Source organism: Methylobacterium sp. Leaf125, assembly GCF_001423085.1.
GTDB lineage: Bacteria > Pseudomonadota > Alphaproteobacteria > Rhizobiales > Beijerinckiaceae > Methylobacterium.
Window position 1 is genome coordinate 57,672 of sequence record NZ_LMNU01000006.1, and the last position, 56,614, is coordinate 114,285.

The window sequence follows — 56,614 nt, forward strand, 5'->3', positions numbered from 1 at the left end:
TCCTGCCCCCGGACGTGCGGGTGGAGCGCATCTACGACCGCAGCGGGCTCATCCACACCACCACCCACACGGTGATGCACAACCTCGTCTTCGGCGTGACGCTGGTCTTCGTGGTGCAGTGGCTGTTCCTGGGGAGCCTGCGCAGCGCGATCATCGTGGCGGCGACGATCCCCTTCGCGCTGGGCTTCGCCATCCTGATCCTGGTCCTGCGCGGCGACTCGGCGAACCTCCTCTCCCTCGGCGCCATCGATTTCGGCCTCATCGTCGACGCCACCGTGATCATGGTCGAGAACGTGTTCCGGCACCTCGCCGAACCGGAACACGGCGCGGGACAGGCGCCACCGGGGGGCCTCGCCGGCCGCCTCGGCACGATCGCCATCGCGGGTGCGGAGGTGAACCGGGCGATCTTCTTCTCGGCCACGATCATCATCGTGGGCTTCCTGCCGCTCTTCACCCTGACGGGCGTCGAGGGACACATCTTCGGCCCGATGGCCAAGACCTACGCCTACGCGCTGCTCGGCGGCCTCATCGCCACCTTCACGGTCTCGCCCGCCCTCTCGGCCCTGATCCTGCCCAAGCACGTGGAGGAGCGCGACACCCTGGTGGTGCGGCTCCTGCGCTTCGGCCACGTGCTGATCCTGCGCTTCGGCCTGCGCAACAAGGTGCTGTCGCTCCTCGTGGTCGCCGCGGTGCTCGGGGTCTCGGGCATCGCCGCCCGCACCCTCGGCCTCGAATTCCTGCCCAAGCTGGAGGAGGGAAACCTCTACATTCGCGGCACCATGCCGGCCTCGATCTCCCTGGAGGCCGGCAACGCCTACGTGGAGCGCCTGCGCAAGATCATCGCCGAGGTGCCAGAGGTGGTCACGGTGCTCTCGCACCAGGGCCGCCCGGACGACGGGACCGATGCCACCGGCTTCTTCAACGTGGAGATCCTGGCGCCGCTCAAGCCCTTCGACACCTGGCGCAAGGGCCTCGACAAGGAGGGGCTGGTCCGCGACCTCTCGGCCAAGCTCGACGAGGCCTTCCCGGGCATCGAGTTCAACTTCTCCCAGTACATCGAGGACAACGTCCAGGAGGCCGCCTCCGGCGTGAAGGGCGAGAACTCGGTCAAGATCTACGGGAACGACCTCAACGACCTGACCAAAACCGCGGAAGCGATCAAGGCCACCCTGGCGAAGGTGCCGGGCATCGCCGACCTCGCGGTCTTCGCCTCCCTCGGCCAGCCCACGGTGCGGATCGACATCGACCGGCGCAAGGCCGCCCGCTACGGCCTGTCGCCGGGCGACGTGAACACCACCGTCCAGGCGGCGATCGGCGGCCAGACGGCGGGCGACCTCTACGAGTACGGCTCGGACCGGCACTTCCCCATGCGGGTGCGCCTCGCGCCACAGTACCGCCGCAGCCTGGAGACCATCCGCAACATCACCGTCGGGGCGGCCAACCCCGCCGGCGGCGTGATCCAGGTGCCGCTCTCGGAGATCGCCACCGTGGAACTGGTCTCCGGCGCGGCCTTCATCTACCGCGAGAACCAGGAGCGCTACATCCCGGTCAAGTTCTCGGTGCGCGGGCGCGACCTCGGCGGCGCGGTGCTCGAGGCACAGGGCCGCATCGCCGAGGAGGTGACCCTGCCGCCCGGGTTCCACCTCGAATGGGTGGGGCAATTCACCAACCTGCAGGATGCCGTGCAGCGCCTGACCATCGTGGTCCCGGTGACGATCGCGCTGATCGCCCTGCTGCTCTACGTCAATTTCAGCTCCGTCACCGACATGGTGCTGACGCTGAGCGTGATCCCGATGGCGATGATCGGCGGCATCTTCGCGCTGTTCCTGACGATCACGCCGTTCTCGATCTCGGCGGCGATCGGGTTCATCGCCCTGTTCGGCATCTCGACCATGGAGGGCGTGATCCTGCTCTCCTACTACAATCAGCTCATCGACGAGGGCTGGGCCCGGACCGAGGCGGTGTGGCACGCCGCCAACGTGCGGATGCGCCCGGTGATGATGACCTGCGTCGCCGCCTGCGTCGGCCTGTTGCCGGCCGCGATCTCCACCGGCATCGGCTCGCAGGTGCAGAAGCCCCTCGCCCTGGTGGTGGTGGGCGGCATCCTGCTCGCGCCGAACCTGATCCTCGTGGTGGTCCCGATCCTGATCGCCCTGTTCTCCCGGCGGGTCCCGGCCGCGATCCCGTCGCAAGCGGCCGCCCGGGCGGCGGCCCAGGCGGAGCACGCATGATGGACCGGTCACAGCTCCGCGCGCACGCCGCCGGCCGCGTTGACTTCGATCCCGGCCCGGCGCCTCTACGGCCCGGGACGGCGACAGGATTCCTTGGCACCATGGCGGCATCCTCCCCGATCGCGGCGCCAGCCGGCCGGAGCCAAGCGCGCGCCCTCCGCGCGAGCCTGCTCGCCCTGGCGGTCACCGGCCTCGGCGGCTGCGTCGTCGGCCCGGACTACGTGCCGCCGACCGATCCGCCGGCCATCCGCTACACCCGCGAGCCCCTGCGCAATCCGACCGCCACCGACACCATCCGCACCGCCCATGGCGGCTCGGCCGACCAGACCTTCGTCTCCGGGGCCGACGTGCCGGGTCAGTGGTGGACCCTGTTCCGCTCCCCGGCCCTCGACCGCCTGGTGGCGGAGGCGCTCGCCAACAACCCGAACCTCGACGCTGCGCAGGCCTCCCTGCGGATCGCGCAGGAGAACGTCGAGGCGCAGAGGGGCACGCTGTTCCCGGTGGTGAGCGCCAACGGCCTCGGCTCGCGCCAGAAGGCGCCCGGCGGTGCCCTGCAGGGGCCGCTCAACGACACCCGGCAGCTGTTCTACAGCCTCTACACGCCGCAGGTGACGGTCTCGTTCACGCCCGACGTGTTCGGCGGCAACCGGCGCCAGATCGAGTCCCTCGAGGCCCAGGCCGAGAACCAGCGCTTCCAGCTCGAGGCGACCTACCTGACGCTGACGACGAACGTCGTCCTGGCGGCGATCCAGGAGGCGTCGCTGCGCGCCCAGATCGACGCCACCCGCAAGGTGATCCAGGCCCAGACCGAGGTCCTCAACCTCTACAACAAGCAGCTCGCCCTCGGGCAGATCGCCGGGGCCGACGTGGTGGTGCAGCAGGCCGCCCTCTCGGTCTCGATGCAGCTGCTGCCGCCCCTGGAGAAGCAGCTCGCCCAGCAGCGCAACCTGCTGACCGCCCTGGTCGGGCGCCTGCCGAGCGAGGAGATCGCGCCCACCTTCACCCTGGCCTCCCTGCGCCTGCCCACCAACCTGCCGGTGAGCCTGCCCTCGCGCCTTGTGCAGCAGCGCCCGGACGTGAAGGCGGCGGAGGCCAGCGTCCAGCAGGCCAGCGCGGCGGTGGGGGTCGCGGTGGCCAATCGCCTGCCGCAGTTCAACATCACCGCCAATGGCGGTGCCAGCGCGGTGCGGATCGCGCAGCTCGCGACCTCGGCCGCCTCGTTCTACGGCATCGTCGGCACCGTGGCGCAGCCGATCTTCGACGCCGGGACCCTGTTCCGGCGCCAGCGCGCCGCGGAGGAGACGCTCAACGAGGCCCAGGCGCAGTACCGGGCCGTGGTGATCGGCGCCTTCCAGAACGTCGCCGACACCCTGCGGGCGCTCCAGTCCGACGCCAGGGCGGTGGCGGCGGCCTCGGCCGCCGAGCGGGCCACGAACGAGAGTCTCGGCCTCATCCGCAAGCAATACGCGGCCGGGGCCCTGAACAGCACGCAGGTGCTGATCGCGCAGCAATCGTACCTCTCGGCCCTGGTGACCTCGGCTGGCGCGCGCGCCAACCAGTATGCCGACACCGCCGCCCTGTTCCAGGCCCTCGGCGGCGGCTGGTGGAACCGCGCCGATGTGAAGCCGGCACCGCCGAGCAGCGATCCGGCGAAGTTCCTCTAGGGACGGGGTCGGCGTGCCCCGGCGTCCAGGCGCGGCTCGCGCAAACCGTTCGTTACCAGGGGGTTAAGCCGCGATTTGTTGGCCTGGGCCGACGAGATGCGCTATAGCTTTGGGCAGAACACCGCACGGTCCGGCTCAGCCGCCGGAGACGCGCGCGACAACGCCGTGAGCGGGCGGCGCCCATCCTTGCCGCCGACGCTCCGGCCCCCGGACAGGTAGAGACCGAAGACCTTGGCAGAGAACGACATTCCGGGCGCCGGCACGCCGCCGCCCGCCTCCGACATCAAGCCCGTCTCCATCACCGACGAGATGAAGCGTTCCTACCTCGATTACGCCATGAGCGTGATCGTGAGCCGGGCGCTTCCGGACGCGCGCGACGGCCTCAAGCCGGTGCACCGGCGCATCCTCTACTCGGCCTACGAGAGCGGGCACCTGCCCGAGCGCAAATACGTCAAGTCGGCCCGCATCGTCGGCGACGTGATCGGTCTCTACCACCCGCACGGCGACCAATCGATCTACGACGCCTTGGTCCGCATGGCGCAGGACTTCTCGATGCGGCTCATGCTCATCGACGGGCAGGGCAATTTCGGCTCCGTGGACGGCGATCCGCCGGCCGCCATGCGCTACACCGAATCGCGCCTCGCCAAGCCGGCCAACGCGCTGCTCGCCGACATCGACAAGAACACCGTCGACTTCCAGCCGAACTACGACGAGTCGCGCGAGGAGCCGACCGTCCTGCCGGCGCGCTTCCCCAACCTCCTCGTCAACGGCGCCGGCGGCATCGCCGTCGGCATGGCCACCAACATCCCGCCGCACAATCTCGGCGAGCTGATCGACGCCTGCGTCGCCCTCATCGACGATCCCGGCCTGTCGATCGAGCAGCTCACCGAGTACGTGCCCGGTCCCGACTTTCCCACCGGCGGCTCGATCCTCGGCCGCGCCGGCACCCGCCAGGCCTACGCCACGGGCCGCGGCTCGATCATCATGCGGGCGAAGTCCCACACCGAGGAGCTGCGCAAGGAGCGCGAGGCGCTGATCTTCACCGAGATCCCGTATCAGGTGAACAAGGCGACGCTCATGGAGAAGATCGCCGAGCTGGTGAAGGAGAAGCGCGTCGAGGGCATCTCCGACCTGCGCGACGAATCCGACCGCGACGGCATGCGCATCGTCGTCGAGATCAAGCGCGACGCCATGGCGGACGTGGTGCTGAACCAGCTCTACCGCTTCACGCCCCTGCAATCGTCCTTCGGCTGCAACATGGTGGCGCTGAACGGCGGCCGCCCGGAGCTGATGAACCTCAAGGACCTGCTCCAGGCCTTCGTGGACTTCCGCGAGGAGGTGGTGTCCCGGCGGACCAAGTTCCTCCTCAACAAGGCCCGCGAGCGCGCCCACGTCCTGTGCGGCCTCGCCATCGCGGTGGCCAACATCGACGAGGTGATCCGCCTGATCCGGACCTCGCCCGATCCCAACACCGCCCGCGAGGCGCTGATGGACCGCGACTGGCCGGCCCACGACATCGCGCCGCTCATCGCCCTGGTGGACGATCCGCGCCACCGGGTCGCCGAGGACGGCACCTACCGTCTCTCCGAGGTGCAGGCCCGCGCCATCCTGGACCTGCGGCTCCAGCGCCTCACGGCCCTGGGTCGCGACGAGATCGGCGACGAGCTGAAGAAGCTCGCCGACGAGATCGCGGACTACCTCGACATCCTGCGCTCGCGCCTGCGCATCATGGGCATCGTCAAGGACGAGTTCGCGGAGGTCCGCGAGGCCTACGCCACCCCGCGCCGCACCGTGATCCTCGACTGGGATTCGAACGTCGAGGACGAGGACCTGATCCAGCGCGAGGACATGGTCGTCACCGTGTCCCATGCGGGCTACGTCAAGCGCGTACCGCTCTCGACCTACCGGGCCCAGCGCCGCGGCGGCAAAGGCCGCTCCGGCATGTCGACCCGCGACGAGGATTTCGTCACCCGCCTGTTCGTGGCCAACACCCACACGCCGGTGCTGTTCTTCTCGAACCAGGGCCAGGTCTACAAGGAGAAGGTCTGGCGCCTGCCGATGGCGGCGCCGAACGCCCGCGGCAAGGCCCTGGTCAACATCCTGTCGATGGATGCCGGCACCGAGCGCATCACCACCATCATGCCGCTGCCCGAGGACGAAGCCTCCTGGGAGACCCTCGACGTGATGTTCGCCACGGCGAGCGGCAGCGTGCGCCGGAACAAGCTCTCGGACTTCGTCCAGGTGAACCGCGCCGGCAAGATCGCCATGAAGCTCGATGCGGGTGACCACATCGTCCACGTGGAGATCTGCCGCGCCGACCAGAACGTGCTGCTCACCACGCAGGCCGGCCAGTGCATCCGCTTCCCCGTCGAGGACGTCCGGGTCTTCAAGGGTCGTGATTCCACCGGCGTGCGCGGCATCAGCCTGGGCAAGGACGACCGCGTCATCTCGATGACGATCCTCAACGCCTTCGACGCCTCGCCCGAGGAGCGGGCGGGCTACCTCAAGATGCGCCGCGCCGTGATCGGCGACGGGGTCGAGGGCGAGGAGACGGCGAGCCCCGAGGCGGAGGAGGGCGTGGCCGAGGCCAGCGCCATCTCCCTGGACCGCTACAACGAGATGGGCGCCGCCGAGCAGTTCGTCCTCACGCTCTCCGAGCGCGGCTTCGGCAAGCGGACCTCGTCCTACGAGTACCGGACGTCCGGCCGCGGCGGCAAAGGCATCACGGCGATGCGGGTCAATGCCCGCAACGGCAGCCTCGTGGCCTCCTTCCCGGTCCAGCCGTCCGACCAGATCATGCTGGTCACCGATGGCGGGCAGCTCATCCGCGTTCCGGTGGACGACATCCGCATCGTCGGGCGTGCCTCGCAGGGCGTGACGGTGTTCAACACGGAGAAGACCGAGAAGGTCGTGTCCGTGGAGCACATCGAGGGCGAGGACGAGAGCGAAGCCGGCGACGAGGCCGTGCAGGGCTGATCGCACCCCCTCAAGCGGACGGCCCCGGGGCCGTCCGTATCGCCGGGCGTGGAGTTAGCCCGTTTTCGTGTCGGGACCGGAGGTTCCGTTTCGGGTGGAAATGCTCTACCCCGGGCCGCGATGATCCGCACCGCCCTCTACGCCGGCTCGTTCGACCCGGTCACGAACGGACACCTCGACGTCATCCGTCAGGCGTGCCGGCTCGTGCAGACCCTCGTCATCGCCATCGGCGTGCATCCCGGCAAGGCGCCGATGTTCTCGCCCGAGGAGCGGGCGGAGCTCCTGCGCGCCACCTGTACGCCCCTGGCCGAGGCCGAGGGTACGGCGCTGACGATCGTGACCTTCGACGACCTTGCGGTGACCGCGGCGCGGCGGGTGGGGGCCAGCGTCTTCATCCGAGGCCTGCGCGACGGCACCGACCTCGATTACGAGATGCAACTCGCCGGCATGAACGGCGCCATGGCGCCCGAGGTGCAGACCGTGTTCCTGCCCGCCTCCACCGGCGTCCGGCCGATTACCGCCACCCTCGTCCGCCAGATCGCCGCCATGGGCGGCGACGTCTCGCCCTTCGTGCCGCCCCTGGTGGCGACGCGCCTCGCGCAGCGCTTCCGGGCGGCCTGAGCCCTCCTTCGCCACGACCAACGAAAGCATGCTGACCCCATGGCCTTTGGACTGAATCGCCGCATCGCCCTCCTTGCCGTCGCCGGCCTCCTCGCGACGGCACCCGCAGCCTGGGCGGTGGACGACAACACGGTGTACCTCGACACCAAGGATGGCCGCGTCACCATCGAGCTGCGCCCGGAGATCGCCCCGAAGCACGTGGCCCAGCTCAAGACCCTGATCAAGCAGGGCTTCTACAACGGCCTCAAGTTCCACCGGGTGATGGACGGCTTCATGGCCCAGACCGGCGACCCGAAGGGCAACGGCACCGGCGGCTCGAGCCTGCCGAACATCCCGGCCGAGTTCTCGCAGGCACCGTTCCGCCGCGGCACGGTCGGCATGGCCCGGTCGTCCGACCCGAACTCCGCCAATTCGCAGTTCTTCATCTGCCTCGGGGACGCGCCCTTCCTCAACGGGCAGTACACCGTGGTCGGCCTCGTCTCCTCGGGCATGGAAGCCGTGGACGCGATCAAGAAGGCGGCCCCCGGCGCGGCGGGCGGGGCGGTTCAGAACCCCGACAAGATCGTCAAGATGCAGATGGCGCAGGGAGCCAAGTAGTTTGCGGGGCGGCGCCCACCTGGGAGCTCTCGCGGCGCTCGTCGCCGTGGGGCTCCCCGCGCGGGCGGCGCCCTTCACGGGCCCGCTGACCCTACCCGAAACCCTGCGCGGCACCGTGCAGGTCCCGCTGAGCGGCCTGGCCGACGGCGCGAGCCCGGCCGATACGCTGCGGGACCTCTATCCCACCCTCGCGGCGTGCTGGGAGGTTCCCCGGGGCCTGTCCCCCTCGGCCCGGGCCGAGATCACCACCCGCTTCGCGCTTCGGCGGGACGGCAGCATCATCGGGACACCGCGCGTCACCTTCTCGGCGCAGCCTTCAGACACCCGCGCCCACCGCATCCTGTTGGATGCGACCCTGGCGGCGATCCGGCACTGCACCCCGGCCCGGATCACCCCCGCCCTCGGCGCGGCCATCGCGGGGCGCCCCATCGCGCTCCGCTTCATCTACCAAGGACCCAAGGGAAAAGGAGTCTAGACCCATGGCAGAGACCGAGACCATCATCCTGGAGACCACCAAGGGCCGCGTCGTGATCGGGCTTCGCCCCGACCTCGCCCCCAACCATGTCGAGCGCCTGAAGACGCTCGCCGCCCAGGGCTTCTACGACGGCGTCCCGTTCCACCGCGTGATCGACGGCTTCATGGCCCAGACCGGCGACCCGACCGGCACCGGCTCGGGCGGCTCCGACCTGCCCGACCTCAATGCCGAGTTCAACGCGGAGCCGCACGTGCGCGGCACCTGCTCGATGGCGCGCACCAACTTCCCGCACTCGGCCAACTCGCAGTTCTTCATCTGCTTCGGCGATGCCCGCTTCCTCGACAAGCAGTACACCGTCTGGGGCAAGGTCGTGGAAGGCATGGACGTGGTCGACACCCTGAACAAGGGCGAGCCGCCGCGCTCCCCCGACAAGATCGTCAAGGCGACCGTCGGCGCCGCCTGATCCGGCCCGCACCATCCGGGTTCAGAGGGAAGTGTCCGCGCGAAGGTGCGGACACTTCTTTCGTTTGAGGGCCCGCCACGGCTTGGCAGGCCGCCCGCCAACTGGGACATGGCGGCCCATGACCGGCACCCTTCCGCTTCGCGACATCCTCCTTGCCCTCGCGGTGGTGGCGGTCTGGGGCACGAACTTCGTCGTGATCCGGATCGGGCTCGACCACCTGCCGCCGCTGTTGTTCGCCGCCCTGCGCTTCGTGCTGGCGGCACTGCCGGGCGTGTTCCTTCTGGCCCGCCCGGCGGTCCCCTGGCGGAACCTCGCCGCCTACGGCCTGCTGATCGGGGCCGGACAGTTCGGCCTGCTCTTCATCGCCCTGCGCGGCCACATCGCCCCCGGCCTCGCCTCCCTGGTGATCCAGGTCCAGGTCTTCTTCACCATCGGCCTGTCGATGCGGCTGACGGGAGAGCGCGTGCCCGGCCATCAATGGGCAGCCCTCGGTCTCGCCGCCGCCGGCCTCGCCGTCATCGCCGCCCATACCGACGCCGCGACGACACCCTTCGGCCTCGGGCTGGTGGTCTGCGCCGCCGCGAGCTGGGCCGGCGGAAACATGGCGGCCAAGCGCAGCGGGGCGCGGGCCATGCTGCCCTACGTCGTCTGGGCGAGCCTGTTCTCGGCGCCGCCGCTGCTCGCCGCCTCGTTCCTCCTCGAAGGCTGGGAGGCCATCCGCGACGGGCTCCTGCGGGCCGACCTGACGACCTGGGGCGCGGTGGTGTGGCAGTCCGTCGGCAACACGATGTTCGGCTATGCCATCTGGGGCCGGCTGCTCGCGCGCCACCCCGCCGCCCAGGTCACCCCGATGGCCCTGCTGGTGCCGGTCTTCGGCATGGGGGCTTCGGCCTTCTGGCTCGGCGAACCGCTGCCGGCCTGGAAGCTCGGCGCCGCCGGCCTGGTCCTCGGCGGCCTCGGCTTGGGGCTCCTCTACCCGCGCTGGCGTGCCCGCGCAGCGGTCGGGAGCGCCCCGACCTGAGGCGTCAGGGGTCGTCGGTCCCGGCGAGGCGGGCCTCGGCCGCCGCCAGGTCCTCCGGCGCGTTGATGTTGGCGAAGGGGTCGGAGGGCTCCACCGGCCAGGACACCGCCACCGCACCGTGGCGCCTCAGGAAGGCGCCGACCCGGCGCTCGCCGCGCGTGACCAGGGCCTCGCGCAGGTCCGCCCGCAGGGCCACCGGCCAGAGCGCCACCGTGAAGTGCTCGCGCCCACCCGACGCCGCCATGGCGATGGTGCCCTCTCGCCCGGCCGCTTCGGCGAGACGGGCGACGAGATCGTGGGGCAGGAACGGCGCGTCGCCGGAGACGCTGGCGACGTGGCGCGTGCCCCGATGATGGGCCGCCGCGTGCTCCAGCCCCGCGAGAATGCCGGCCAGCGGGCCCGGATTGTCCGGCACGCCATCGGGCACGATCATGCCCGGGAAATCCGGGAAGCGGCCCGGATCGCCGTTGGCGTTGAGGATGACGCCGGCCCCGCACTGGGGGGCGAAGCGGGCGAGCACACGGTCGAGCAGGGTGCGGCCGCCGAGCGTCCGCAGGGGCTTGTCGCCCCCGCCCATGCGGCGCGCCAGCCCGCCGGCGAGGATCACGCCCAGCACCGGCGCCATCGGGGCTACTCGATGACGATGCGGGGCGCCGTCCGCGGCGCGGGGCCGCCGGTCAGGTTGCCCCAGAGCTTGGCGGCGATGCCGCGATAGACCTGCGCGTGCGGCCCGTCCGGGTCCACCGCCACCACGGGGCGACCCGCATCGGAGGTCTCGCGGATCGTCATGTTCAGCGGCACCTCGCCGAGGAACGGCACGTCCAGCCGCTCGGCCTCGGCCCGCGCGCCGCCATGCCCGAAGATGTGCGAAGCCGTACCGCAATGCGGGCAGATGAAGGTCGCCATGTTCTCGATGACGCCGAGGATCGGAACCGCGACCTTGCGGAACATGGTCACGCCGCGGCGCGCGTCGATGAGGGCCAGGTCCTGCGGGGTCGAGACGATGACCGCCCCGGAGAGCGGCGTGGCCTGCGCCATGGTCAGCTGCGCGTCGCCGGTGCCCGGCGGCATGTCGACCACGAGCACGTCGAGCTCGCCCCAGGCGACCTCGCGCAGCATCTGGGTGATGGCCGACTGTACCATGGGGCCGCGCCAGATCATCGCCGTCTCGGGCTCGATCAGGAAGCCGATCGACATGACCTTGATGCCGAACCCTTCCATCGGGGCCAGCAGGCGCTCCTCGATGACGCGGGGCTTGCCCGACAGCCCGAACAGCTTGGGCACCGAGGGGCCGTAGATGTCGGCATCGAGCAGGCCGACCTTGAGGCCCTGGGCCGAGAGGGCGAGCGCGAGATTGCAGGCCGTGGTGGACTTGCCGACGCCGCCCTTGCCGGAGGCGACGGCCACGATGTGGCGCACGCCCGGAAGGGCCGGGCCGGTCCGCGGCGGCGGCGGTGCGGCGGGACGGCCAGGGGAGGGCGGCTGCGGAGCCGCGGCTTGCGGGACGTTCTGGGCCGGCTGGTTCGGGCCGCGCTCGGAGGTCAGGCTGGCGAACACGCCCGAGACGCCCGGGGTCGCCAGGATCGCGCCCTCGGCCCGGCGCCGGATCGGCTCGAAGCGCTCGGCCTCGCTGGGGTCGATCAGGATCGAGAACATCACCCGGTTGGTGGGGTCCACCACCACCTGGGACAGGCGCCCGGAGGCGGGCAGGGTGGTGCCCGCGGCATCGACGGTCACGGTCGAGAGCACCTTCAGCACGTCGTCACGGGTGATCGCCAAGGTTCGGGCTCCTTGCCGCGTCCGACCGGGGGGCCGAGGCGCAGCGACAAACGGGGGTTCGCGGACGCTGCGGCCTTGGCCGGCCCACCCGCGACGAACCCATGCGACAGCACAGGCGGTGCCCGAGCGCAAGCGCTTCCCTGGGCTGCCGAGGGCGAGACCCCTCGTCGCGGCCGGGTCTCGACCGTTCGGAGACGCGGCGCCGCGTCGGACTTCGGCACCGGAGTTTTCCGCGAGGGCGTTCAGGTTTTGCTAGGCATGAGTCGACGGGAGCGCCACTGTTTTGCGTCCGCTCGGCCCGCCGCGACGTTCGCTGCAACACAGAGAGATCGCCCGGCGGCGGCCTCGACCGTTGCAGGATCGCCCATCCGTGTACGCCTGGATCCGAAACAGGGTTTCCGCTCCCGCGCGGCCGTCGCGGCTGCGTCCGCGGGGCGACGTCGCCCAGGGCGACCTGACCATGAGCCCGTACCTGCTGCGGTTCTCCCGCCCCGTCTCGGCGCGCTACGAGATCGATACCGGCCGGGAACGGGCGCTCCATCTGCGCCGGACGATCCTGATCGGGCTGATCTTCCACAACGCCTACAACCTGACGACCGCGCTGCTGATGCCGGGCATGCTGCCCCTGGCGATCGCCCTGCGGCTGTTCCTGGTCACGCCCCTCGGGCTGCTGCTCGCCTGGTCCGTCACCCGGATGCCGGGGCCGCAGCGCGAGCGCATGGTCACCGCCACGATGCTGCTGGTGACGGCGGTGCCGATCCTGCTGTTCAGCCTGGAGCGGGAGGCGATGAGCGCCATCTGCTACATCGAGTACCCGCTGATGATGGTGTTCACCACCATGATGCTGGTGCTGCGCTTCCCCCATGCGCTCATCCTGACTGGCCTCAGCGCGGCGGCCTCGTTCGCCAGTATCGCCCTGCGCACGGATCTCGCCCCGGAGCTCGCCCTCTGCCTCGCGTTCCAGACCGTGGCGGGCGCCTTCTTCGTTCTCTACGGAAACCACCAGATCGAGGGCGTGCGCCGCCGGGCCTACCTCGTCTCCCTGCGCGAGATCCTGCGCTCGGCCGGCCTCGAGCAGGATCGCCGGGTCCTCACCGTGCTCTCGGAGACCGATCCCCTGACGGGCCTCGCCAACCGCCGCGCCCTCGATACCGCCCTGGCCAAGACCACCCGCGAGGCCCGGGGCACCGCCCTGCTGATGATCGACGTCGATCACTTCAAGCGCTTCAACGATGCCTACGGCCACCCGGCCGGCGATGCCTGCCTGCGCCGGATCGCGGAGGCGATCGCGGGAGAGACGCGCGGCGGGCGCGACTGCGTCGCCCGCTACGGCGGCGAGGAGTTCTCCGTGCTGATGCGTGGCTGCGACGCCCGCGCCGTCGCCCGGGTCGTCCGACGCCTGCGCGCCCGCATCGCCGGCCTCGAGATCCCGCACGTGGCCCGGGGCGACGGCCAGCCCTTCGTCACCGTGAGCATCGGCGTCGCCGTGACCCCGGCCGGCCGGACCACCACGCCGGCCGAGCTCGTGGCCGAGGCGGATGCCGCCCTCTACCAGGCCAAGGGCCTAGGCCGGAACTGCCACGTCGTGCGGGCCATCGGCGACGCGGCCATCATCCTGGACGATCGCCGCCTCGGCCAGTTCGGCGCGATGCGTCGGAAGCCCGCCCGATTCGCTCCCCCGGCAGCCCTCGCGCCGCCGGCCCCGGCGCGCCTCTCCGAAACCAATGCGGTCCTGGCTCGTTGAGCACACGGTCCGGCTGCCGATCACCGCGCCGGAAAGCCTTTCGACGAGTTGGAGACTGCAATCTCATGCACCAGGGCAACCACCGCGACCACGAGGGCGCCAAGAAGCTGTTCGCCCTCATCCAGGACGTCAAGGTCGCGATGATGACCACGGCCGACCAGGACGGGAAGCTCTACAGCCGCCCGATGTGGTGCCAGGAGGCGGACGAGAACGGCGACCTGTGGTTCTTCACCAAGCTGCACTCCCCCAAGACCGCCGAGATCAGCAAGGACAACCAGATCAACCTGGCCTACTCGGATCCGTCGAACCAGACCTACGTCTCGATCGCCGGCAAGGCCGAGATCGTGACCGACCAGGCGGTCATCGACGACAAGTGGAGCGAGAGCCTGAAGACCTGGTTCCCCAACGGCAAGGACGACCCCGAGGTCGCCCTCCTGCGCGTCCATCCCGAGAAGGGCGAGTACTGGGACAGCCCGAACGCCACGATGCTGCACATCTACGGTTACGTGAAGGCCGCCCTGACCGGCGAGTCGCCCAAGACCGAGACCAAGAAGGTCGACCTCGCCTGACGCTCAGGCGCGGGTCTGGGCGGGGGCGGCGTGCCGAGGGGCGCGCCGCCCTCTTCGTTTGGGCGGTCCTGCATGGGGACGGGCCAGGGAACCGCGTCGGGATCGCCTTACGGTGGTGCGGAGACCGCGCCGATGCCGGGTGCCAGCAAGATCCGGTGCCAGCCAAAAAACAAGCGTCCCGCGGGACGCTTGCGTTCTTTCATCGAAGGGTCGTGCCGCTCACCGGCGTCGACCTCAGTTCGCCCGGGCCACCTCGACCAGGTTGTCCGAGAAGGACGGCGCGTGGCCCATGTCGGTGAAGGCGTGCGACGAGATGCTGTTCACCGTGCCCTCGTTGAGCTGGCGCCAGTAGCCCAGCGTCGCCACCACGATGCCGGCCTTCACGTCGTCGGTGATGCGGGCCACGCCCTTGAAGGCGCCGCGGTCGTTGGCGACCTGGACCTTGTCGCCGTCCCGGATGCCGCGGGCGTCCGCGTCGACCTGGTTGATCATCACGAACTGCTCGCCCTGGCCCTTCTGCTTGTCCTCCATGTTCGCGTAGCAGGAGTTCAGGAAGTAGTGGCTCTTGGGCGAGACGATGTTGAGCGGGAAGCGCTCGGCGAGCTCCGGGTCGTTGGTGTGGGATTCGCGCGGACCCAGGTAGTCGGGCAGCGGGTCGAGCGCCTCGCCGGGCTGGAAGCCCTCGTACATCTGCCGGAACGGCGGTGCGACGAAGTTCGTGGCGCCCTCGACCATGAACATGCACTTGCCGGTCGGCGTCGGGAAGTTGCCTTCCTTGTGCGGAGCCCGATCGTCGGGCGTACCGACCTTGAGGCGGGCAAAGCCGTGCTCGCGCATGTACTGCAGGTCGATGCCCTCGCAGGCCGGCGCGTTCCAGTCGACGTAGTGCTCCAGGCACTCCGTGTCGGTCCACTTGAAGTTCTCTTCCTCGAAGCCGAGCCGGGCGGCGAGCTGGCGGAAGATCTCGTTGTTCGGGATCGCCTCGCCGGGCGCCTCCGCGCACTTGGTGTTGTAGGTCAGGTAGAGGTGGCCCCAGGACAGGATCATGTCCTCCATCTCCGCGCCCATCGTGGCGGGCAAGAGGATGTCGGCGTAGGAGGCGGTGTCCGAGATGAAGTGCTCGGCGGAGACCATGAACAGGTCCTCGCGCATCAGCCCCGCGACGATCTTGTCGGTCTCGGGCGCCTGCGTCACCGGGTTCGAGTTCCAGCACATCATCGACATGATCGGCGGGTCGAGCTGCAACTCGCCGGTGAGCGCGCGTCCGATCTGCAGGTTGCTGACCACACGGGTCCCCTCGGGGATCAGGTCGGGCCGGCACATCACGTCGAACTTGTAGGGGTGCTCCCAGACGCCGAACTGCGTGACGCCGCCACCGACATGGCGCCAGGCGCCCGTCAGGGCCGGAATGGACGAGACGGCCCGGATGGTCTGGCCGCCGCCGTAGTGCCGCTCCAGCGCCACGCCCATGCGGATGCCCACCGGCTGCTCGGTCGCCATTTCGCGGGCGAGCTTGCGAATGTCGTCGGCGGAAACGCCCGTGATCTCGGCGGCCCATTCGGGCGTGCGGGTGCTGGCCCGCTCCTTCAGCTCCTCGAAGCCGACCGTGTAGTTGTCGACGTAGTCCTGGTCGACGAGGCCCTGTTCGATGATGGAGTTGATCAGCGCCATGGCCAGCGCGCCGTCCGTGCCGGGCTTCGGCGCGATGTGCCAGTCGGCCGCCTTGGCGGTGCGCGAGGCGTAGGTGTCGATCACGACGACCTTGGCGCCCTTCTTCTGCGCGTCCTTGACGATGGCCCAGTGGTGCAGGTTCGTGCTGACCGAGTTGCAGGCCCAGATGACGATGTACTTGGAGTGGATGTAGCTGTCCGGGTCGAGCCCCGCGGTCGGGCCGACGGTGAGCAGCCACGCCGTGCAGGAGCCCTCGCCGCAGAAGGTGCGCTCGGTGACGGTGGCGCCCATCCGGTTGAAGAAGGCGTCGCCGCCGTTCAGCCCGTGCACGAGGCCCTGGTTGCCGAGGTAGCTGTACGGCGCGATCGCTTCGGGGCCGTACTGATCGATGATCGCCTTCCAGCGCGTCACGATGGTGTCGAGGGCCTCGTCCCAGGTGATGCGCTCGAACTGCTTCGAGCCCTTCGGCCCGACCCGCTTCATCGGGTAGAGTAGCCGATCCGGGTGGTAGTGGCGCTTCTCGTAATCCTTCAGCTTCACGCAGAGACCGCCCCGGGTCATCGGATGGTCCGGGTTGCCCCGCACGCCGAGCAGCTCTCCGTCCTTGACCTCGAACAGCATCGAGCAGGTGTCGGGACAATCGTGCGGGCAGCCGCCGAAGAAGGTCTCGGTCAGGCTCTCGGCCTGAGCGACCAGCAGGGAGTCGGGCTTGACGATCTCGTTCATGTTTCCTCCACGGCCGAGCGTCCCGCCTTATTGTTCCTGGCGGGCCGGCCCGGTGCGCGCACACAATGCACTCAAGTGCTAACAATTCCAAATTTTGGCCCGGCGGAAGGGCCAAATGAGTGCCCGGCTATGGTACCAACCGTTTTGTCGCGGCTGCGGACCGAGCCCTCGGACCCGAAGCGTCGCGGTGCGGACAGGGCTGCGCTGCGGAGCGCGCGAAGCCGGACGGGATGGCACCTGTGGACCTGACGCTGACGCTGGACTTCGGGTCCGTGACGCCCCTCCAGGCGCAGGTCTTCGATCAAGTTCGCGAGATCATCCTCGACGGCCAGCTCAAGGCCGGGATGGCGCTGCCGCCGAGCCGCCTGCTGGCGGAGCGCCTTCGCGTGTCGCGCAACACGGTGATGCTGGCCTACGAACGCCTGACGGCCGAGGGCTACGTCAAGGCGCGCGGAACGGCGGGCCTGTTCGTGGAGCCGATCCCGCCGGACAGCCTCCTGCTGATCCAACGCGGCAGCCGCTCGCTCACGAACGGGCCGGTGCCGGACGCGTCGAGCGAGCCCCTGCTGTGCTTCGCGGGCTCGCCCGGCGGCGGTGGGGACCGACCCGAGTTCGACTTCTGGGTCGGGCGGTCCGATCCGGCCGGGTTCCCGCTGCCGATCTGGCGGCGGATCGTCCTGCGTCTCCTGGGGAAGGAAACGGCCTATCTGACCGATTACTGCGATCCAGCCGGTCTCCCGGCTCTGCGCACGGCCATCAGCACCCACCTGCGGCGGGCCCGGGCGGTGGCGGTCACCGAGGATCAGGTCATCGTGACCACGGGGGGGCAGGAGGCTCTCAACCTCGTCTTCACCCTGCTGAAGGGGCATACCCGGCAGCTCTGCATCGAGAACCCCTGCTACCTCGGCGCCTCGCTGATCTTCAGGAATGCCGGCCTGGCCATCCATCCGGTCCCCGTCGACGGCGATGGCCTGCGGACGGACCTCCTGCCCACCGCAAAGGGCAGCCTGCTCTACGTCACGCCCTCCCACCAGTTCCCCACCGGGTCCACCATGCCGTTGACGCGGCGCCTGGCTCTCCTGCGATGGGCGGACGAGACCGACAGCTACATCGTCGAGGACGATTACGACAGCGACTTCCGGTACGACGGGCCGCCGCTGACCGCCCTGGCCGGCCTCGATGGGGGACGGCGGGTCTTCTACGTCGGGACATTCTCCAAGTCCGTCGGGGCGGGCCTGCGCCTCGGCTACGCCACGGTCCCGCGCCTGTTATGGGACGAGGCCCGGATGCTGAAGGCCCGGATGAGCAACGGCCAGGCCTGGCTGGAACAGGCCGCCCTGGCCGCCTTCATCGACGAGGGGCATTTCGACCGGCACCTGCGCCGGTTGCGGCAGGTCTACAAGGCGCGACGGGACTGCCTCGTCGCGGTGCTGCGGGCGACGTTCGACGGGGCCGTCGTCCTGGGCAGCGAGAGTGGCCTACATCTGGTCTGGCGCCTTCCACCCGGTTTTCCACCCGCCCGGCAGATCCAGAGCATGGCCCGCGCGCAGGGCATCGGCGTCTACGCCCTCTCTAGCGGAGCCGCCTACGATTTCGATCCCGAAGCCCGGGACGACATGCTGGTCTTCGGGTACTCGTCGCTCACCGAGATGCAGATCGAAGCGGCGATCGGCACGCTGCATCGGATGCTTCAGGCACCGGGCTGAAGCATCCGATGCAGTGGCAGTCCAAGGCATCGGTCGGTCCAGAGGGCGTGTCGCCGGCATGGCCTCGACGACCGCTCCCCAACCCCGCCCACGGCGTGACTCCAGCCTCGGGGTCGAACGACGCGGCACCCGCCGCGGCGCCATCGGCCGTCACCATCCACCGTCACTCCGTGGGTCTGGGGTCGGCGATGCGCCCCCGGCCGCACCCCCACCCCGCGTGGCGACCGATTGACTTGACCCGCGGTGCCGTGCGCCTCTGCGGCCGCGCGGACGCCGGGGCGTCCTCAGAAGGACCGTGATCCGAACCATGCTCGATCTTGCCACGCGGGTGTACAACCACAGCTTCAAGATCGACCCGATCGTCCGGTCGCTGCTCGACACGGACTTCTACAAGCTCCTGATGGCGCAGACGATCTTTCGCCGCCACCGCGATGCCCGCGTCACCTTCGGAATCCAGAACCGCTCGCGCCAGGTCCGGCTCGCCGAGTTCGTCGATGTCGGCGAATTGCGCGAGCAGCTCGACCATGCCCGCTCGGTGCGCCTGAGCCGGGGCGAATCCACCTGGCTGCGCGGCAACACCTTCTACGGCCAGCGCCAGATGTTCTCGGCCGATTTCATGGACTGGCTCGAGGGGTTTCGCCTGCCGGACTACGAGCTGGAGGCCCGGGACGGGCAATACGTGCTGACCTTCCACGGCCCCTGGATCGAGACCACCATGTGGGAGGTGCCGGCGCTCGCCATCCTCAACGAGCTGCGCACGCGGGGCGTGGTGCGCCACCTCGGCAAGCTCGACCTGCAGGTGCTCTATGCCCGCGCCATGACCCGGGTCTGGGAGAAGATCGAGCGGCTGCGGCGCCTGCCCGGCCTCTCCATCGCGGATTTCGGGACCCGGCGCCGTCACGGCTTCCTGTGGCAGGACTGGTGCGTCGAGGCCATGCACGAAGCCCTGGGCGACCGCTTCCTCGGCACCTCGAACTGCCTCATCGCCCTGCGCCGCGAGGTGGAGGCCGTGGGCACCAACGCCCACGAACTGCCGATGGTCTACGCAGCGCTGGCCGACGACGATGCGGGCCTCGCCCGCGCGCCCTACGACGTGCTCGCAGACTGGCAGCAGGATTACGCCGGCAACCTGCTGGTGATGCTGCCCGACACCTACGGCACCACGGGCTTCCTGGCGAACGCCCCCGACTGGATGAACGCCTGGACGGGCATCCGCATCGACTCGAAGGAGCCGATCGCCGGCGGCGAGGAGGCCATCGCCTGGTGGCGGTCCCGGGGCTCCGACCCCCGAGAAAAGCTCGCGATCTTCTCCGACGGGCTCGACATCGACACCATCGAGGCGATCCACGCCCATTTCCACGGCCGGATGCGGATCGGCTACGGCTGGGGCACGCTGCTCACCAACGACTTCCGCGGCCTGGTGCCGGACGGCCGCCTCGACCCGATCTCCATCGTCTGCAAGGTGATCGCCGCCGACGGCCGCCCCACCGTCAAGATCTCCGACAACCCGTCGAAGGCGATCGGCCCGGCCGGGGAGATCGCCCGCTACACCCGCGTCTTCGGCGATGCGGGGCAGGCCGCGATGCCGGTCCTGGTCTGAGCGGCCCTCACTCCGGCGACTGGACGATCACGCCGTACCAGCCGAGGCCCGCATAGGTCTCGTAGCCGGGCGTGCGGTGAAAGGCGACGATCCGGCCGGTCCGGGGATCCTGGTCGGCGCCGCTGACCCGGCCACCGGCCGCCAGCGGCAGGGTCTCCTCGAGGACGCCACGCCCGTCCGAGGCGGCGATCACCCGGTGGCGGGCATCGACGAGGAGCACGCGGGTGCGGGCCCGGTCCTCCTGGGCCACCCGCACGCCGTCGACGATGGCCCGGGCCTGGGCCTGCCAATCGAAGTGGATCGCCAGGACGCCGATCGGCCCGGCCCGGCTGTTGCCGTCCTGGCGGACGCTGGCGCAGTAGGTCGCCACCTGCGCCCCGCCGAGGCCGGGCTGCCCCATCACGTCGGCGGCGACGTAGGCGTCCCCGTCGGGGAGGGCGGCCGCGCGCCGGAACCAGTCCTGGTCGGCGACATTGCGCCCGACGAGACCGGGATAGCGGTTCGGGCGTCCATGGGCGATCACGTTGCCCTTCAGGTCGCAGAGCCAGAGGTCGAGATAGACCGTGTAGGCGTCGAGGATGATGCCCAGGCGCCGGGTCGCGTGGGCGGCGGCATCGGTGCTCGGCTCCGCCGCACAGGCGACCAGGGCCGCGTCGGTGGCCCACCAGCGCACGTCGCAGGTGCGCTCGTAGAGGTTGCGGTCGATGAGTTCGACGGCGTTAAGGGCGAGGTCGATCAGCCGTTGGGTCTGGGACGCGTCGGCGAAGCTCCGGACCTGGACCTGGAGGCCGGCGATGCGGTTCGAGAGCTCGACCTCGAGGGCGCGGGCCACGGTCTCCACCTCGGCGCCGATCGCCCGCACCTCCTGCGCCACCACCGAGAAGCCGCGGCCCATATCGCCGGCGCGGGAGGCCTCGATCAGGGCGTTGAGGGCGAGCATCTTCACCTGGCCGGTGATCGACTGGATGCGCCGGCTCTTGTCGGAGGCGATGCGCTGGAGCTCCGCGATCTCGGTGGCAATGCCGCGCAGGTTGGTGGCATCCGCCGCGCTGGGTCCGGTGCCAGCATCACTCGCCGTCTCGTGCACAACTGCCTCCAGACAAATCCGGACGGGCCCCGTCCTCTCGCTGTCGAAGAGCTTACGCAACTCAGCTTATATTTCCCTTAAAACCAATCGTTTCGCGTGCACATCGGGTCCGATCACCAGACTTATCTTATGTTTAGCGCCGATCCTGCAACAGTGCCACAGACGTCAGCCGAGCCCTGTGCGTGTTGTTAAGGCGATGAACACGATCGAAGCGTCCATTTTGTGCACGCCTGGATCGAACCGGCCATGGTTCAAGAAACGCGCGAGAACCGACGGAGCGCTCGTCCTTCCGCGTACACGCAAACGCGCAGGATGATGGCGCCCGGGTTGCCAGATACGCCCAGGATCGGGCCGGACGCTGCGATCACCTGTGCGACGCCAGCGCTCAGCTATGCAACGGATGCAGGCCGGACCCGCCCCGATCACGGTTTCGCGACGCGATGAACCCGGGGGAGGGATCGATTCTCGCAAGCGCGTCGTTCTCTACGCCGCAATGCCCGCCACGCCGGCGGCCTGCGCGTCGCGTCTCGAACACGGAATCGGAATGGCCCTGAGATCCCCCCCGAAGCCGTCCCTCGTCCCGCCGCGACCCACGCGCATCGCGGCCGCCGGCACCCCGACCCAGGCCCTGACCTCGCCGATCATCGTCGCCGCCCTGATCATGGTGGGCCTGTATGTCGGCCGCGACGTCCTGATCCCGATCGCCATCGCGATCCTGCTCTCCTTCGTCCTCGGCCCCCTGGTGAACCTCCTGCGGCGCTGGCATTTCGGCCGCTTCCTCTCGGTGGCGGCCTCGGTCGTCCTGGCGCTGGGCACCGCCGCGTCCCTGGCGACGCTGATCGGCGTTCAGCTCGCCGACATTGCCAAGGACGTGCCGCGCTACCGCAGCACCATCGAGCGCAAGATCGAGGGTCTGAACGATACGCCCGCCGGACGCCTCGCCGGCTACGTCGCGAGCATCGGCCGGACGATGCACGAGAGCCACGAGGAGCCCAAACCCGAAGCCAAGCCTGAGCCGAAATCCGACTCGCAGGCCAATCCGGCGCCGCCCGAGAAGGCGATCCTGGTGGAGGTCAAGGAGCGCGTTCCCGGACCGGTGACCATGGCGGGCACGCTGATCTCGCCGATCCTGCACCCCCTCGCCACCATCGGCATCGTGTTCGTGGTGCTGCTCTTCCTGCTGATGCAGCGCGAGGACCTGCGCGACCGGATGATCCGGCTCGCCGGCTCCAGCGACCTCCACCGCACCACCGTGGCGATGGACGACGCCGCCAAGCGCCTCAGCCGCTACTTCCTGGTCCAGCTCGGACTCAACGCCGCCTTCGGCCTGGTGGTGGGCATCGGGCTCTACGGTCTCGGCGTGCCGAACCCGGTCCTGTGGGGCATCTTCTCGGCGCTGATGCGCTTCGTGCCCTATGTCGGCGCCTTCGTGTCGGCCCTGTTCCCCCTGGCGCTGGCCGCCGCGATCGATCCCGGCTGGTCGATGGTGATCGGGACGCTGATCCTGTTCCTGATCCTCGAACCCCTGGTCGGGCACTTCATCGAGCCGATGCTCTACGGCCAGTCCACCGGCATGTCGCCCTTCGCGGTCCTGGTCTCCGCCCTGTTCTGGACCTGGCTCTGGGGACCCGTCGGCCTGCTCCTGTCCACGCCGCTGACGGTCTGCCTCGTGGTGCTCGGGCGCCACGTGGACAAGCTCGAATTCCTCGACGTCCTGTTCGGCGACCGGCCGGCCCTGACCCCGGTGGAGAACTTCTACCAGCGCATCCTGGCCGACGACCCGGAGGAGGCGCAGGAGCATGCCGACCTCATCCTGAAGACCTGCTCGCTCACCACCTACTACGACGAGGTGGTGGTGAAGGGCCTCGAACTCGCCGCCCGGGACGCCGCCCGCGGCGTGCTCACCACCGAGCAGAAGAACGACATCCGGGCCAGCGTCGGCGGCCTGATCGAGGAGATGGCCGACCGCGACGACCTGCGCAGCGACACCGAGGCAAAGGCGGATCCCGACGCGCCGCGCCCGGACCCGGTGCCGGAGGCCTGGCGGCCGGACGGCGCGGTGCTGTGCGTCGCCGGGCGCAGCTTCGTCGACGAGTCCGCCTGCGCGATCCTGGCCCAGCTTCTCGCCAAGCGCGGGATCGGCACGCGGGTGGTGCCGTTCGCCGACGTGGCGCGGGCGCGGATCGATGCCTTCGACCCTGGCCCGGCGCAGCTCGTCTGCATCGTCTCGATGGCGATCAGCGGCGAGCCCACGCACCTGCGCCGGCTGGCCGACCGCCTCCGTCGCAAGCTCCCGGGGGCCTGCTTCGTCCTCGGCCTCTGGCAGGCGGACGATGCCAGCCTCGACGAGGCGACCCGGCGCCGGGCGGTGGAGGCCGACATCCACGTGTCGTCCCTCAAGGCCGCCGTGGAGGCCGTCGTGGCCACCGCGCACGGCACCCGGAGCCCGGCCGAACCAGCGCCCGAGGTCGAGACGGAATTCGCCCGGGTCCAGCCGATGCCGGTGTGACGGCGCGGTTTTGGGCTTGACCGTCGCCCCCTCCGTCCGCTTCGCTCGCCGGCGATCCCGATCGGGATTGGCCTGACGGGCACCTGCCGGAAAAGAGGTATGCCGATGAGCGTCGTCGATCTCGCGCGGTTCATGGACGATCTCGCCGCGGCCTCGGGGCATGCGATCCTGCCCTTCTTCCGCGCCGCCTTCGGCATGGACGACAAGGCGCGGGGCGGGGCCGCCTTCGATCCGGTGACGGAGGCCGACCGGGCCGCCGAGGTGGCCATGCGCGGGATGATCCGGCGCGACCTGCCGACCCACGGCATCCTGGGCGAGGAGTTCGGCGCGGAGAACCTCGATGCCGAGTGCGTCTGGGTGCTGGACCCCATCGACGGAACCCGCGCCTTCGTCGCCGGCCTGCCGACCTGGGGCACCCTGATCGGGCTGACCCATCACGGCGCGGCGGTGCGCGGCCTGATGCACCAACCCTATCTCGGCGAGCTGTTCTCCGGCGACGGCGCGCAGGCCCGCCTGCGGTCGCCCCGCGGCGAGCGCACCCTGCTGACCCGTCGCGGCACCGCCCTGGACCAGGCGGTCCTCGCCACCACCGACCCGCGCCTGTTCGCCGAGGGTGCGGAGCGGGAGCGCTTCCTGGCCCTGGAGCGCGCGGTGCGCCTGTCCCGGTACGGCACCGACTGCTACGCCTATTGCATGCTGGCGGCCGGACAGATCGATCTGGTGGTGGAGGCCGGCCTCAAGCCCTACGACATCGTTGCGCTGATCCCGATCATCGAGGGGGCCGGCGGCATCGTGACGACCTGGGACGGCGGGCCGGCCACCGGGGGCGGGCGCATCGTCGCCGCCGGGGACCCCCGCCTGCACGAGGCGGCGCTGCGCCACCTCAATCCCTGAGGCGTCCGTCCCGAGCTGCCCGTGGGATTCTGCGTCCGGCGGGCTGAGGCCGACGCTTCGTCCCCATGCGTGAGGTCCGCTGCGGGTGGAATGCGGTCCGGCTGCTTTCGATCAGAAGACGCCCTTAGGCAGTCTATCGTGGAGGCCATCGAGCATCGGCCGATTGCGCCACCAGGGGCAGCTTGCCTAACCTCTCGCCCCGAATGGACCAGAGCCTCCGCTCCTGAGAACCGCAGACTGTCCCAGATCATTTGAGGACGGACAGAGGCCGTCGCAACGGTCGTTCGGTCGCCGGTAGGCACCTTCATCGCCCAGATCAAACCTTCCAATGGTTGCGATGGATGGTCGGCATACCCCCTATTGTCCTTCCCCACCTTCGCCCTTCTCTTCCGCTCGCCCCTGCTGCCAAGAGCGACTACGCTCTAACGTAAGAATGGCATTCATTGACCGGTAGCGCGCCACCTCGCGCGCTGCTGAGGCCCGGTTTGATCTTCGGCGGTCTCTGGCGCACCCTGCGCACCTGGCCTGCTCAACCGAACGCGACGCGCGCGCTCGACTTGAGCGAGCAGCAGACTGGTTGCTGCACCGTGCTTAGTTGCCCTGCCGCGCGCGCTGTGCCTGCGCCGCGTTAGCCCGGCTGTCCGGTTTGCCGCCAACGTCGACTGCCGACAGCGCAGCTTGGCGTTGAGACGTTGCGCAGCCGAGTGGGTGCCGATGCGGCGCATTATTGTGACGGCGTCAGCCGTGTCCTCGACCCGGTCAAGGGGAGCGCGCCCGGCCGTGTGAATTACGTCGCCATTGGCAAAAAGCACGGCAAGCTCAAGATCACATTGCGAAAACGCCCGTGTCTGAAATCCGGCAACTAATTGCTGTCGCAGCGCACCCGCCTCCTGTCCAATGATCTGTATTCCGATTGACCCATGGACGGATAGCGACGTGATCCAGATCCCCGCCTCTCCTCCGATAGACCTTCAGGCAATTCCGGAGGAAGCTGTCCTCACCCGCGACAAGCGCAGCCTGCGCCTGAAGTGGCATGACGGCACACAGGCTGTGCTGTCGGCGACGACCCTGCGCCTGCGCTGCCGCTGTGGCTGGTGCACCCGCGATCGACTGCAGGACCGCTTTCCAGCGGTTGACGAGGATATCACGCTCACGCGCATCGAGCCTATGGGCGGCTTTGCGGTTCACCTCGCCTTTTCGGACGACCATGCCCGCGGAATCTTTCCGTGGGTCTACCTACGCGATCTCGCGCGTGAAGCGGTTGGTTCGGGCGTCGAGCCCGCCTGCGCGGCTTGACGGCCGGAATCCCCCTTCCTTCGGACCTTCTGCACGAGTGCCGCGCCTTAAAGGCGCGCTCGGGAAATGAGAGACGAGCATGACCGCCAGCGCCCACAAAATCGAGATTATTGAGACGGATATCCTCGTCATCGGCGGCGGCACCGGTGGTCCAATGGCGGCGATCAAGGCGAAGGAGGCCGATCCCTCCTTGCGCGTGATGGTGATGGAGAAGGCAAACGTGAAGCGCTCGGGCGCCATCAGCATGGGCATGGACGGGCTCAACAACGCCGTCGTGCCCGGCTACGCCACGCCGGAGCAGTATGTGAAAGAGATCACCGTCGCCAATGATGGCATCGTCAACCAAGCGGCGGTGATGGCCTACGCGCAGGGCTCGTTCCCGATGATCCAGTATCTAGATAAGCTCGGGGTCAAGTTCGAGAAGGACGGCTCAGGCGAATACAACATGCGCAAGGTCCATCATATGGGAACCTACGTGCTGCCGATGCCGGAAGGTCACAACGTCAAGAAAGTGCTCTATCGGCAATTGCGTCGCCTCCAGGTGGCGGTGACCAACCGATACATGGCGACCCGGCTGCTAAAGGGGCCTGATGGGCGCATCGCCGGGGCCATTGGCGTCAACACTCGCACATCCGAGTTCCTCATCGTGAAGGCTAAATCCGTGGTGCTTGCCTGCGGTGCCGCCGGGCGTCTCGGCCTGCCGGCCTCGGGCTACTTGTTCGGAACATACGAGAACCCTGCCAACTGCGGCGACGGCTACGCGATGGCGTATCATGCTGGCGCGCAACTCGCTAACCTTGAATGCTACCAGATCAACCCACTAATCAAAGATTATAATGGACCCTCCTGCGCCTACGTGACCGGCCCCTTCGGTGGCTTCACTGCCAACAATCGCGGCGAACGCTTCATCGAGTGCGATTACTGGTCGGGTCAGATGATGCTTGAATTCTGGCGCGAGCTGCAGAGTGGTAATGGCCCGGTCTTCCTCAAGATGGACCATCTGCGCGAAGAGACGATTTCAGAGATCGAGACTATCCTTCACACCAACGAGCGGCCCTCACGTGGGCGCTTCCACGACCGGCGCGGCACCGACTATCGCTTCCGACCGGTAGAGATGCACATCTCGGAGATCGGATTCTGCTCGGGGCATTCCGCGTCGGGCGTCTGGGTTGACGAGCACGCTCGTACCACGGTCCCCGGCCTCTACGCGGTCGGCGACATGGCAAGTGTTCCGCATAACTATATGCTCGGCGCCTTTGTCAACGGCGGCATCGCTGGGGCGGATGCCGCCGCCTACTGCGCCTCGACCACGCTCGCTTCTTACAGCCAGGGCGACATAGAGGCCGAAATGGCACGCGTACTGGCACCGACACTACGCACGGATGGCCTCACCCCTCACGAGATGGAGTTTAAGACCCGCCGCCTCGTCAACGATTACCTCGAGCCGCCTAAGGTGACGGCTAAGATGGAACTCGGCCAGCGCCGGTTCGCCGAGATTCGCGAGGATCTCGACCTCCTTGTCGCTCGCGACTCGCACGAACTTCACCGCGCCCTGGAAATGCAGTCCATTCTCGATTGCGCCGACATGGCGGCGGCCGCCTCGCTCTACCGTACCGAGAGCCGCTGGGGGTTCTATCACCTACGCGTTGATCATCCCGAGACCGACGCCGCCAACTGGAACTGTCACACAGTGCTGTTCAAGGACGAGCAGGGCCAGATGGCCCACGCCAAACGCGAGGTCGACCCGTACATCGTTCCTGTCGCGGCCGAGGAGATGTCCGCTTACCACCAGCTCCGCATCAAGACGCCGGCTGCGGCCGAGTAGACTGTAAGCGATCCGGGAGAATCCAATGCCGATCATCACCCAATCCGCCAGCGCCGCCGTTGTCATCGACGATGCCAAGTGCATCGCTGAAAAGGGCTGTCGCGTCTGCGTAGACGTCTGTCCGCTCGACATCCTTGCGATCGACGAGGTGCGCCAGAAGGCCTACATGAAGTACGACGAGTGCTGGTACTGCATGCCCTGTGAGGTCGATTGTCCGACCAATGCAGTGAAGGTCAATATTCCTTACCTCCTGCGCTGAGGCACCCGGCCATGTTCGATACCTTCGACGACGACCTGGACGACGTGGCGCTGCGCTGCACGGATGCCGATCCCGGGATCCGGCGTGTGGCAATGATGGAGCTGGCCGAAGCAGTGGGCGCGCGCGCCTCCGTTCTCCTGCTCAAAGGGCTTGGGGATTCCGATCCAGAGGTACGGTCCGCCGCCGCCAAGGCGCTGGACGAGCACGACGGCCCGGCGGTCGTCGAGGGCCTCGTGCGCTCGCTGGAGGATATCGATCCGGAGGTGCGCCGCGCTGCGGCCGACACACTCGCAGAGAAGAAAGAGCCATCCTGTGGGCCGCTTCTCATCGAGCGAGCTGAGCATCCCGACCCGTTCGTGCAGGCCGCTGCCCTCAGGGCCCTTCGCGAACTCGTGCTTCCCGATGCCCTCTCCGCGGCTCTTAGGGCGCTTCAGAGCTCGGTACCGGAGGTCCGCCGCGAGGGGATCGGCGTCATCGGCTACCTCAAGGCCGATAACGCTCTGCCAGCCTTAATGGCGACAGCTTCCGATCCCGACGAGAGCGTGAGGCGCGCCACGATGGCGGCCTTGGTCTTTGTCCGCACCGGTGGCCCTGGCGTCTCGATGCTGTTGGACGGCCTACGCGATGCCAACTGGCAGGTCCGTGAGGAGGCGGTGGTCTCTATAGGGAAGATCCGCCTACCTGAGGCCGTCGATCCTCTCATCGCCACGATGTCGGACGGATTCTGGCAGGTCCGTTGCAAAGCGGCGAATGCGCTCGGGCGGATCAAGGCGAAAGCCGGCGTCACGGTCCTGGGCGAGGCGCTGGGCTCCGAGGTGAGCAACCTGCGCAAGGAAGCCGCCGCGGCACTGGGCGAGATCGCCGACCCACGCGCGCTTAAATACCTGGAGCCGTCGGCCGAGGATCCCGATCCGGACGTTCGCAAGCTTATCCGCTGGGCGATCGGGCGCTGTCAGGCGAGCGTCTGAGGCTGGGCGTTCTCGTCGATGACGTTGTGCAGCACCGTTGCCAAGGAACGCGGTGCTGCATCGCGTTAGAACGAAAACATTTTAGGAAGGAGCCTTTGAATTTAGAGCTGGTATAAAGTTTGCAGCCTCCCTCACGAGAAAGTGAGGAAGAGTCTGATGCAGCCGACCTCCGTTCCCCAGATCTCGTCTAACCCGACGGCCGCCAGAGCCGGGCTAGTCCAAGCGAACTCGCTGCTCCTGCTATCCGACAACGCGACGCAGCCCGGCGGACCCCGCCCGCTCCTGCAGGGCTTGACCGAGCGGGAACTTGACCTTCTGATGGCGAAGGGCCGCCGGAGAGTACTCTATCGCGGCGCGACGTTGTTCAGCCAGGATACGCCGAATGACGGCATCTACCTTATCGAGACCGGTCGTATGCGGGTGTTCTATACGGCGCCCTCTGGACGAGAGATCACCTTAGCCTATTGGTATCCCGGCAACTTCGTCGGAGGCCCCGAAGTTTTCGGGACCGGACTACACAGCTGGTCCGGTATCGCGACAAGTAATTCTAGTGTATTGCATCTCCCCGGAAAGGCCCTGCGCCAGCTCGTGACTCAGATCCCGACGCTCGCCATTGGCGTAATCGAAGGCCTGTCCTTTAAGGGTAGGTGCTACTCGGCGTTGGCGCAGATGCTTGGAACGCGCTCGATCACCGAGCGCCTCGCCCATCTTCTCCTGCATCTGGCCGACCTGTACGGCGTCCCGGAAGAGAACGACACTGTAATCGCTGCGACTTTCACCCATGCTGATCTTGCCCACATGGTTGGTGCAACTCGGCAATGGGTTACGATCAGCCTAAAACGGCTGTCTGAGCAAAAAATCATCCATACTCGTAGATCTCAAATTGTGATCCTACGCCCGGATGTACTTGCGCAAATGCGCGGAGGCGAACACTCCGCTTAATTGACGTGCTTTTAGCACAATAAAACGGCATATATCCCTCCGCAGCAGACCATTGGGCAACTAATCCACCTAAGTGGCCCGATTCCATTTGATTGGAGGCGATCCATCACCCGATCATCCCCTCGACATCAACGCGATGTCTCCTCTGGGGTTTGACAAAGGCGGATCGAACGATGGGAATTCGGCTTTCGAAACGCTGTTCGGTCTCGGCGATAGCCCTCATTGCTCTCGCGAGCACGGCCTTCGCGCAGCCGGCATGGGCCACGACTACGCTCACGGTTGGAATTGGCACACAGGATTCCACCACTAACACGGCGACGACCGGCGTAATCATCCGTCAGCTCAAGCTTCTGGAGAAGTATCTCCCCAATACCGGCAAATATGCCGACATGAAGATCCAGCTCGACTGGCAGAACTTCACCTCGGGGCCACCGGTCACCAACGGCATGGTGGCCGGCAAGCTGCAATTCGGCGCTATGGGCGACTATCCTTTAGTCGTCAACGGCTACACTTTCAAAAACAACCCCGAGAGCCAATCTGAGCTAATCGCGGTCGCGGCCTACAATCTCTACGGGTCTGGCAATGGTATCGTGGTCAACAAGGACTCGCCCTACTTCGAATTTGACGACCTGAAGGACAAGGTCGTGAGCGTGCCGTTTGGCTCTGCGGCGCATGGGATGGTCCTCAAGGCACTGCAGGATAGGGGGTATCCGCAGACCTTCTTCCGCCTTGTCAACCAGAGCCCCGAAGTCGGCTCCACAAATATTCAGGAGAAGAAAATTGATGGGCACGCCGACTTCGTGCCCTTCGCCGAACTGCTTCCGTTCCGCGGTTTTGCCCGGAAGATCTTCGACGGCGTCGAGACCAAGCTTCCAACTTGGCATGGCGTGGTGGTTCGCACGGACTTCGCCAAGCAATACCCCGAGATCGTCGAGGCTTATCTCAAGGCAGTCCTCGACGCGGAAGCCTGGGTGAAGGCCGATCCAAAACGGGCAGCTGAGCAGGTCTCGGCTTGGACGGGCACCGACAAGGAAGTGGTCTATATTTTCCTCGGGCCAAGCGGCATCATGACCATCGATCCGACCATCAAGGTTCCCCTCGTCGAGGCGGCACGCGAGGACGTGAAAGTCCTTCAGAAGCTCGAGCGCGTAAAGGAGTTCGACGTCGGCCTTTGGATTAACGACAGTTACCTCCGAAAGGTTTTTGCCGACCGCAGTCTCGACTACGACAAGCGCCGCGCGACCACAGACAACTACGAGATCTCAGGCACGGACTCGTTCTGCAACAAGCCCATAACTGAGCCGCGCAAGGCCGGCGAGATCTGGATTAAGGGCGGCGACATCCAGTCATATGCCAGCGCCGCCTGCACGCTCGCCGCCATCAACGATTTCAAAGGCAAAGGCCAGGAGATCGGCGTCGCATACGTCTTCGATACAGCGCGCGGCATCAAGCTCTTTGCCCGTGAGGCATATTATGCGCTCGGCGCTAAGGGCGAGATCGCACCGTTCCTGCTGAAACACGATGCCGAAGCCTATGCGGGCAAGACTGGCGCCAAGGTCCTGCCCTTCGACGACGCACTCAAGGCGGCGGTCACGGGAGGTTGAGACGCATGGAATCCCTGGCTCTTCGACACGCCACTGAACCGCACGAGATGCCGGCCCTCCAAGAGCAGGCTCTCCTAGATCCAGCGACGGTGGGAACGCCCGCCTTTCAAGCCCAGGCCGGACGCTGGCTTCGGCTACACCGGTCAGGACTGCGAGCAGCGTTGCTCGGCCTCGTCTCACTCGTCTTTTTCGTAGGGCTCTGGCAGGTGCTCACCGCCAATCGAATCAATCTCTACGTCCGCTTCATGAATGTGCCCTCGCCCGAGCAGGTATTGGAGCGAGCCCGCATCGCCCTGCATAGCGCTTCCTTCGGCTCCCACGTACTTATGAGCTGCCGACGCATCCTGTTTGGCTTCCTGTTGGCGAGTGCCGTGGCGATACCCCTCGGGCTGCTCATGGGCCGTTTCCGTGTGTTACGGGAAATAGTGTTCCCCGTATCAGAGGTCTTGCGCCCGATCCCAGCCATCGCCTGGGTACCGATGGCGATTATGCTGTGGCCGACGAACGAAGAATCAATCCTCTTCATCACCTTTCTGGGGTCATTCTTCCCGATCCTCATCAATACTCTGCACGGCATGGCTAGTGTTGATCCGGTGCTCGTGCGGGCCGCCCGCTGCCTCGGCGCCCGCGAAGCCGCGGTGTTCCGCGAGGTCTACCTGCCGGCCTCCCTGCCGCAAATCTTCACAGGCCTGACCATCGGTATGGGTGTCGCCTGGGTCTCGCTCATCGCCGCCGAGATGATCTCGGGCCAGTTCGGCATCGGCTACTTCACCTGGGAGGCCTACTCCCTGGTCCAATACGCTGACATCGCGCTCGGCATGCTCACCATCGGCGTGCTCGGCCTCGCCTCGAGTTGGGCGATCCGTCTTGTCGGCTACTTCATAATGCCCTGGTCCAGCGCCCGCTGAGCGCTCGTCCCTTCCTTTATCCAACGACACGAGGAGATTGCCATGGCCCAGCCGGGCAAGGGCCTGATCGAGGTCCGCGATTTTGGATTGCGCTACGAGACGATGGAAGGCTCGGTGGAGGCCGTAACGAACGTCTCGCTTATTGTGCGACCTGGGGAGTTCGTATCGGTCATCGGCCCCTCCGGCTGTGGCAAGTCGACGATGCTCAACGCCCTCGCTGGATTTCTCACCCCGTCGAACGGCAGCGTCACTGTAGACGGCGAGGCGATCACCGGACCGAGTCCCGATCGTGGCATGATCTTTCAGCAATATTCGCTGTTCCCTTGGAAGACCGTGCGCGAGAACGTCGAGTTCGGGATGAAGATGAAGGGCATGTCGGCATCAAAGCGACATCAGGCGGCACGCACGCTGCTGGGTCTCGCTGGGCTCCTGCCGTTCGAGAATCATTATCCGGACCGGCTCTCAGGCGGCATGAAGCAGCGAGTCGGCATCGTTCGGGCGCTCGCTACTAGCCCGCGCATCCTGCTCCTTGACGAGCCGTTTGGGGCACTCGATGCCCAGACCCGGCTGATCATGCAGCAAATACTCACCAACATGTGGCAGCGCCTGAAGATCTCAGTGCTGTTCGTGACCCACGACATCGACGAGGCGATCTTTCTCTCAGACCGCATCTACGTGATGACCGCGCGTCCCGGTACGATTAAGGCAGAGATCGAGGTGCCTCTGCCACGGCCGCGCCTGCCGGCCATGGCCCTGTCCTCCGAGTTCCTGGCTTTGCGCCGGGGACTGATGTCGCTGATCCGCGAGGAGAGCATCCGCGCCATGGGCGGCGAGGTGAGCGCTGACGCGATGAAGGGCTTGGCCATCGACCTAGAAGGCCTGGAACTCGCCGAAGTCCTCTAAACCTTCGGCCCTCAGTTCATCCCATCCCTTCGATAGGTCGAGCTCATGACGTACGCGGTCACGGAAAACTGCATCAAATGCAAATACACCGATTGCGTCGAGGTCTGTCCGGTGGACTGCTTCTACGTCGGTGAGACGATGCTGGTAATCAACCCCGATGAGTGCATCGATTGTGGTGTGTGCGAGCCAGAATGTCCGGCGGATGCGATCAAGGCCGACACTGAGCCGGGCCTCGAAGGCTGGCTCACCCTCAACGCCAAATACGCCGCCCTCTGGCCGAACATAGCCGAGAAGATTGACCCGGCCGTGGATGCGGCTGCCTGGGACGGCCGCACAGGCAAGCTTGAGGCGACCTTCGGCACGCCGGACCCCGCTGCAGCCTGAGTTCGCCCACTAATCCTCCGTCAACGACTTCGGACTGACATACATGAGCAAGTACAATCAGGAGCGTGTGCTCTCCGTCCATCACTGGACAGACACACTGTTTTCTTTCCGCACAACCCGGGATTCTGCGTTCCGCTTCCGCAACGGCGAGTTCACGATGATTGGGATCGAGGTGGAGGGACGTCCGCTCCTCCGCGCCTACTCCGTGGTTTCAGCCAATTACGAGGAGGAGCTCGAATTCTTCTCGATCAAAGTCGAGAACGGCCCGCTCACATCGAAGCTGCAGCACCTCAAAGTCGGCGATCCAATCATGGTGGGCAAGAAGCCCACAGGTACGCTCGTTCTCGACAACCTGATGCAGGGCCGGCACCTCTACCTTCTCGGCACCGGCACCGGCCTCGCACCATTTCTATCGATCATCAAGGACCCTGAGACTTACGAGCGGTACGAGAAGGTGGTCCTCGTCCACGGCTGCCGGCAGGTGCAGGAGCTAGCTTACGGCGATACCATCACCGAGGACCTGCCAAATCATGAGTTCCTCGGCGAGGTAATCCGGAACGGCCTCATCTATTATCCTACTGTTACTCGTGAGCCGTTCCGCAACAGCGGGCGCATTACAGACCTCATGACCTCGGGCAAGCTGTTTGCCGATATCGGCCTGCCGCAGATGTCAGTCGAGCACGACCGCTTCATGCTCTGCGGCTCTCCTGACATGATCCGTGACACTCGCGAACTCCTCACCGGCTCTGGCTACGAGGAGGGCAACCACGGTGAGGCTGGCCACTACGTCATCGAGAAGGCCTTCGTTGAAAAGTGAAGGCACGTGGTGCTGGCGATTGCGGCCGGCTACGCCATCTGCCGCGGGCTCAGATTGCCGGTGCGCATGGCGGTTCTGGTAGCTACTGGCAATGCTATCTGCGGCAACTCGGCGATCGCCGCCCTGGCGCCGGTGATCGGCGCCGACAGCAAGGACGTCGCCGCTGCGATCGCCTTCACCGCCGTGCTTGGCGTGCTGATGGTGCTGGGCCTACCGCTTTTCATTCCGCTCGCTTGCCTCCCCGAGCACCAGTACGGGGTGCTCGCAGGCCTGACCGTATACGCAGTGCCACAAGTGCTTGCTGCGACCGTGCCGGTCGGCGCTCTCAGCACGCAGGTTGGCACGCTGGTGAAGCTCGTGCGCGTGCTGATGCTCGGTCACGTGGTCATTGCCTTCTCGCTTCTTGCCCCCCGTCTCGGGCGCGAGGACAGGACCGTCGAACCAAGCCGTCGCCGGATCGGCTAGTCCAGGCTCGTGCCTTGGTTCATTTTTGCGTTCCTGTTACTGGCGGCTTCGCGCTCGTTCGGACTCATCCCCGAGGCGGCGACGGGCCCGGTCGGCTGGTTCGCCAGCTTCCTCACAATCGTCTCGATGGCGGCGCTGGGATTGGGCGTCGATGTGCGCGTCCTCGCCAGTGTTGGCAGCCGGGTGACATTCGCCGTCACCGGATCCTTGGCGGTGCTGCTGGCGATCAGCCTGATCCTGATCCGAATCCTAGGGGTCGGCTGACGAAGACTCGATGTCGAACAACGCCGTGGCGCCCGCTACTCGAACTCCTCAGGAAGCTGTCATGTCCACTGTTCTCGCCCTGATCACCACGGCGAGCTACGTCGTCACTGCCGCCGGATTGTTGGGCGGTTTCGTCCGAGGCTTCTCGGGGTTCGGCTTCTCCTTGGCAGCGGTCCCAATCCTCGCCCTGACGCTCCCCACGGTGCAGATCGTGCCCGCGATCCTTCCGATTGAGATCGCATTCGGACTGGCTACGATCCCGGCGCAATGGCGGCACGTCGCGTGGCATCCATTCCGTTGGCTAATCCTCGGCACCCTGGTTGGTACGCAGATTGGCCTCATCATCCTGACGAGCTTGCCGCCTGAGGTCCTGCGGATACTCGTCGGAGTCACCGTTCTAGCGGCTGTGGCGCTGATGTGTCGGTCCCGCCCGAACTGGAGCCTTCAGCCGCGCGGCCTTTGGCTTACCGGCCTCCTGTCGGGACTGCTCAACGGCGCGACCTCTTTGAGCGGACCGCCGGCTATCCTCGCTCTGCTGGGAAGCGGGCTGGTGGAAAGCCGGGCTCGGGCGACGATGATGGCCTTCGTCGGTGCGAGCGCCGTTATCGCGGCGACCGCGGTTTGGCTCAAGGGCCTCTATGGCTGGGAGAGCGCCGCCACGAGCCTCGGCCTACTGCCTGCCGGCCTTGTGGGCGGCATTCTCGGTACGGTGACGTTTCGGGCCCTTCCTACGCAAACCTACCGCCCCATCAGCCTAGCAATTCTGGCCACTATCTCGCTCATTGTCCTCGGAACGTCTTTGAACGAATATGCATGCGCGAATTGCTGAGCAAGCGTCCATACGCGTAGCGCCCGAATTTTCACAGTCTAAGCAAGTTGTTAACTGCGCCCATACATATATATTCTGGTTGCATTACGCACGTCAGAAGCTCCTGCTGATCTGCGTTGCTTGGGTGCTGGTCGTTCCAAAATTCTCAACCCGTGAACGTCCGCTTCTGAGGATGGAGAAAACTCGCTGCTACGACGAGGTTGGGTCGGACGCAGCAGGGCTGCATTTCAAGTCTGGCAGCTGCGTGGCACACATCCCGAACGTCTAACCGGTAATACGCAGGCTACGTCCGCAGCACCCCTTCTCTCTCTGCCGGCATGGGCCGGTTGGGAGATGAGAGATGGGACATTCAGAGCACGACCCAGCCTTCAAGAGCCGCCGACCGTGGAACGCAGGACGGAAGCTCGGCGCCAAACGCGCGCTCAAACCACAACAGGTTTGGGCCATCCGTTTCTGGCTCGACGGAGAGCGGCGTGTACGCGACCGGGCCATGTTCGACCTCGCTATCGACAGCAAGTTGCGCGGTTGTGACATCGTCAAACTGAAGATCGGCGAGCTTGTCAGCGGTGGGCATGTACGGGCGCGCGTCATTGTCGTTCAGCGAAAGACTGGGTCGCCCGTGCAATTCGAACTGCTCGAACCAGCACGTACCAGCATTCTGACTTGGCTGAGGTGCCGAGGGGGCGGGCTTGACGATTACGCCTTTCCCAGCCGGATCGACCACGAGGCGCACATAAGCACCCGGCAGTACGCTCGTCTGGTAGATGAATGGGTGACGGGCATAGGACTACGGCGCGAGGACTACGGCACACATTCTCTACGCCGTACAAAGGCAGCATTGATCTACAAGCGAACCGGCAACTTACGCGCTGTGCAGATTCTGCTCGGGCATACGAAGATCGAGAGCACGGTACGCTACCTTGGCGTGGACGTTGAAGACGCGCTCGCTCTGGCGGAAGCGACCGAAATCTGAAGCCCGGCCTCCTCAACGGCAATGGCGGCGCGGCGCACGGTGGACGGGAGCTGGCAGCCCTCCGAGGAGCTGGNATCGAGAGCACGGTACGCTACCTTGGCGTGGACGTTGAAGACGCGCTCGCTCTGGCGGAAGCGACCGAAATCTGAAGCCCGGCCTCCTCAACGGCAATGTTGAGGAGGCCATGCAGGCTCCAAGAATGCAGCGCACCTGAAGCAGTCGTTTACCCCGACATGATGCCGTCCCAGATATAGGCGTTCTCGAACCAACCCAGCCTTTCCGCCCCAGGTGGATTGCGGTCTGTCCGCTGATTGGCGGCAGATCGACAAAGCGGTCATCCAGCATTGCCGATCTACCCCGGGATGAAGAACCCCGGCGGAGACCAGCCAGGCCCACGTAATTATGAGGAAAGGCATCGCCGAGGAGGGTTCGGACCATCTCCTCGGCTACAATTCCGACTTGATCGATGCAACGAGGTCCATGTCGCCATCCGTAATCCCTAGCGTCGTCGTTCCATGACCAAGCGCTTCAACTTCGAGGACCAGAATGCGCAGCACAGCCTCCACGAGAAAGCTCGGCATGTCTCACCGTTCGGCCTGTGCGCTGGCCCTCCTGTGGGGGATCTCGGCCACACCCGTGGTGGCGGTCACGCCGGTGACACCGGTGGGCGTCGAGAGCTGCGACGCCTTCCTGGAAGCCTATGCCCAATGCGCGGCCAGCCCCGGCGTACCGGAAGCCGCTCGCCCCGGCATCCGCCAGGGCATCAATACGATGCGCGAGAGCTTCCGCGACTCGGTCCTGCGCAACGAGGCGGCGCGTCCGACCGTGGCCTATCAGTGCGCCCAGGCTCATGAGGCCGTGCGCAAAAGCTTGGTCGACGCATTCAAATGCGGTTTTCCCGCCGCACCCGCGGCCTCACAGGCCCTGTTGCAGAGCCCGCCGCCACCGCCGGGCTCGGCTCGGGCGACCGCCCGCCCGGCGCCGACGCCCGAGGCTCAGGCGCTGGCAAAGGCCAATGCTTACACCGAGGCCCAGAACCACCTCGTCCGGTCGCATCCCCTGGAGCAGCAGTTGGCCGACTACCGGCGCGACAACGAGCGGGTGCTCAAGCTCGGAACGAAGTTCGGCGCCAACGCCTGGTACCACTTCGGCATCGTGGATTTCGATGGGGTTATCGACGAGTTGGAGAAGGCCGTTGCCTTGCCGGGCGTCGTGCCAGAGGTGGATGCTCAAGCCTCCCGGCTGCTGGCAGCCCTGCGTGAGGTCAATCCCATCCTGAAGGCGCTCACGCGCTATCAGACCACACGCGAGTTCAAAGAGGATGGCTTCAAGTTCGCCCGCGAGCAGCACGCGATCCTCGTTCCCAGAGTCGACGCGGCCGCCAAGGCGATGGACGCGTATGGCACGGCCCTGTTCGAGCGCGAGATCGCCCGGGATGAGCTCCGCCTGGCGGCGCTGCCGGAGGATGCGCCGGCACGGCGCCTCCTCTCCACCAGCCTCACCCTGCGCCGCGCAGTCCGGCGGTTCGAGGCACTGGGACCGAAGGCGGATGTCGCTCCCTTCCTGGCCGCACTCGGCGAGGTCTCAAACGCCAACCGCCACCTCGGCACGGTTCTCGACGGCATGAGCCCGAAGGCGAACTCATCCTGCACCGGCTACACCGATACGGTTGCAAGCGTGATTGGGCATGGCCGGGACGTCGCCCGGGACATTCGCGCCAAGAGTGATCCGAGCCAACCGGCGCAACGCTTCAACGAGACCTACAACCGCTCGGTACGCGATCTAGAATCTTGCCATAAGAATGAGAGTCGGGTGCGTCCAGGCTGAGGTCAGCCGAAGATCGCTGAAGACAGGACTGATGTCTCCTTCGAGGTAAACGCTCGTCCTTACGCCTCCGTAAGTCTGCGGGGAGACGAGCAGGTTGACGTCAAGGAGCGTACGTTCCACGGGTAGCACCGGCGTCTCTTAATGAGGACGGACGGAGAGCGGTCGCTAAACCTTTGCGCGGGATCGCGATCGCGTCGTCCGCTCCTCATCGGGGCCAGTCGAAGTAGCGCCGGGCGGCGCCTCGGCCTTCCGCCAACGGCCTCGTCAGCCGGCCGCGCCGGTCGATCAACCCCCATCGGCCCCCGACCATGGCGGATGGCTCGCGCCCGTCCGAGCGGCAGCCCTGGCAAACCAGGGCCTCGCCGCGGGCGTTGAACGGGAACGACCAGTCGAAATTCGTGGCCAGCACCCGGCGCAGGCGCCCATCGTGAAACGCGACCTTGCCGGCGTGACGAGCGCGCACCAACCCCTGCGCGAAGGGATCCGGCCCGTTGTCGAGGGGGAACACCGGCAGCGCCAGCCCGTCGCGGCGCGCCCAGAGCGAGCCGACTCCATCGACGACGATCTCCGTCACCCCACCCCGGAACGGCATGCGCGCGAGGCGGACGGGGTCGATGCGGACGAAGTCCCCCGCGCGGCGGGCGCAGTGCTCCGTGCGGGCGAAATCCGCGTGGACGTCGCGGCAGGCGAGCGGGTAGGCGCCCCCGTCGCGCGCCCGCACGGCCTGCGGCGCGAGGCCGGCCGCGAGCCCCAGGAGGGCGAGCGCGGCGAGCGCTCGTCCCCGTACCGCCCGGCTCACCGGAGGCCCCAGCGCCCGACCGGGCCGGGCGCGCCCGTGGCGTCGTCGACACACACGCGCCAGCCGCTGCCATAGGCGACCTCGCGGACGTCTCAGACGAGGCCGGTGTCCGTCCGGGTCGGCACGGCCGTGCCGGTGGTGGCGAGGCCCGTTCCCGCCGCGGCGCGCGCCGCGATTGCCGCCGCCCGCTCGGGCGTGAGGCGGCCCGTCGCGGGTGCTTGCGCGCCGGATCGGGAGAACAGGCGGTCCAGGATCACCAGCACGGCTCGGGCTCCTCGCATCGACGGGCGAGCATGGGCGTCCGGCCCCGGGATGTCACCCGCCCCGGCGCCGGTTGCGGGGCGGGCGTCCGTCGGTCACACATCCCGGACCGTATCAGGCGGGTAGAACCGCATGGGAGGAACCCGGATGTCCCTGACGCTCGACCACTCCTCCGTGGAGGAACTCAACCTGGCCCTGCGCCTGTATCGGCGCCTGCTGGTCCGCCTGCTCCTGATCCTCGTCCTGGGCTTTGCCGGGGTGATCGGTCTGGCCAAGCTCAGCACGATCCTGTCGCCGCCCTACGGCGTCTATCTCCTCGGGCAGGGCCTGGAGACCTGGGGGCTGCTCGGCCTCCTCGCCCTGCTGTTCGCGGAATTCTGGTGGGAGGGCCGCCAGATCGGCAAGGCCCTGAACCATCCGGGCCTGCTGGATTCCCCTGTCGCCGGGCTGCTGAGCGGCCTCGCGGTGATCGGTGAGCGCGCCGCCGCCATCGGGATGGAGCCCGGCTTCTTCCACGGCCCCCTGCGGCCGATCCGCCAGCGCTGACGGGTCCGTGGCGCTCAGCGCGCCGGCCCCTCGCGGGCGACCAGACTGTCGCGGTGGACCGCGAGGCTCGCTCCGGCGCTCGCGAGGGTGACGGCGAAGCCGAGGGCGGGCAGCGTCCAATCCTCCGCCCGCCACAGGGCCGCCGCGAGGCCCGCGCCGGCGCCGAGGCAGGCCAGGGCCAGGGCGGCCCGCCAGCACCGCACCGCACGCGGCTCGAACCGCACCAGGCCGTTCGCCCACCAGACCAGGGGCAGCATCGACAGCCAATAGAGGGGTTGGGCCCGGGCGGCGCCGTGCGGTCCCGGCACGAGGCAGGCGGTGACCGAGACGGTGGCGGCGAGGCCCGCCACGACGGCGAGCCCGGCCGCCACGTTCGAGGGACGGCCCTTGCGCAGGCGCTGCCAGTAGGCCGGGTCGCGGCGGATCAGGGGGCTTCCTCCCGGGCCGGCGCCGGACGCTTCCAGGCCGCGAGGCGGGCCAGGACGTAGGCCGGCACGCGGTCGGCCACGGCCAGATTCTCCGGGCGCAGGGAGAAATCGTAGGTGAGGCCGTCGCGGTGGACGAGGTAGGTGCAGGTGGAGACTTCGCGCTTGTCCGAAGTGTCCGAGGCGAGGCAGCCGGGCGGGGCCTGGTCGGCCGGCCGCGCCGCGTGCCGGGACGGGAGGCGGTAGAAGCGCCGGTGGTCGACGCCCTCGGAATGGACGAGGCGCTCGCCGCCGGACGGGTCGGGCCGCCACGGCGCGCCCTCGGCGAGCCGCGCATCGAAAATGCCCCATTGCCGGGCGTGGAGGGGTGCGAAGCGGCGCCCGTCCGGGTCGCCGACGACGTGGACCACGAGGTCGGTGGCGAACGGACCGGTATGGCCGTGGCTGAGGGGGCTGTAGCCGGGGAGGCCCGCCGCGACCTCGGCGGCGGGCAGCATCAGCCAGAGCGAATCCGCCGGTTCCCGGCCGAGCCCCGGGAGCGCGTCGAGCCAGGGCAGGCGGAAATTTCGGGAAAACTCGTAGGTGTGCGGCACGGCGTACGCGGTCCCGGCGAGGCGGTACCGCGTGATGCCGAACCGGCCCTCCGCCGCGAAGGCCGCGAGCACGAGGGGCAGGCCGAGGAGCGCGACGAGGCGCGCGACGCGACGCGAGGGACGCATGCGGGACGTTCCTATTCCGTGAGTCCGCCTATTCCGCGAGTCTGCCTATTCCGTGGGCCCGGCGCGGAGCCCGGCCGCTTCCGCCGCGAGGTTGGCGCGGGCGGCCGCCTCCAAGCGGTCGTGGAAGAGGTCGGTCTGGTAGAGGCGCGGCCGGGCGAGGAAGCGGTCGAGGATCTGGGCGCGCCCGAGCCGCCACGCCGCCTCGGGAACGGCGGCGTATTCCCGGCGGATCGCCGCCGCGTAGGCCGCGTAGACGGCGCGCGGCGCACCGAGCACGGCGAGATCGAGGTCGAGGAGGAGCCGTGTCGCCGGGTCCGCGCTCGGGCCGTGCGCCGCCGTCGCGTGGATCATCGCGATCGCGGCCCGGACGCGCGCATCCCCGGCGGCCGCCCCCGCCTCGGCACGCAGAAGGTCGGCGCTGCGGGCCTCGTTGTCGGCGCGGGCGGTGTCGTAGACGGCGTCGTGGAAGGCGATGGCGAGGTCGACGGCGTCGCCGTCGACGCCCGCGAAATCGGGATGCGCCCGCACGGAATCGTGCCCCGCGAGCAGCGCCGCGACGTGGGGCCAGCCGTGATAGTGCCGGTCCGCCGCGCCGTAGCCCGCGTCGAGGGCCCGCCACGCCGCCGCGCCGGGCGTGCCGACGGTCCGCGCCCACAGGGCGTCGAACCGCGCGCGAAGGGACGCGTTCGTGGCTTCCATCCTGCCGGCCTCAGTTCACGCGGTGGCAGGTCGAGGTGGTCTCGGCAGCCCCGCGCATCCCGCCCGCCGGCCGCACCTCGCAGACCACGTACTTGCCGCCCCGCTCGAGGGTGAAGCTCGGACCGGAGGCGGAGACGATGCGGTGGCCGCCGTTGAGGAGCGCGCTCATGGGCTCCTCAACCGGCACCCAGGTCGTGGCCGGGCGCGGCGGCACGGCGGGGGCCTGGGCGACGGCCGGGCCGGCCACGAGGATCAGCGGGAGGAGGGTGTGGGACAGCGTTCGGCGCATGGGATCGTCCTGGGGTCGGGGGCGGGCCTTCGGCCCGTTCGGGCGGCGAGGGGGTCAGGGCGTCACCACGGCGAGGTCGGCCGCAGGCAGCCAGCCGATGACCGGGGCCTTCTCGCCCCGGTAGCGCACGCGCACCCAGGCGTCCCGCCGCTCCAGCACCGCGACGGGATCGAGCCGGACGAGGTAGGGCGCCCGGGCCGGAGCCGGGCCGGGTTCCGGCCGGAAGGCCGTGCGCTCGGCCGTCACGAGGCCGACGCCGATCCATCCGTCCGGGGTCGACGCCGCACGCCGCGAGAGCGCGTAGGGGGTCCCCACCATGGTGCCCGTGGTCATCGAACACCCGCCGTGATCCTCCGCGAGGGTCAGGGCGGCGCCGTCCGGGGTGAAGGCGAGGTCCCCCGGGATGCGCTCCGGCTCGTCGGGAAACCACGTCTCGACCTTGGCCCGGTCGCCCGCGAGGGTGCCGCGCAGGAGGAACACGCAGGCGAATTGCGGGCTCCCGGCTTCGGCCGCCCCCCGTTGCTCGGCGAAGACCCCCGTCACCGCATTGCCGGAGACCGCCAGGGTCAGGCTGTCGTAGGTGCCGGACCGGGCGGCCGGCTCGGCCGCCGCCGCGCCGCAGGCGGCGAGCAGGGCGGCGAGGCCCAGGGCGGTGCCACGCACCGTCAGAGGCCCTTCTCCAGCAGCTTCACCACGGCCTCGACCCGGTCCTTCGAGTCGGCGACGTTGGTGAACGGCCGCCAGTTCACGTCGAGGACCCCGCCGTCGAACGTGAGGCGCTTGGCGTAGTTCGAGGCGGGCGCGGTGTTCTCGTCGAAGCGGACGCGGATGGTCTTGAGCTTCGCGGCCAGGGCGTCGCGGCCCATCTTGTCCTTGGCCACCTCCTTCAGCCCAACGGCCAGGGGCTCGAAGATCGTCTTCTCGAAATAGTCCGGGTCGGAATAGTACTTGGCGTCGCCCGGGAGCGTGAGGTCGTCCCACGCCACCTCCACCGGCACGGCGAAGCCCGCCGCCTCCTGGATCGCCTTTTCCTGCGCGGGGTAGCGGTCCTGGCGGTAGGCCGCGATCGCTCGGCGCTCGGCGAGGCCGATGGTCGGCTCGGCCATGGCCGAGGGGGCGGACAGGACCGACAGGGCGAGCGCGGCGGCGAGGGCGTGGCGGCGTGAGATCATGCGGTGGTTCCTCGGTAGGACGGCCTCGGATGCGGGCTTGGCGTGACGGTTCGATGACGGGGCGGGCACGCTGTCAAAGTGAGAGCCGCCCTCACGGGGAGATCGCCTTCACGGTGTCGGGGCGCAGCGCACCGGGCCGCCGGCCTCGACGGTGGGCGGGGCGGTCCCCGTGAGGCGTACGGGAAACGAGACGATGCTGGGCGTGTCCTTCGGGGCCTTTCCGGCCCGATAGCTCCCGGCGCAGGCCTTCACGGGTGCCGGCAGGGCCGCGACGGCGGGTGGAAGCGGCCCGTCGCGGGCGATCCGCGCCCAGCACCCGGCGCCGTGCTTCGGGATCGAGCAGGCCCCCTGCACGCCGCGGAGGAACCCGAGCCGCAGGGTCCCGTCCGCGACCGCGAAGGTGTCGATGCCGGCCTCGGCGGTCGTGTCCCGGATCAGGGTGCGGCCCGTGCCCGCGTCGAGCACCGCGAACGGGACGGTGCCGTTGGTGCTCGCTTGCTCGAAGACGAGGAACCCGCCCGTGCGGCCGAGGAAGCGCTGGCCGGCGGTCGCCAGGATGCGCGCACCCGGCCCCGGCGCGGCGGCGCAGGCGGGGGCGGCGCCGTTCACGAGCGGCACGAGGCTCGCGTCCTCGGGGTCCGGCGTGTCGGTGTCGCTCTCGCGCACCATGAGATCGCGGTAGGTGGTGCAGGTGATCTGCTTGCCCTCCCCCGACATCTTGCCCTCTCCAGACGTCGCGGTCTCGGTCTTCGCGGGCGGCTCGAACCGCGCCGCCTCCCATCCCGCCGCCACTGACGGGGCGGGGAGGCACGCTGCGAGGAGCGCTAAGCGGGCGGCGGAGCGGGTGGCGGAGCGGGTGGCGGAGCGGGTGGCGGGGAGAAGGCTGCGTCTCATGCGGGTTCCCTGTATACGGCGCGGGAGCCCCGAGGAAAGGCAGGATGGAGTGCCATGCGGACCGTTCTCGCCAAGGTCGCCAAGGGTTTTGCCGGGCCGCTCGCAACGCTTCTCGCCGCGCCGCTCCTCGGACCGCTCGCCGTCCGGGCCGAGCCCGCTCTGCCGGGCGACGTGACGGCGTACGTGACGCGGCTGCGGGACTGCAACCATTGGGGCGGGGAGGAGGCCACGGACGCGGCGCGCGGCCGGGCCATCGCGGCGGCCGTGAAGCGCCTGCGCTGCGACGCCGCCGAGGCGGCCGGGCGGACCCTGCGACGGCGCCACCGGGGCGACCCCGCCGTCCTGAAGGCCCTCGACGGCGCGCGCGATGCGGACGGTTGAGCGGGGGCCCGACGCCGGCGATCCGGTCCGCCGCCGCGTCCTGCGCCTGCTGCACGTTCCGCTCCTCGGGCTGCTGCTGGCACTCGGCCTCGCCCCGGTCTTCCTGCTGTTTCCCCTCCTGCCCGCGGAGCCCGGAACCGATCCGACCCTACGGCCCGTCGAACTCTGGCTCGGCACGGCCCTCGTCGGCGGCCTCGTCGGCACCGTGGAGGGCGCGGCGCGGCCCCTCTACCGGGCGGCCGGCCTCGTCCTCGCCGTCGGCCTGCTCTCGATCCCGGTCCTGCGCGTCCTCCTCTGGACCGACCTTCCGGTCCCGCACGGGCTCGCGCGCTGGCTCGGCCTCGACGGGGAAGCCGCCCTCGACGCCCACCTGTACGAGATCTGGCTCGCTGCGTGGCTTTCGGCCTGGGTTTTGGCTTGGGTTTTGGCTTGGCTCGGCCTCGCGCTCCTGGGCCGGCACCTCCCGGCGCGACGCGCCCGCATCGGCCGGGCCGCCGTTCGATGACGGCGCCGGTCGGGGATACTGGTCCGGGATTGTCGGCGATGATCGTCCCGCCATGATTGCCCCTCGGTCCGACGGGACGCGAAGGGCGGCCCTCGTCGTCGGCGGCTGCGGTGTCGTCGTGTTCGGCTGGGCCCTTGTCGCCTACGCGCCGGTCCCGGGGATCGCCGCGGCCGTCGCCGCGGTGCCGGCGTTCGCCCGCGCGGCGACGCACCGGGTCGCGGTCTTCCTCGCCCTGGCGGCCGTCGGCGGCGGCATGACCTGGGCGGCATTCGGAACGACGACGGGCTACTTCGTCCTGAACCGATCGCGGCTCGACGCCGTGGTGGCCGAGATCGCGGCCATGCCCACCCTGGTGTCCTTCGAACGCGGGCGGGACGATCCTCCGGCGGAGGCGGAGCGAACGGCGTGGTGGGAGAGCACCCGCCTCGTCAACGGCCGGCGCGTCACCCCGTACCGTCCGCAAGGCGCGCGCGACACGGACAGCCTGCGGGAGATCGACGTCCTGCGGGACCTCGGGGTTCCCTACGCTCGCTACCGCGCCCTCTGCCACGCCCTCGAACGCCTCGGGCTCGCGGGGTTCACCCGCGGTCCCGGCGGCGAGATCGCCCTGGACGAACCGATCCCGGGGGGCACGCCCTGGGGCACGTCGTTCGTGTACCGGCCGGACGATGCGTTTCCGGCCGGCTCCGGGGCCGAGAGCGACCGCCGCCTCGCGCCGAACTGGTTCTTCGTGACGCGGGGCTGAGATTCACCGGACGACGCCGCCGGATTCCTGGAAGGAAGAGCGGGCGCGCGGAGCCTCCGCCGTGGTGATGGTACCGGTCCCGAGCAGGGCCGCGAACACGAGCATCGGCACGGCCCAGACCTGCATCGGCACCCCCCAGAAGGCGTGGTCGCGCCCGGCCGGCCCGAAGGTCGTGCCGCGGTTCCAGCGCAGGCCGAGGCCGAGAACGGCGAGCGCCGCGAGACTCATGGTGAGGCAGACCGCCCGGTCCACTTCCGGCCCGTCGACCTGCCGCAGGACGATCAGGGGCAGGAACATCGCCAGCGCCACGAAGAAGACGACCCAGTAGCCCCGCCCGGTCCAGAACACGATCATGCGGCGCCCCCCTCGCGCGGTGTGTGGAGCGATCCGTCCCGCCGAAGCCGCGATCGCATCAGCCCATGGCCCCCGCGCCGGCCCGCCGGTTGCGCACCATCGCGGCAATGGCCGCGACGATGATGGCCGCCAGCGCTCCCGCAATGACCAGAAGCGTGACGGTGCGGTTCCACAGGCGGTCGAGGGCGAGATCGGTGGTGACGAGGTCGGGCCGGGCCGGATCGGCCATCACCCGGACGCTGTAATCGCCCGCATGCACGCCCGTGAACACGGTGTTGATCCGGCGGACCACCGGGCCCGACGGGGTGGGCAGGGTGAGGGTCATGTCGCAGAGGTGGAGCACGATCTTGGTGCTGCAATTGCCGTCGCTCACCCGCGCGGCGGCGACGGGACGCGCCGTGTCGCGGATCTGCCAATCCGTCACCACCGGCGGGGCCGTGTAGACGGCGCAGGCGACGAGGAGGGCACCCAGCGCCACGAGGCCGAACAGGGTCCAGAAGATGTTGCCCCAGCCCTGGCGGGGCGGCGGCAGGCGCAAGGATTCCGTACGCGAGGGCTCGGGGCGGTTGGGGGCGGTGTTCATGGTCGGAACCTCACGGGATCACGGGGGTCTGGGAGGATTCGGAAGCCGCCGCGGTCTCGGCCAAGACACGGCGCGCCTGCGCCGCCTGCCGGTAGCGGCCGATGAGGTCGGCGAAGTCCTGTACCGACATCCGGTACGGCAGGCCGGCCGTGACGGTGACGATGCCGCGCCCTGCGTCGAGCTTCACCTTGCGGCCGCCCGGCACCGCCTGCGGGAACGGCGCCTCCGGCGGCAGCAGCAGGCGGGTGACGACGCCGTTCTGCCGGGTCGTCATGTCGAGGTCGGCGATGCTGTCCCAGAGGATCGGTCGGTCGAGGCCGGGCACCGCCAGGGCCTCGGGGGTCAGGATCATCGTCGTGCGCTCGCCCCGCCACAGCCGAAATCCGCCGAAGCCGCCCAGGACCGCCCCGCACGCCAGCGCTACCCCCACCACGGCCCCCGCCTGGCTGGCGGACAGGCCGGGCAGGCCGGCGGCGAGCCACAGGAGGGCGACCCCGATGAAGAAGCCGCCCGCCACCAGGAGGGCGATGGCCCCCGGGCGGGTGCTTTCGCGCAGCACCCGTGCCTCGGTGCCGATCTCCGCCACCGTCGCCTCCAGGTGCGCGCGGAACGCCGCGTCGCGGGTCCGCACCGCGTCGAGGAAGTCGTGCGTCGCCGCGCGGCAGAGGCCGGTGGGGTCGGCGAAGTAGGCGGCGAGCTGGCCGAGCGCGTGCGGGGGTGGCACCGCGGCCGCGGCGGCCAGGAGTTCGGTATCGAGGGTCCGTCCCAAAGCCGCCAAGCGCTCGCGGGTCGGCGGATGGGTGTCGGTGGGGTGGGCCTGCTCCGCCTCGAGATGCGTCGCCGGATCGTCAAGGCCGCGCGCGATGGCGTGGTCGAGGCTCGCCGCCACGAGGTCGGCCGGGGCGGACCCGGGCGCTTCGGCGGCGGCGTCCAAGGTCTCGGCGATGCGGGGGGCCACGGCCCCGGTGCGCAGGAGCGCCCGCGCGGCGGCGTCGACGGAGACCGGGCTGGCGCCCGCCGCGTCGGCAGCGAACTCGCGGGTCCGGCTCCAGTGGCGCACGGCGAGGTGGAAGTTCTCCATGACGAAGACGCCGAGGCGCAGGGACGGACCGAGCAGCCCGAAGGACCCGGCATGTCCCTCCGCCACCGCGTCAAGGGAGCGCCCGACGCCGGCGTAGATGGGCAGGAATCGCTGACTGTAGACGGTGTCGCCCCCGACGTAGTGGGCGAGTTCGTGGCCGATGATCGCCGCCACCTCGTCGCCCCGCAGGAGGGCGAGGTAGGGCAGCGGCAGGTAGAGGATCCGGCCCGTCAGCGGCGCGCCGCCGGGCTCGACCACGGCAGGACCGGCGCTGACGAAGAAGCCGCCCGTGAGGCCGACCACCACGGCCTCGGGCTTCAACGCCCCGAGCCGGTCACCCAGCCCCTCGATCAGCCGCCACAGGCCCGGCGCCTCGGCGGGCGAGACGACCCGGCCGAAGATCGACAGGGGGTCGGGCTCGAAGGCGGAGAGCGCACGGCGCAGTCCGAGCACTGTGGCGCCCGCCGCGACCAGGACCGCCCCGATGGCGACGACGGCCACGAACAGCATCTTGATCTCGCTGCCGCCCAGCCCGGGCCGTGCCAGCAACCCGGCCTCGAAGACCACGGCGGCGACGAAGCCCGCCGTGGTAAAGAGCACCTGGAGGGCGAGCACCGGCGGCAGCAGGCGGCGCATCCACGAAAAACCGGCCACCAGCGCGTCGCGCGAGGCCCGCCCCAGCCGCCCGAGAGCGGCGCCGGCGAGGAGCACGAGGATCGACAGGAGTGCGGCGCCCCCCCCGGCCGCGACGACCACGGGCGGGAGCAGGCGGCGCCAGTCCATGACCGTCGTCAGGGTCGCGACCTCGTCCCGGGCCGCCCGGGCCTGAACCAGGGCGAGTGGACCGCCATAACCCTTGCCGTTGCGGCGGAACTGCATCCGGAAATCGGGGCGCCCGTCCGGCGGCGCCCGCGCCTCCAGATCCGCGACGATCCGGGTCAGGTGCTCCCGCTCGGCGACGAGGTCCGCCCAATCGGCGCCGGCCCGCTCCTGCTCCCACAGGCCGAGGAGCAGGATGCCCAGGGGCAGGAGGACGGTGGCGGCGATCAGGTGCGTGACGGAACGCAAGCACAAGGGCATGCGCGAATTAGCTACGTCAGGGATACCCGCCTCCTCAGATGCGTTCGGAGCCAGAACGGGTCACTCAGAATTTGTTCGCCGGACGCTCGTCCACTGGAATCGGGATGAGGCTGTCGTGCTTGCGGCACGAGATCCTATCGACCTTGCGGCTCTCACCCTTGATCAGGTCCATGGCGCCAGTCTTTCGATTGACCAGGAAATAGCTACTGACATCGGCAGCGTCCGCGAGGTGGTGAGTCGCATTCTGGCGCAATGGGCAGAGGCTGGTCTGGTCGAGCTACGTCGTGGCGCGGTCGAGATCATTGACAGAGGCAGCTTGGCCTCTGCCGGTAGACGGTGACTGCTGCACTCCAATGGTTCGGTGTCCGCTTCGGGGCAGAAGGTCAAGGTCCGTTACCCATCCCGAGCCGAAATTGCCGGACGGCCGACGAATGGCCGCTTTTGGGAAGCGCTGATGGCGATCCTAATGACTGTGTTGGGTCGGACCCTGACCGGCCGCTCTACGACAGGCTTGGGTGGTGAGTTGCCGGTCCGCTTTCGGGAAAAAGGCTTAAGAAACCGGACGTTCGCTGGGATCGCAACGCACGACGGCTTCGCGCCCATCCTGCTCATTCAGCAAGCTGTGAGGACATCCCGTCCGAGGAAGCTACGGCTGCGATTGATCATCCGTATAAGGGCAGCTTTTGGACCTGATTGCCGCTGCATTGGTGCGGACCACTTCTCCGTGAGATAAGGCGACGCTTGCAGCCGCGGAGAGCAGCGGCACACCGAAACGATTACGTTAGAGCCTGTCCGATAATGTCTGATTGGGGTCGCGTGGTCGGGATGGCGGTGATTCCAAGGGGGTGCTGAAACCTGACCTGGATCTGCCGTCTGAACCCCGACCGCCCGGCGGCGGCAGAGTCGTGCGGGCCTGCGCCATGAAACCGATCCGACGGATGACGAGTGGGCGGTGATCGCACTCCTGATGCCGGAACCGGCGCCCTGTGATGGATAGCGCGCGTTGGAGGGGAAGCCTCGGCGACGGTCGCGGTGCTCGATCGCCACAGGATCAGGACCACCGGGAGCGGCGGGCCACGCGGCTGCGAATACCGGCCGGACGGTCGAGGGCCGCACGCGTCAGGCCCTGATCGATACGGACGGGCGCGCCCTCGTTCTCGATTCGCAACCTTCCGGCAGCCAGGACCGGGAGGGAGCCGGACCAGTGTTGCGCCCGTCGCGTCGGGCTGTTCCCTTCATTGTCAAAGCCCTTGCATTGCCAAGGCTCTCGCATTGCCGAAGCCCTTGCCGGTGCTGGATCTGCCGGCGACAGACCGGCGACCGCTACGATCATCGCCTTCGAGATCGTTCGCAAATCCAAGGATCAGGTCGGCTTGGCCGTGCACCCGCGCCGGTAGACCATCGAGCGCTGCTTCGGGGGGATCGGCCGCAACCGACGACTCAAGACGGACCCGGACGCGACCCTCGCCTCGGCCCAGGCATTTCTCTGCGCCGCCGTCGTCCCAATCCTCGGCTAAGTGGCATCGCTTTCCGAACGGCTCTGAGAGGTGCTGGGTGGTGCACAACTCATACGGGTGATATGGCCGAAGTAAAACTTCTTCCGCAGAGACTGGCGTCAGCACTTCACAAAAGGAGATCAACTTTTCGTGGAACATGCCGGTTGACCGGCTTGTCTCCGAAAATCGACATAGAATTAATCTTTAGCTTCAATCATGGGCCATCCCGGTTGCGGACATTCATTTTCGATCTGAGCCTGAACATGCCCATTCTTTCAAATGTTAACATCACGACGAAACTTGCTGTCGCTTTCGTGTCGTTATCCGCGGTCACCATCGGCGCCAGCCTGCTCGGCTACACGCGATTGGCGTCGATCGAATCAAACATCGGTCGAACCGAGCATACGTATCAGGTCCTACAGGCTCTCGATGGCATCACGTCTGCCATGGTCAATCAGGAGACCGGCATACGTGGATATCTCGTCTCGGGCGACCCGCAGTTTCTCGCGCCCTACAAAGCAGGTCAGGTGGGGTTCACTGAGAATTTCGCCAGGGTCAAAGATCTGACGTCGGACAACCCTGCGCAACAGAGTCGGCTTGTTACACTCAAGCGCACTGCGGACTCATGGTCGAGCGAGATCGCCTCCAAAGAAATCGGTCTTGTCGAGACGAAGAACTTGGAACAGGCGCGGGCATTGGAAGCGAGCGGCGCCGGCAAGGCTTCGATGGATGCCCTGCGCGGCACGGCGACCGAAATGGCGAAGGTGGAGCGTGATCTGCTCGATCTGCGAAGCGCAGAGCAGAGGTCATCCTTCGCTGTGGCCTACGTCACCAGCATCGCCGGAAGCGTGGCCAGCGTCATCATCGCCATCCTCCTCTCGGCCCTCGTCTTCGGCCTGATCGTCGTACCGATCCGACGCCTGGTGGCGGTCCTGCAACGGATGGCGCAGGGAGAAATCGACACGGTGATCGCCGAGGCGCGCCGCGGAGACGAGATCGGCGCAGTGGGCAAGGCGGTCGAGGGCATCAAGACGATGGTCTCCGCCAAGGCAGCCGAGCAGGCGGAGATGAAGCGCATCGCCGATGCCGCCGCCGCGCAGGAGCGCAAGCGGACCATGATCGAGCTGGCGAATGGCTTCGAAGCCGCGGTCGGCGGGATCGTCGGCATGGTCTCGTCCTCGGCCACCGAGTTGCAGGCGACCGCCCAGCAGATGAGTTCGGCTGCCGCGGAAACGGCGGCGCAGTCCATCACCGTTGCGGCCGCCGCCGAGGAAGCCGCCGCCAACGTGAGTACGGTGGCGGCCGCGGCCGAGGAACTCGGCTCGTCCGTGCAGGAGATCGGGCGCCAGGTCTCCGGGTCGTCCGACCTCGCCCAATCCGCCGTCGGCGAGGCAGACCAGACCATGCAGCTGGTCCAGGCCCTGAGCCACGCCTCGGCGCGGATCGGCGACATGGTCGGGCTGATCTCGAACATCGCTAGCCAGACCAACCTGCTGGCGCTGAATGCCACCATCGAGGCCGCCCGCGCCGGCGAGGCGGGGCGCGGGTTTGCCGTGGTCGCCACCGAGGTCAAGGAACTGGCCGCGCAGACAGCGCGAGCGACCGACGAGATCAGCGGACAGATCGGCCAGATCCAGGGAGTCACCGGGCAGGCCGTTGCCGCGATCGGCTCGATCACGACGCGCATTCGCGAGATCAACGGCGTCGCTGGGTCGATCGCGGCCGCCGTGGAGGAGCAGGGCGCCGCGACCCAGGAGATCGTGCGCAACGTCACGCAGGCCGCCACGGGCACGAGCGAGGTCACGAGCAACATCGCCGGGGTCGCGCAGGCTTCCGAAGAGACCGGTACCGCGGCCGGTCAGGTCTTGGGGGCCGCCTCCGAGTTGTCCCGCCAGTCGGAGCATCTGTCCGCCGAGGTGGGACGCTTCTTGGCCACCGTACGCGCGGCGTGAGACGAACGATGGCCGAAATCCATCACATCGCCTTTCCCGGGCAGGTGGAAGCTGCCCGTCGCCATCTTGCGGTCCTCGCACGCGCGATCGAGACGGGTTCGGATCTCGGCCCACGCAGCCTCCATATTCACTCTCTCGGTTCATCCATCGAACACATGCTCATAGCGTTGTAACGCGAGAGGGAAACCCTCCTCGCGTCGCCCGAGGCCGAGCTTCCCGAGGCTCGGACGCTGCTAAGCGAGCTCCTGAGTCTCATGGCCGCCCTTGAGCCCTTGGTAGCGCTCGCTCGGACGTTCCCAACCTGATCACAGCTCAAGCTGGTACTGATCCCTACAAGACCTCCGTCGTCAGGTCATTTGTCATGTCGTGGTGTTCCCTACGTCCCGATCCGATCCTGGTCGTCACCGACAAGCCCGAGCATTGCACATGTCTCTTGGCGGCGGCACAGCACATTGGCGAATGCCGGATCCTGGTCACCACGCAGCCATGGTCTATGTCCGGCCCCGTGCTCGGCGTCATCGCGGATGTCGACCTGAAACAATCGCAGACACGAGCTTGTCTGGACTGGCTCGACGAACAACTCGGGCTCAAGAAGCCGCCCATCCTGTTCCTCACCGACAGCACGGCGAGTGCCGCGCTGCGCGAAGCTCGGGCCTACGGCGCAACCGCGTGTCTCCCGCGCTACACCGAAGCTCGCGCCGTCGTTGCCTCTCTCTTTCGGATGATCCATCCCAGCGAGACCGTGACGGACGTCATCGTGCGACGGGGGGCATCCCGGACGAGCGATCTGTTCGAGGACATGTTCAAGACCGCACCTGCCGGCACGGTCGATCTGGCTGCAGTTGAAGGCGCGATCGATCCCGTGCTGAACGCCATTGAGGAAGGTGGCTTGGCGCGCTGGCTCGATGTCGTCTGGGAGCACGACGACACCACCTTTCAGCATTGTCTGCTGGTCGCAGGACTAACCGTAGCCTTCTCGCAAAGCCTCGGACTGTCGCGCGTGGATCAGCGTCTCATGGCCCGTGCAGCGCTGGTGCATGACATCGGTAAAGCGCAGATCCCGCTTGCGATCCTGAATAAACCGGGCAAGCTCGACACCGACGAGATGGCGGTCATGCGCACGCATCCCGCGCTCGGATACGACCTCCTCAAGGCTTCGGGAAAGTGCGATCCTGTCACGTTGGCTGTGGCGCGACATCACCACGAAATGCTGGATGGCTCTGGTTATCCAGATGGCTTGAGCAGTAACGCTATCGCAGATCCCGTACGGTTGCTAACGATCTGCGATATCTATGCAGCGCTCATCGAGCGGCGTTCCTACAAGGCGCCGTTCTCGTCCGATAATGCGATGCATGTCTTGGCGGGCATGGGCGGCAAGCTAGAAGGCGCACTGGTGAAAGCCTTCGGTAAAGCCATGCTCTCTTCAGGAGAGAGGCTAGGCAGGGCGGTCGCCTGACTAGACGACCATACGAAGTTTCTTCGGTTGAGGCCTCATCGTCCTATCGCACCGCGATCCAAACGCCTTCCATGGCGAAAAGAGCGAGATCGAACGGGCGTTACCCCAGTTGGCGTAACGGTCTGAATAGCGCCTTCTACCTGCTACATTGTAGCTGAGTTTCGATTAGGAATGACGCGGAGTATGCCCTTGCGATCATTGCTGGTGCCGGGCGCACATTCTGTACGGTTTCGTCCTCGAGCCTTCGCGACGTAAAGCGCGTCATCGGCCCGACGGTAAAGGTCAACTGCTTCTACGTCGCAGCCGCTCGCGTCGGCCAAACCGATACTTACGGTCACGGCTTCATGGGCAATCCCCGCGGCCCCGACCGCGAGCTCTCCGATTCGCGTATGCACCTCCTCGGCAACGCGAAGTGCCCCCGCTTCGTCGGTGTCAGGCAGCAGCAAGGCGAACTCTTCACCACCGACTCGGCTCACGAGATCGTTCGGCCGGTGCACGCTTCCCGCAAGGCCATGCGCCAAGCCCTTGAGCACCATATCGCCGAACGCATGACCGTAGCGGTCATTGTAGCGCTTGAAGTGATCGGCATCGACGATAAGGAGCGACAGCGGCTTGCCCGTGCGTCGCGCACTTTTCCAGGCTCGCTCGAAGACCTCGTCGAACCGACGGCGGTTCGGTAGTCCAGTTAAAGCGTCCGTGCGTGAAAGGAGGGCCAGCTCGGCTTCCACCGCCGCCCGTCGGCTCAACTCACGGCCGAACAACAACGCTAAGCCAATGGTAAATCCGCAGAGTATTAGAACTGTTGCACTGATGCCGAGTGCCTTCACACGCCACTCAGCCTCGACGTCGCGCGTCGAGAGGGCGACGTTGAGCACGAGCGGCAAGTCACCAACCTGAGTGAAGGTGTAATGTCGCTCGACGCCGTCACGAACCGAGGTTCCAACGAACGAGCCGCTGCGTGCACCCACGAACCGCTCGAAGGTCGACGAACCGGCGATATTTACCCCGATGTCGGCCGCCTCATAGGGGTAGCGCATGATGCGTGTGCCGTCGCGTAGGTAGAGATTGATCGCGCCTTCCGGGCCAAGGCCGATCTGATCGAACAGGTGCGAGAAGTAGGTCAACTTGAGGCTGCCCAGCACCACGCCTCCGAACGAGCCGTCTGGTTTAGAGATGCGCCGGCTGAACGGCAGCATCGGCTCCCCTGTCAAACGCGAGACGATGGCCTTGCCGACGAAAAGGCCGAGATCCGCCCGCTCGCGATGGACTTGGAAGTACTCCCGGTCGACGTAGTTGCCTTTGCGCGGCGGTATAGCACCGAGGTCCTCCACGATGTTGCCGTGCGCATCGATGACGAGCATTACCCCCATATCGCGGGCAGTGCCGGCCCGGTCGAACAAGACGAGCTGGCGCATGGTCGGGCTGAGCGCCTCGATGCCTGGCTCCCGGAGGTTGTCGACGACCGCTCGCAGCGAGAGATCGAACATTTCGACATTGCGGGCGATATCACGCTCGATGACTTGAAGCAGGTTACGGGACGTTTGCTCGGCCTTACCCCAAGCGTCACGACGCAGGTCGAGCAGCATCAACCCGGAGATGACCAGCATCCCGAGGGGTGCAAGGATGCCCAGCAAGATCCAGGTGCGGGTCGAGTGAATGTGGCGCACAAGGCGATGCGGTAGGGCCATTAGCAAGCGTTCCGAGCTTGATCGTCACTGTACGTCTTGCACGCTAAGACCTAATTGCTCGCTACGATGCATTTCGACGAGATACTGAGATAGATTCATCCCTAATGATTCGTTTTCATGTGTAGTCATTTGTTTTTTCTGCGTCATAGGACGGATCCCGTCACAAGCTGTTCTGGATCGTGAAAAACCTGAGACTTGCACGGCCAAACTAGCTTGCTTCAGCTTCAATGCGCTCGGACGCATCAATCAGACGGCGCAATCGCCGGATGCAGGTGAACGTTACCTAGGGACGGGCGACCTGGCATTCGGCTAATTCCGCCCTCGTGGACGACGTTCCAGCCAGCGGCCGACTAGTCACCGCGCCACGATCCGCCGTCATGCCCGGCGGTCATACCGACCCGGTCGTGCGCGGCATCGGCAACGTCCGACCGTGGCGGGAGTTTCCCATGCGTCGAGATACCCAGCGCTGTGTCGCTGCCCCCAAACCCCGAGGAACACCATGTCCCGCGAGACCAGCATCCAAGCGACCGAAAAGTTCGGCGAACTCGTCAACGGCGGTCGGTTCGATGCCTTCCCCGAGGTCGTCGCCCCGGATTGCCACGATCACGACCCGGCGCCGGGCCAGCACATGGGTCCCGAGGGATACCAGGCTTTCTTCACGCAGCTCCGTTCCGCCTTCCCCGACATGCAGGTCGAGGTGAAGAAGCTCGTTGCTGACGGGGACAGCGTCGCCTTCGCCTACACGCTCACCGGCACGCACCAGGGCGACTTCAACGGCCACAAGCCCACCGGGAAGGCCATCAAGGTCCGCGGCATGCAGATCGGCCGCTTCGTCGACGGCAAGATGGTCGAGCGGTGGGGCTCGTCCGACGAGCTCGGCATCCTGAAGCAG

Annotated in this window: 52 protein-coding genes and 3 pseudogenes (2 of these 55 only partly in view); 38 read left to right on the forward strand and 17 right to left on the reverse strand. The window is 67.7% G+C overall.

Features of this window, described 5'->3' with window-relative positions; genetic code table 11:
- The 8 genes from ASF58_RS08880 to ASF58_RS08915 all read left to right on the forward strand — a co-directional run.
- Positions 1-2,231 carry the 3' portion of a CusA/CzcA family heavy metal efflux RND transporter gene (locus tag ASF58_RS08880; protein ID WP_055950533.1) on the forward strand. The gene continues 931 nt to the left of window position 1, outside the view, so the window shows 2,231 of its 3,162 coding nt (coding positions 932-3,162); the start codon falls outside the window, past its left edge; it ends in the stop codon at positions 2,229-2,231.
- Positions 2,232-2,332: 101 nt separating this feature from the next.
- Entirely contained in the window at positions 2,333-3,895 is a 1,563-nt protein-coding gene (locus ASF58_RS08885; protein ID WP_055950536.1) for an efflux transporter outer membrane subunit, read from the forward strand.
- Between the two features lie 231 nt (positions 3,896-4,126).
- On the forward strand, positions 4,127-6,871 hold the full coding sequence (gene gyrA, locus ASF58_RS08890) for a DNA gyrase subunit A (RefSeq protein WP_055950538.1): 2,745 nt from the start codon (positions 4,127-4,129) through the stop codon (positions 6,869-6,871).
- Between the two features lie 120 nt (positions 6,872-6,991).
- The gene (coaD, locus tag ASF58_RS08895) at positions 6,992-7,492 is read left to right on the forward strand and encodes a pantetheine-phosphate adenylyltransferase (RefSeq protein WP_055950541.1); all 501 of its coding nucleotides are present in this window, start codon (positions 6,992-6,994) and stop codon (positions 7,490-7,492) included.
- A 51-nt stretch (positions 7,493-7,543) separates the two neighbouring features.
- Complete coding sequence (locus ASF58_RS08900; RefSeq protein ID WP_055950670.1) at positions 7,544-8,089, forward strand: peptidylprolyl isomerase; 546 nt, start codon at positions 7,544-7,546, stop codon at positions 8,087-8,089.
- A gap of 46 nt (positions 8,090-8,135) precedes the next feature.
- A complete protein-coding gene (locus ASF58_RS08905; RefSeq protein ID WP_055950673.1) occupies positions 8,136-8,564 on the forward strand; it encodes a hypothetical protein in 429 nt (142 codons plus the stop codon).
- 4 nt (positions 8,565-8,568) lie between these two features.
- Positions 8,569-9,027 (forward strand): peptidylprolyl isomerase, encoded by a 459-nt coding sequence (locus tag ASF58_RS08910; RefSeq protein WP_055950543.1) that lies wholly within the window; start codon positions 8,569-8,571, stop codon positions 9,025-9,027.
- Positions 9,028-9,145: 118 nt separating this feature from the next.
- Entirely contained in the window at positions 9,146-10,048 is a 903-nt protein-coding gene (locus ASF58_RS08915) for an EamA family transporter (protein ID WP_055950547.1), read from the forward strand.
- Positions 10,049-10,052: 4 nt separating this feature from the next.
- Here ASF58_RS08915 and mobA read toward each other — a convergent pair whose 3' ends face one another.
- Positions 10,053-10,673 carry a molybdenum cofactor guanylyltransferase MobA gene (gene mobA / locus ASF58_RS08920; RefSeq protein WP_055950550.1) on the reverse strand — a complete coding sequence of 207 codons (621 nt, stop codon included), beginning with the start codon at positions 10,671-10,673 and terminating at the stop codon, positions 10,053-10,055.
- A 5-nt stretch (positions 10,674-10,678) separates the two neighbouring features.
- Positions 10,679-11,827 carry an Mrp/NBP35 family ATP-binding protein gene (locus ASF58_RS08925; RefSeq protein ID WP_055950552.1) on the reverse strand — a complete coding sequence of 383 codons (1,149 nt, stop codon included), beginning with the start codon at positions 11,825-11,827 and terminating at the stop codon, positions 10,679-10,681.
- A 460-nt stretch (positions 11,828-12,287) separates the two neighbouring features.
- Between ASF58_RS08925 and ASF58_RS08930 the strand changes: the two genes are divergently transcribed.
- Positions 12,288-13,571 (forward strand): GGDEF domain-containing protein, encoded by a 1,284-nt coding sequence (locus ASF58_RS08930; RefSeq protein WP_156375604.1) that lies wholly within the window; start codon positions 12,288-12,290, stop codon positions 13,569-13,571.
- Between the two features lie 65 nt (positions 13,572-13,636).
- Positions 13,637-14,140, forward strand: a complete 504-nt coding sequence (locus tag ASF58_RS08935; protein ID WP_055950557.1) for a pyridoxamine 5'-phosphate oxidase family protein — start codon at positions 13,637-13,639, stop codon at positions 14,138-14,140.
- 234 nt (positions 14,141-14,374) lie between these two features.
- Here ASF58_RS08935 and ASF58_RS08940 read toward each other — a convergent pair whose 3' ends face one another.
- Complete coding sequence (locus ASF58_RS08940) at positions 14,375-16,537, reverse strand: molybdopterin oxidoreductase family protein (RefSeq protein WP_055950559.1); 2,163 nt, start codon at positions 16,535-16,537, stop codon at positions 14,375-14,377.
- A gap of 239 nt (positions 16,538-16,776) precedes the next feature.
- Between ASF58_RS08940 and ASF58_RS08945 the strand changes: the two genes are divergently transcribed.
- Both ASF58_RS08945 and ASF58_RS08950 read left to right on the forward strand, forming a co-directional pair.
- The gene (locus ASF58_RS08945; protein WP_055950564.1) at positions 16,777-18,243 is read left to right on the forward strand and encodes a PLP-dependent aminotransferase family protein; all 1,467 of its coding nucleotides are present in this window, start codon (positions 16,777-16,779) and stop codon (positions 18,241-18,243) included.
- Between the two features lie 307 nt (positions 18,244-18,550).
- Entirely contained in the window at positions 18,551-19,843 is a 1,293-nt protein-coding gene (locus ASF58_RS08950; protein WP_055950567.1) for a nicotinate phosphoribosyltransferase, read from the forward strand.
- 7 nt (positions 19,844-19,850) lie between these two features.
- Here the strand turns inward: ASF58_RS08950 and ASF58_RS08955 are convergent, their stop codons facing one another.
- Positions 19,851-20,873, reverse strand: a complete 1,023-nt coding sequence (locus ASF58_RS08955; protein WP_280137534.1) for a methyl-accepting chemotaxis protein — start codon at positions 20,871-20,873, stop codon at positions 19,851-19,853.
- A gap of 601 nt (positions 20,874-21,474) precedes the next feature.
- On the opposite strand from ASF58_RS08955, the gene ASF58_RS08960 reads away from it, so the two are divergent.
- The 17 genes and pseudogenes from ASF58_RS08960 (at position 21,475) to ASF58_RS09035 (ending at position 38,597) form a co-directional block, all read left to right on the forward strand.
- Positions 21,475-23,439, forward strand: coding sequence for an AI-2E family transporter (locus ASF58_RS08960; RefSeq protein WP_055950573.1), 1,965 nt, complete (start codon positions 21,475-21,477; stop codon positions 23,437-23,439).
- Positions 23,440-23,544: 105 nt separating this feature from the next.
- On the forward strand, positions 23,545-24,333 hold the full coding sequence (gene hisN, locus ASF58_RS08965; protein ID WP_055950676.1) for a histidinol-phosphatase: 789 nt from the start codon (positions 23,545-23,547) through the stop codon (positions 24,331-24,333).
- 936 nt (positions 24,334-25,269) lie between these two features.
- On the forward strand, positions 25,270-25,629 hold the full coding sequence (locus ASF58_RS08970) for a DUF971 domain-containing protein (protein WP_244477238.1): 360 nt from the start codon (positions 25,270-25,272) through the stop codon (positions 25,627-25,629).
- Between the two features lie 79 nt (positions 25,630-25,708).
- Positions 25,709-27,454: a fumarate reductase/succinate dehydrogenase flavoprotein subunit gene (locus tag ASF58_RS08975; protein WP_055950575.1), complete on the forward strand. Its 1,746-nt coding sequence runs from the start codon at positions 25,709-25,711 to the stop codon at positions 27,452-27,454.
- 25 nt (positions 27,455-27,479) lie between these two features.
- Positions 27,480-27,713: a ferredoxin family protein gene (locus ASF58_RS08980; protein WP_055950578.1), complete on the forward strand. Its 234-nt coding sequence runs from the start codon at positions 27,480-27,482 to the stop codon at positions 27,711-27,713.
- 11 nt (positions 27,714-27,724) lie between these two features.
- Positions 27,725-28,681 (forward strand): HEAT repeat domain-containing protein, encoded by a 957-nt coding sequence (locus ASF58_RS08985; RefSeq protein ID WP_055950581.1) that lies wholly within the window; start codon positions 27,725-27,727, stop codon positions 28,679-28,681.
- Positions 28,682-28,837: 156 nt separating this feature from the next.
- Positions 28,838-29,623, forward strand: coding sequence for a Crp/Fnr family transcriptional regulator (locus tag ASF58_RS08990; protein ID WP_055950583.1), 786 nt, complete (start codon positions 28,838-28,840; stop codon positions 29,621-29,623).
- A gap of 173 nt (positions 29,624-29,796) precedes the next feature.
- Positions 29,797-31,227 (forward strand): ABC transporter substrate-binding protein, encoded by a 1,431-nt coding sequence (locus ASF58_RS08995; protein ID WP_055950586.1) that lies wholly within the window; start codon positions 29,797-29,799, stop codon positions 31,225-31,227.
- Positions 31,228-31,232: 5 nt separating this feature from the next.
- Positions 31,233-32,135, forward strand: a complete 903-nt coding sequence (locus ASF58_RS09000; RefSeq protein ID WP_082512944.1) for an ABC transporter permease — start codon at positions 31,233-31,235, stop codon at positions 32,133-32,135.
- 42 nt (positions 32,136-32,177) lie between these two features.
- Entirely contained in the window at positions 32,178-33,038 is an 861-nt protein-coding gene (locus tag ASF58_RS09005; protein WP_055950594.1) for an ABC transporter ATP-binding protein, read from the forward strand.
- A gap of 45 nt (positions 33,039-33,083) precedes the next feature.
- Entirely contained in the window at positions 33,084-33,422 is a 339-nt protein-coding gene (fdxA, locus tag ASF58_RS09010; protein WP_055950596.1) for a ferredoxin FdxA, read from the forward strand.
- Positions 33,423-33,465: 43 nt separating this feature from the next.
- On the forward strand, positions 33,466-34,239 hold the full coding sequence (locus tag ASF58_RS09015; protein WP_055950599.1) for a ferredoxin--NADP reductase: 774 nt from the start codon (positions 33,466-33,468) through the stop codon (positions 34,237-34,239).
- A gap of 6 nt (positions 34,240-34,245) precedes the next feature.
- Positions 34,246-34,968, forward strand: a pseudogene (locus ASF58_RS09020) (putative sulfate exporter family transporter); the annotation flags it as partial.
- Between the two features lie 61 nt (positions 34,969-35,029).
- Entirely contained in the window at positions 35,030-35,797 is a 768-nt protein-coding gene (locus tag ASF58_RS09025; RefSeq protein ID WP_055950602.1) for a sulfite exporter TauE/SafE family protein, read from the forward strand.
- Between the two features lie 340 nt (positions 35,798-36,137).
- Positions 36,138-36,770 carry a tyrosine-type recombinase/integrase gene (locus tag ASF58_RS09030; protein ID WP_055950604.1) on the forward strand — a complete coding sequence of 211 codons (633 nt, stop codon included), beginning with the start codon at positions 36,138-36,140 and terminating at the stop codon, positions 36,768-36,770.
- A 74-nt stretch (positions 36,771-36,844) separates the two neighbouring features.
- Positions 36,845-36,919 (forward strand): annotated as a pseudogene (locus ASF58_RS27610) (integrase); the annotation flags it as partial.
- 397 nt (positions 36,920-37,316) lie between these two features.
- Positions 37,317-38,597: a DUF3829 domain-containing protein gene (locus ASF58_RS09035; RefSeq protein WP_156375606.1), complete on the forward strand. Its 1,281-nt coding sequence runs from the start codon at positions 37,317-37,319 to the stop codon at positions 38,595-38,597.
- A gap of 205 nt (positions 38,598-38,802) precedes the next feature.
- On the opposite strand, the gene ASF58_RS09040 is transcribed toward ASF58_RS09035, so the two are convergent.
- Together ASF58_RS09040 and ASF58_RS25715 are read right to left on the reverse strand one after the other, a co-directional pair.
- The gene (locus tag ASF58_RS09040) at positions 38,803-39,396 is read right to left on the reverse strand and encodes a hypothetical protein (RefSeq protein ID WP_018042893.1); all 594 of its coding nucleotides are present in this window, start codon (positions 39,394-39,396) and stop codon (positions 38,803-38,805) included.
- Between the two features lie 92 nt (positions 39,397-39,488).
- Positions 39,489-39,659, reverse strand: a complete 171-nt coding sequence (locus tag ASF58_RS25715) for a hypothetical protein (protein ID WP_156375607.1) — start codon at positions 39,657-39,659, stop codon at positions 39,489-39,491.
- A 145-nt stretch (positions 39,660-39,804) separates the two neighbouring features.
- On the opposite strand from ASF58_RS25715, the gene ASF58_RS09045 reads away from it, so the two are divergent.
- Positions 39,805-40,203 carry a hypothetical protein gene (locus ASF58_RS09045; protein ID WP_018042895.1) on the forward strand — a complete coding sequence of 133 codons (399 nt, stop codon included), beginning with the start codon at positions 39,805-39,807 and terminating at the stop codon, positions 40,201-40,203.
- A 14-nt stretch (positions 40,204-40,217) separates the two neighbouring features.
- Here ASF58_RS09045 and ASF58_RS09050 read toward each other — a convergent pair whose 3' ends face one another.
- From ASF58_RS09050 to ASF58_RS09080, 7 genes are all read right to left on the reverse strand, one after another.
- On the reverse strand, positions 40,218-40,574 hold the full coding sequence (locus tag ASF58_RS09050; RefSeq protein WP_018042896.1) for a hypothetical protein: 357 nt from the start codon (positions 40,572-40,574) through the stop codon (positions 40,218-40,220).
- Positions 40,575-40,627: 53 nt separating this feature from the next.
- A complete protein-coding gene (locus tag ASF58_RS26490) occupies positions 40,628-41,347 on the reverse strand; it encodes a hypothetical protein (protein WP_055950607.1) in 720 nt (239 codons plus the stop codon).
- A gap of 45 nt (positions 41,348-41,392) precedes the next feature.
- On the reverse strand, positions 41,393-42,046 hold the full coding sequence (locus ASF58_RS09060) for a hypothetical protein (RefSeq protein ID WP_018042898.1): 654 nt from the start codon (positions 42,044-42,046) through the stop codon (positions 41,393-41,395).
- A gap of 10 nt (positions 42,047-42,056) precedes the next feature.
- Positions 42,057-42,335 (reverse strand): hypothetical protein, encoded by a 279-nt coding sequence (locus ASF58_RS09065; protein WP_055950610.1) that lies wholly within the window; start codon positions 42,333-42,335, stop codon positions 42,057-42,059.
- A 54-nt stretch (positions 42,336-42,389) separates the two neighbouring features.
- Complete coding sequence (locus ASF58_RS26675) at positions 42,390-42,998, reverse strand: hypothetical protein (RefSeq protein WP_018042900.1); 609 nt, start codon at positions 42,996-42,998, stop codon at positions 42,390-42,392.
- 2 nt (positions 42,999-43,000) lie between these two features.
- Positions 43,001-43,507, reverse strand: a complete 507-nt coding sequence (locus ASF58_RS09075; protein WP_018042901.1) for a hypothetical protein — start codon at positions 43,505-43,507, stop codon at positions 43,001-43,003.
- A gap of 108 nt (positions 43,508-43,615) precedes the next feature.
- Positions 43,616-44,401, reverse strand: coding sequence for a hypothetical protein (locus ASF58_RS09080; protein WP_055950612.1), 786 nt, complete (start codon positions 44,399-44,401; stop codon positions 43,616-43,618).
- Between the two features lie 54 nt (positions 44,402-44,455).
- Between ASF58_RS09080 and ASF58_RS09085 the strand changes: the two genes are divergently transcribed.
- Genes ASF58_RS09085 through ASF58_RS09095 form a run of 3 tightly spaced genes read left to right on the forward strand, consistent with a single transcriptional unit; the run spans position 44,456 to position 46,032 of the window.
- Entirely contained in the window at positions 44,456-44,782 is a 327-nt protein-coding gene (locus ASF58_RS09085) for a hypothetical protein (RefSeq protein WP_055950615.1), read from the forward strand.
- Positions 44,769-45,287 (forward strand): hypothetical protein, encoded by a 519-nt coding sequence (locus tag ASF58_RS09090; protein ID WP_055950618.1) that lies wholly within the window; start codon positions 44,769-44,771, stop codon positions 45,285-45,287. The genes ASF58_RS09085 and ASF58_RS09090 overlap by 14 nt, the downstream gene beginning before the upstream one ends.
- A gap of 52 nt (positions 45,288-45,339) precedes the next feature.
- Complete coding sequence (locus ASF58_RS09095) at positions 45,340-46,032, forward strand: hypothetical protein (RefSeq protein WP_018042905.1); 693 nt, start codon at positions 45,340-45,342, stop codon at positions 46,030-46,032.
- Between the two features lie 3 nt (positions 46,033-46,035).
- On the opposite strand, the gene ASF58_RS09100 is transcribed toward ASF58_RS09095, so the two are convergent.
- Genes ASF58_RS09100 through ASF58_RS09110 form a run of 3 tightly spaced genes read right to left on the reverse strand, consistent with a single transcriptional unit; the run spans position 46,036 to position 49,130 of the window.
- On the reverse strand, positions 46,036-46,386 hold the full coding sequence (locus ASF58_RS09100) for a hypothetical protein (protein ID WP_018042906.1): 351 nt from the start codon (positions 46,384-46,386) through the stop codon (positions 46,036-46,038).
- A gap of 58 nt (positions 46,387-46,444) precedes the next feature.
- Positions 46,445-46,969, reverse strand: coding sequence for a hypothetical protein (locus ASF58_RS09105; RefSeq protein ID WP_055950621.1), 525 nt, complete (start codon positions 46,967-46,969; stop codon positions 46,445-46,447).
- A gap of 10 nt (positions 46,970-46,979) precedes the next feature.
- Entirely contained in the window at positions 46,980-49,130 is a 2,151-nt protein-coding gene (locus ASF58_RS09110; RefSeq protein ID WP_055950624.1) for a M48 family metallopeptidase, read from the reverse strand.
- Between the two features lie 199 nt (positions 49,131-49,329).
- Between ASF58_RS09110 and ASF58_RS27020 the strand changes: the two genes are divergently transcribed.
- The 4 genes and pseudogenes from ASF58_RS27020 to ASF58_RS09120 all read left to right on the forward strand — a co-directional run bounded on the left by ASF58_RS27020 (position 49,330) and on the right by ASF58_RS09120 (position 54,034).
- Positions 49,330-49,470, forward strand: coding sequence for a helix-turn-helix domain-containing protein (locus tag ASF58_RS27020; RefSeq protein ID WP_274533561.1), 141 nt, complete (start codon positions 49,330-49,332; stop codon positions 49,468-49,470).
- Between the two features lie 573 nt (positions 49,471-50,043).
- Positions 50,044-50,647 (forward strand): annotated as a pseudogene (locus tag ASF58_RS24850) (hypothetical protein).
- 242 nt (positions 50,648-50,889) lie between these two features.
- Positions 50,890-52,578, forward strand: coding sequence for a CHASE3 domain-containing protein (locus ASF58_RS09115; RefSeq protein WP_055950627.1), 1,689 nt, complete (start codon positions 50,890-50,892; stop codon positions 52,576-52,578).
- Positions 52,579-52,939: 361 nt separating this feature from the next.
- Positions 52,940-54,034, forward strand: a complete 1,095-nt coding sequence (locus tag ASF58_RS09120) for an HD domain-containing phosphohydrolase (RefSeq protein WP_055950630.1) — start codon at positions 52,940-52,942, stop codon at positions 54,032-54,034.
- A gap of 143 nt (positions 54,035-54,177) precedes the next feature.
- Here ASF58_RS09120 and ASF58_RS09125 read toward each other — a convergent pair whose 3' ends face one another.
- Entirely contained in the window at positions 54,178-55,722 is a 1,545-nt protein-coding gene (locus tag ASF58_RS09125; RefSeq protein WP_055950634.1) for a sensor domain-containing diguanylate cyclase, read from the reverse strand.
- 499 nt (positions 55,723-56,221) lie between these two features.
- Between ASF58_RS09125 and ASF58_RS09130 the strand changes: the two genes are divergently transcribed.
- Positions 56,222-56,614, forward strand: partial view of an ester cyclase gene (locus ASF58_RS09130; protein ID WP_055950637.1) — the 5' portion only. 21 nt of this gene lie beyond the right edge of the window; the window shows 393 of its 414 coding nt (coding positions 1-393); its start codon is at positions 56,222-56,224; the stop codon falls past the right edge of the window.

Excerpts from the sequence above, each read along its gene's own strand:
- ASF58_RS09085 (WP_055950615.1), top strand. The coding sequence starts at position 44,456 with ATGCGGACCGTTCTCGCCAAGGTCGCCAAGGGTTTTGCCGGGCCGCTC.
- ASF58_RS08975 (WP_055950575.1), top strand. The coding sequence starts at position 25,709 with ATGACCGCCAGCGCCCACAAAATCGAGATTATTGAGACGGATATCCTC.
- ASF58_RS09000 (WP_082512944.1), top strand. The coding sequence starts at position 31,233 with ATGGAATCCCTGGCTCTTCGACACGCCACTGAACCGCACGAGATGCCG.
- fdxA (WP_055950596.1), top strand. The coding sequence starts at position 33,084 with ATGACGTACGCGGTCACGGAAAACTGCATCAAATGCAAATACACCGAT.
- ASF58_RS09115 (WP_055950627.1), top strand. The coding sequence starts at position 50,890 with ATGCCCATTCTTTCAAATGTTAACATCACGACGAAACTTGCTGTCGCT.
- ASF58_RS09015 (WP_055950599.1), top strand. The coding sequence starts at position 33,466 with ATGAGCAAGTACAATCAGGAGCGTGTGCTCTCCGTCCATCACTGGACA.
- ASF58_RS08910 (WP_055950543.1), top strand. The coding sequence starts at position 8,569 with ATGGCAGAGACCGAGACCATCATCCTGGAGACCACCAAGGGCCGCGTC.
- coaD (WP_055950541.1), top strand. The coding sequence starts at position 6,992 with ATGATCCGCACCGCCCTCTACGCCGGCTCGTTCGACCCGGTCACGAAC.
- ASF58_RS09065 (WP_055950610.1), bottom strand. The coding sequence starts at position 42,335 with ATGCGCCGAACGCTGTCCCACACCCTCCTCCCGCTGATCCTCGTGGCC.
- ASF58_RS09045 (WP_018042895.1), top strand. The coding sequence starts at position 39,805 with ATGTCCCTGACGCTCGACCACTCCTCCGTGGAGGAACTCAACCTGGCC.
- ASF58_RS08995 (WP_055950586.1), top strand. The coding sequence starts at position 29,797 with ATGGGAATTCGGCTTTCGAAACGCTGTTCGGTCTCGGCGATAGCCCTC.
- ASF58_RS09075 (WP_018042901.1), bottom strand. The coding sequence starts at position 43,507 with ATGATCTCACGCCGCCACGCCCTCGCCGCCGCGCTCGCCCTGTCGGTC.
- ASF58_RS26490 (WP_055950607.1), bottom strand. The coding sequence starts at position 41,347 with ATGCGTCCCTCGCGTCGCGTCGCGCGCCTCGTCGCGCTCCTCGGCCTG.
- ASF58_RS09025 (WP_055950602.1), top strand. The coding sequence starts at position 35,030 with ATGTCCACTGTTCTCGCCCTGATCACCACGGCGAGCTACGTCGTCACT.
- ASF58_RS08960 (WP_055950573.1), top strand. The coding sequence starts at position 21,475 with ATGGCCCTGAGATCCCCCCCGAAGCCGTCCCTCGTCCCGCCGCGACCC.
- ASF58_RS08950 (WP_055950567.1), top strand. The coding sequence starts at position 18,551 with ATGCTCGATCTTGCCACGCGGGTGTACAACCACAGCTTCAAGATCGAC.
- ASF58_RS09090 (WP_055950618.1), top strand. The coding sequence starts at position 44,769 with ATGCGGACGGTTGAGCGGGGGCCCGACGCCGGCGATCCGGTCCGCCGC.
- ASF58_RS08985 (WP_055950581.1), top strand. The coding sequence starts at position 27,725 with ATGTTCGATACCTTCGACGACGACCTGGACGACGTGGCGCTGCGCTGC.
- ASF58_RS08940 (WP_055950559.1), bottom strand. The coding sequence starts at position 16,537 with ATGAACGAGATCGTCAAGCCCGACTCCCTGCTGGTCGCTCAGGCCGAG.
- ASF58_RS08885 (WP_055950536.1), top strand. The coding sequence starts at position 2,333 with ATGGCGGCATCCTCCCCGATCGCGGCGCCAGCCGGCCGGAGCCAAGCG.
- ASF58_RS08930 (WP_156375604.1), top strand. The coding sequence starts at position 12,288 with ATGAGCCCGTACCTGCTGCGGTTCTCCCGCCCCGTCTCGGCGCGCTAC.
- ASF58_RS08990 (WP_055950583.1), top strand. The coding sequence starts at position 28,838 with ATGCAGCCGACCTCCGTTCCCCAGATCTCGTCTAACCCGACGGCCGCC.
- ASF58_RS08935 (WP_055950557.1), top strand. The coding sequence starts at position 13,637 with ATGCACCAGGGCAACCACCGCGACCACGAGGGCGCCAAGAAGCTGTTC.
- ASF58_RS08980 (WP_055950578.1), top strand. The coding sequence starts at position 27,480 with ATGCCGATCATCACCCAATCCGCCAGCGCCGCCGTTGTCATCGACGAT.
- ASF58_RS08915 (WP_055950547.1), top strand. The coding sequence starts at position 9,146 with ATGACCGGCACCCTTCCGCTTCGCGACATCCTCCTTGCCCTCGCGGTG.
- ASF58_RS09030 (WP_055950604.1), top strand. The coding sequence starts at position 36,138 with ATGGGACATTCAGAGCACGACCCAGCCTTCAAGAGCCGCCGACCGTGG.
- ASF58_RS09095 (WP_018042905.1), top strand. The coding sequence starts at position 45,340 with ATGATTGCCCCTCGGTCCGACGGGACGCGAAGGGCGGCCCTCGTCGTC.
- ASF58_RS09005 (WP_055950594.1), top strand. The coding sequence starts at position 32,178 with ATGGCCCAGCCGGGCAAGGGCCTGATCGAGGTCCGCGATTTTGGATTG.
- ASF58_RS09105 (WP_055950621.1), bottom strand. The coding sequence starts at position 46,969 with ATGAACACCGCCCCCAACCGCCCCGAGCCCTCGCGTACGGAATCCTTG.
- ASF58_RS09080 (WP_055950612.1), bottom strand. The coding sequence starts at position 44,401 with ATGAGACGCAGCCTTCTCCCCGCCACCCGCTCCGCCACCCGCTCCGCC.
- mobA (WP_055950550.1), bottom strand. The coding sequence starts at position 10,673 with ATGGCGCCGGTGCTGGGCGTGATCCTCGCCGGCGGGCTGGCGCGCCGC.
- ASF58_RS09120 (WP_055950630.1), top strand. The coding sequence starts at position 52,940 with ATGTCGTGGTGTTCCCTACGTCCCGATCCGATCCTGGTCGTCACCGAC.
- ASF58_RS09035 (WP_156375606.1), top strand. The coding sequence starts at position 37,317 with ATGCGCAGCACAGCCTCCACGAGAAAGCTCGGCATGTCTCACCGTTCG.
- ASF58_RS09060 (WP_018042898.1), bottom strand. The coding sequence starts at position 42,046 with ATGGAAGCCACGAACGCGTCCCTTCGCGCGCGGTTCGACGCCCTGTGG.
- ASF58_RS09125 (WP_055950634.1), bottom strand. The coding sequence starts at position 55,722 with ATGGCCCTACCGCATCGCCTTGTGCGCCACATTCACTCGACCCGCACC.
- ASF58_RS09110 (WP_055950624.1), bottom strand. The coding sequence starts at position 49,130 with ATGCCCTTGTGCTTGCGTTCCGTCACGCACCTGATCGCCGCCACCGTC.
- ASF58_RS09100 (WP_018042906.1), bottom strand. The coding sequence starts at position 46,386 with ATGATCGTGTTCTGGACCGGGCGGGGCTACTGGGTCGTCTTCTTCGTG.
- hisN (WP_055950676.1), top strand. The coding sequence starts at position 23,545 with ATGAGCGTCGTCGATCTCGCGCGGTTCATGGACGATCTCGCCGCGGCC.